The organism is Allobosea sp. LC85 (assembly GCF_000735605.1).
Lineage (GTDB): Bacteria > Pseudomonadota > Alphaproteobacteria > Rhizobiales > Beijerinckiaceae > Allobosea.
The window spans coordinates 171,130-226,447 of record NZ_JPKG01000027.1; the positions used below are offsets into that span (position 1 = coordinate 171,130).

The window sequence follows — 55,318 nt, forward strand, 5'->3', positions numbered from 1 at the left end:
TCGCGAAATGAAGCTGTCCATCGGCCCTGTGATCGGGCGGATGGGGTGCGTGCGATTGAGCGTACTCGGTCAGGCGCTTCCGCGATGATTTCGCTCCGGACGCCTTGATCGGTTTCGGGCTTAGAGCGTCGGACGATTAATTGGACGCATATCCGGCGTGGCTGAAGAGGTTTCGGCATTCTGCAGGGGTGACGAGATCGCAGATGTTGCCGACGGCGCGCCAGAGTGCGTCGAATGTTCTTGCTGCGGCCTTTCGCAGATGGGCCTTGAGCTTGGCGAAGGCCATCTCGATCGGGTTGAGATCTGGGCTGTATGGCGGCAGGAAGAGGAACCAGGCGCCCCTGTCGGCGAGGCACTGGGCCGCCCGCGCGCTTTTGTGGACGGCGAGATTGTCGAGGATGACGATGTCGCCCTTCGCCAGTGTGGGGGCGAGCTGGGTCTCGACATAGAGATCGAATGCGATCCGATCCATGGCCTTGTCGATGATCCATGGTGCGGTCAGGCCATGACAGCGCAGGCCTGCGATGAAGCTCTGGGTTCGCCAATGCCCGAAAGGAGCAGATGCGCGCAGTCTCTCTCCGCACGGGCTGCGGCCGCGCAGCCTGACCATCTTGGTGTTGATCGAGGTCTCGTCGATGAAGACGAGGTTCGAGGCGCATGCGCGGCTGACGGCGCTCGATCCACAGATGACGCTGCTCATGAATGTCGGCGCGAGCGCATTCCGACGCCATCAGCGCTTTTTTTATATGTGAAGCCCAACCGGCACAAAAAGCGCGACAGGACCGCCGGCGCGGCCTTGACCCCGGTCGCCTCGGCCAGCCGAGCCGCCAGTTCCGGCATCGTCATGTCGGGCTGCGCTTCCACCTGCGCCACCAGAAAGGCGCCGTGCCCATCGAGCCGACTGCCGGGTGGGCGACCCTGTCGAGCCGGCCGCACCGTCTTCAATCGCGTCACCCGCTGCAGCAGCTTCACCGCAAAGCTCTCGCTCACGCCGAAATGCCGCGCCGCAGCCCGACGGGACTGCCCCGCCTCGACCAGCCCGGCAACCCGTTCGCGAAGATCGTTCGAATAGCTTCGACCCATGATCCACCTCCAGAAACGGTGAATCACAAAGCCACCCTCAAGGGAATCCTCGGATTCCGATTTTCAGTCCGACGCTCTAGGGATCGATCGGCAGGGCGAAGCTTGCCTTCACGCGGTCCATCACCACCATGGTCTTGAAGCCCTTGATGTCCGGATTCTCATAGAAAAATCGACGCGTGAAGCGCTCATAGTCCTCCATGTCGCTGGCTGTGACATAAAGAACGAAATCGGCGTCGCCGGTGACGTAGAGGCCGATCATCACCTCCCGGGTCGCGCGGATCGAAGCCTTGAAGCGGTCGACGATATCGGCGCGCTCTCGCTCCAGGGTCACCAGCACGAGCATCGAGACCGGGCGGCCGACGGCCTTCGGCGAGACCACCGCAATATCGGCCTCGATAACCCCCGCGTCGCGCAGGCGCTTGAGACGCCGCTGGCAGGCCGTCGCCGAGAGGCCGACGCGCTCGCCGAGCTCCGCAGTCGTCAGCCGGTTGTCTTGCTGCACGGCATCGAGAAGGCGACGGTCGAGGCTGTCGAGATCGATCATGCAGTAATCCTGCGGCAGATGCTTAGTTGAAGCTGAATTACGGCATCAATTGTGTTGCTTTGGAGCTTTGCGCTGCACGGTCTGCGCTAGTTTTCCGGGGAATTCAATCATCCGAACCGGAGGATGGCGATGCGGGGAATGTCCTCAAAAGCACTGAAAGGGCTCGCGCGGGCTGACCTGCTGGAAAGCCGGGCTTTCCTGAACGGCGCGTGGCGAGACGCAGACGATCGGCTGCCGGTCGTCGATCCGGCGACTGGGGAGACGATCGCGGAAGTCACCTCTCTGCCGCTCGATACCGTCGATGAAGCGGTTTCCGCGGCGGTCGCCGCGCAGCGACTCTGGCGTGACCGCCTACCAATCGAGCGCGGTTTGCTGCTGCGTGAGTGGGCCTCCGCGATGCGGCGCAATGCCGAAGACCTCGCCATCATCATGACAGCCGAGCAGGGCAAGCCTCTGGCCGAGTCGCATGGCGAGATCACTTATGCAGCCGCCTTCCTCGACTGGTTTGCCGCTGAGGGCGAGCGCGCCTATGGCGAGACGATCCCGAGCCATCTCCCGAGCAGTCGGCTTTCGGTGCAGATGCAGCCGCTCGGCGTCGCCGCGGCCGTTACACCCTGGAACTTTCCGAGCGCCATGATCACCCGCAAGGCAGGCGCAGCGCTGGCTGCCGGCTGCGCGATGGTGGTGAAGCCCGCGCCCGAGACGCCGCTTTCAGCGCTGGCGCTGGCGAAGCTCGCCGAACAGGTCGGGTTTCCCGCCGGCATCTTCCAGGTGCTGACCGGGGAAGCCGCTCCACTGGCGCACCGCCTGCTCGCGCATAGCGATATCCGCGCCTTCTCCTTCACGGGCTCGACCGAGGTCGGCCGGCTGCTGCTCGGCCAGGCGGCACAGACGGTGAAGCGCGCCTCACTCGAGCTCGGTGGCCATGCCCCTTTCATCGTGTTCGACGATGCCCCGCTCGCTGCCACCGTTGCCGGCTGCATCGCGGCGAAGTTTGCGACCTCCGGGCAGGATTGCCTTTCCGCCAACCGGATCTATGTCCAGCGCGGCGCCTATCCGCGCTTCGTTTCCGCCTTCGCCGAGGCGGCTGCGCGACTGAAGGTCGGCCATGGCCTCAGCGAGGGCGTCGATATCGGGCCGATGACCAGGGCCTCGGTGGCAGAAAAATGCCGCCACCAGATCGCGCAGGCGGTCGCAGCGGGCGCGCGCATCGTCGCTGGCGGGCAGGACAGCCCGCTCGGGGGTAATTTTGTGCAGCCGACCGTTCTGGCCGATGTCACCGACGCCATGACGATCGCGCGCGAGGAAACCTTCGGTCCAGTCGCGGCGATCCTGCCGTTCGACGACGAGGCGGACGTCGTGGCGCGCGCCAACGCGACGGAGATGGGCCTCGCGGCCTATGTCTATACCGACGACCTGCGCCGGGCGATGCGGCTCACCGACCGGCTCGAATACGGCATGGTCGCGGTCAACACGCCGAAATTCACCGGCGCGCCGATCCCCTTCGGCGGCTGGAAGCAGTCCGGCCTCGGCCGCGAGGGCTCGCGCCACGGCCTCACTGAGTATCTCGAAGCCAAATATGTCTGCTTCGGAAATCTGGCAGCATGATCAAGGAGAAACGCCTATGACGATCGATGTCGCAGCCATCGGCGCGCTGGATCGCGCCAGCGTCCTGCATCCCTTCACCCAGCTCAAGGATTTCGCCACCGGCAAGCTCGGTGAGCCGACCATCGTCGAAACCGGCAAGGGCATCCGCATCCAGGATGCAACCGGCCGCAGCTATATCGACGGCTTCGCCGGGCTCTATTGCGTCAATATCGGCTATGGCCGCACCGAGGTGGCCGAGGCGATTTCGCGGCAGGCCTACCGGTTGGCTTACTACCACTCCTATGCCGCGCACACGACAGATGAACTCGCCATCCTCTCCGACCGGCTCGTGAAGATGGCGCCGGGCAGGATGAGCAAGGTCTTCTACGGCATGTCCGGCTCGGACGCGAACGAGACCCAGGCCAAGCTCGTCTGGTACTACAACAACCTGCGCGGCCAGCCGAAGAAGAAGAAGATCATCTCGCGACTGCGCGGCTATCACGGCTGCAGCGTCGTCTCGGGCTCGATGACGGGGATGAGCTTCTACCACGACCATATGGACCTGCCGTTCTCCGGCATCCTTCATACCGGCGCACCGCATCACTACTGGGGAGCCCAGACCGGCGAGACCGAAATCGAGTTCTCGAAACGCCTCGCGGACGAACTCGAAGGCCTGATCCTGCGCGAGGGACCTGAGACGGTTGGCGCCTTCATCGGCGAGCCGGTGCTCGGCACCGGCGGCATCACCCCGCCGCCTGAGGGCTACTGGCAAGCGATCCAGCCGGTACTGCGCAAATACGACGTGCTGCTGATCGCCGACGAGGTGGTGACCGGCTTCGGCCGCGTCGGGACGCCATTCGGCTCCCATCTCTACGGTATCGAGCCGGATCTGATTACCGTCGCCAAAGGGCTGACCTCGGCCTATTTTCCACTCTCGGCCGCGATCGTCGGCGAGAAGGTCTACAAGGTGCTGGAGGATGGCGCGGACCGCGTCGGCGCCTTCTCGCATGGCTACACCTATTCCGGCCATCCGATCGGAGCGGCTGCGGCCAATGCGGTGCTCGATATCGTCGAGCGCGAGGATCTGGCTGGCAAGGCGCGCGATGTCGGCGGTTATTTCCAGGACCGGCTGAAGGCGACCTTCGCGCAATTGCCGATCGTCGGCGAGGTGCGCGGAATCGGTATGCTGGGTGCGCTCGAATTCGTCGCGGATCGCTCTGCCAAAACCCGCTTCAACCCCGCTCTCAAGGTCGGTGCCCGCATCTCCAAGGCCGCGCGCGATCGTGGACTGATCGCCCGTGCCATGCCGCATGGCGACATCCTCGGCTTCGCGCCGCCGCTGGTGACGACCAGGGACGAGATCGACGAGATCGTCGGCATCGCAGAGAAGGCCGTGCGCCAGGTGTTGGATGAGTTGGCGCGCGATAAGGCGGCGGTGGCCTGACACTGCCGGCGATGCACTAGGCAACGGCACAGCGCGAAAGGGCCCGCCGATCTGGCGGGCCCCGATTTCATGATCGTGCTCTGGTGCACTACGCTGCAGAAACGTCAGGCGTTCTCCAGCTCCCGCTTCATCTCGTCCATGTCCTGGAAGCGATCGGCGAGACGCGGATGGGCGCGGCTGTTGTCGGCGGCGCCGATGGCGACCAGAACCTCATCGGCGCCCGGCGCGTCGGGAATCTGGAAGTTCGCGGTGAGGAAGTGCGAGCGCTTGCCGGTCTCGGTCTTGTGGATCATCGGCAGCGAGAGCAAGGCGCCCGGCGCGATGCGCGTGTTGGTGAAGCTCAGATAGGCGGTACCCTTGACTGCGTCGCGGAACATGTTGCCGAAGCGCAGCGTGTGGATAAGCGCCGAAGCGTGCTCGATCTCGCCGTTGGCGCCGACGGCGGCGGCCTTGCCATAGGCCTCGACCTGCTCGGCCGGCATTACGGCAACGAGGCGTTTTGTCAGTTCGGCGCCGAGATGCGGAGCGATCCGCAGGATCTCCGGCCGCAGGTTCTCGACGAAGCCTTGTCCCGCCCAGGGATTGCGCAGCACGGCGGCGACCACGACGAAGCGCACCGGCCTGTCGGTGGCCTTGCCGCCCTCGATGAAGGTTTCCTCGACGAAGGTCGAGATCTTGCGCAGACCATAATCCATGGGATGTCCACCTGTTGCGATTGTCGAATGGTGGTGAAGGGTAAAGTCCTGCTTCCATGCACGTCTTCCGCCGGATCGCCGGAAGAATATCCTGACCTCCCCTTCGATGCGGGGTAAGATCGAGCATGTCGCGGCTGGAGACTGGAATGGCGGATCAGGCATCGCAGATGCGCTCCTTGAGGGATGTCGCCAGCCGGATCAATGCAGGCGGCGATCTCGATACCGTCCTGCGCGATCTCATCCGCGCGGCCTGCGAGCATGGCGGCTGGGCGCTCGGCTCGGTCATGGCGATCGATGCCCCACATGGCGACGCGCATGTCATCGTGCGGCACGATCCGACCCTGCTGCGCAGGCAACTGGAGAATCGCTGGGAATTGGCGACGAGCCCCGCCCTCATCGCGCTCCAACGCAACGAGCCGGTCTATATCCGCGATGCCCGTGCCTCCGATGAGTTTCCCGGCTATCGGCGCGAGGCCTTCGAACGCGACTATCGCACCGTGCTCGTGCTGCCCATGAGCTGCGCTGATGCGGAAGGGCGGCCGATGGTGCTGAACGTGGTTTCGCGCGACGTCACCGAGGTCTCGCCCGACGATCTCGCCTTCATGAGCATGATCGTCCATCTCGGCGGCATCGCGGTCGAGCGCGAGCACCGGCTCCGGGCCGAACGCCATGCGGCCGAGCAACTACAGAAGGCACTGCAGACGCAGACAACGCTGCTGCAGGAAGTCCTGTCCGGCGGTTCGAGTTCGGCGTTGGCGGCGATGTTGGCGGATCTGCTGCCAGACCCCGTGCTGGTCGTCGATTTCTCCGGCAATGCACTGGTAGCCAGCCGCTCGCCGACGCCGCTTCATTTCGACGACGCTGGCTGGCAGCGGGCGATCGACACCAGCCTCAGCGGTCAGATCATCACGGCTGCGCGGGACGCCGTCGCGGCCGAACGCATCGAGCCGCAGAGCCTGCGGCTCGATGACGGCGCGCGACGCCTGCAGCTCATGGCCCGGATCGAGCCCCTGAATGTCGACGGACAGGTCGTCGGCGCTCTCGTGATATTTGCGGCGGCGCAGCCGGCCGGCGACCTCGAACGGCTTCTGCTCGACAGCGTGAAATTCGCCCTCAGCGTCCAGATGATGCGCAGCGTCATCCGCTTCCGCTTCGAGACGCGCACGCTGACCGAGCTGTTCTTCGAGATTGTTGAACGCCGCTGGCGGGATGCCGACGACGTGCTCCAGCGCGGGCGCAGGCTCGGCCTCGCGCTCAGCGCTCCGGCGCGCATGGTGGTCGTCGATTTTCCGGACGCGCCGTCCCTGCCGGCCGACATCACCGTCGATTGCCACCATGCGGTGACGCGGCTGGCGCGCCAGCTGAACATTACCGCCAGCGTCGTCGCCGTCGGCGGCGGGCTGGTCTGCCTGCTGCCGCATGATGCTGACGGCGATCAGGAGAGGGCCGGGCGCCTGGCGCGGCGCATGGTCGAGACGCTGCGGCACAGTTTCAACCGCGAGCCGATCGTGGTCCTTGGCGGCGTCTGCGACGGTCTCGACGCCTATCCCAAGGAATGGGAGCGCTGCTGGCGGATGATCCGCATCGCGCGCGCCTTCGGCCGCACCGGGACCTTGTCGGCCTCGGATTTCGGGCCGATGCCAATGCTGATCGGAGCGGCGGAATCAGCCGATGTGCGCAGCTTCGTCGAGGGTAGCATCGGCGCGGTCGTCGCTCATGACCGCAAGCACGATACGCCCTATCTGGAAACCCTCGCCGCCTATCTGCGCGAGGGCTGCCGGGCCCAGGCCTGCGCCGATGCGATGGGGCTGCATGTGACGACGCTGCGCTACCGGCTGTCGCGCATCCACGACCTGTTCGGGATCGACCCGGAGACGCCGGACCGCCGTTTTGCGATCGAGCTGGCGATCCGGTTGCATGGCGTTATCGAGAACGGCTCCGCCGCGGCTGGCTGAGGCGAGCCCACGCTTTCCCGTTCTTCATAGAAGTTTTTTGCCGTTCCGTCCCCCTCTTCATAGGAAGAAGAGGGCTGCGCCGCCGCCTAGCCTTCACCCGGTCCCGCATTGATCGAGGTGAAGCGCATGCTCGCTCCGGCCGCCAGCACGTCCAGTCCGATCGACTCCGTCGCACTGCGCCGTGCGCTAGGAACATTCGTCACGGGCGTGACCGTCATTACCACCCGCGACGCCGACGGCACCCCGCGCGGCATGACGGCGAACTCGTTCACCTCCGTCTCGCTTGATCCGCCGTTGCTGCTGGTCTGCGTCGGCAAGAGCGCACACAGCTTCGCGGCCTTCAACAGCTCGCCATCCTTCGCGGTCAATCTGCTGCATGAGGGGCAGACCGACGTCTCCAACCTGTTTGCCTCGAAGGCCGCCAACAAGTTCGATACGGTCAGTCACGACCGCATTCATACCGGCTCGCCTGTCCTGACAGATTGCCTCTCCTGGTTCGACTGCACGGTCCATCGCCGCGTCGATGCCGGCGACCATGTCGTGCTGATCGGCGAGGTTCAGGCCTTCGGAACAAGCCCGTCGGCTCCACTTGGCTTCTGCCGCGGGCGTTACGCCAACGTCAAGGATCCGCTGCCGCCTGGCTGGCTGGCCTCACATGGCATGATCGTCGGTTACCTGATCGAGGCTGACGGGCAGCTGCTGCTGCGCTCGGACGGCAAGGGCGGCTGGGTGCTGCCAAGCGCGAAGCGCCGCATTGCCGACAACGAACTGAAGCTCGAGGGAGGCGATGCACTCACGCTCGTGCCGGACGACACCTTCCTCTACTCGGTCTTTGACGTCACCGATGGCGATCCCGGCTATCTGATTTACCGCGCCCGCCTTGCGCAGGACTCCGCTTCGGCCGCGCTTTCCGCGGGGCTCCGATTCTTCCCGATCGACCAGCTTCCCTATGATGCGATTCCGACGCGCGAGATCAGCGCGATGCTGCGCCGCTATGCCCGCGAAAGCGCGAGCAAGCGCTTCGGAATCTACATGGATTCCAACGATGGCGGGCGCCTCGCCATGGTCGGCGCGGCCCAGCCCTGGGCGCCAAACTCGCAATCTTGAGCCGGCAAAGTAAATTAGATGAAGACCACCGTCAAAAACCTCGAAGGCTCACGCCAGGATCTCTTCATCGACGGCCGCTTCGTCGCGCCCAAGAGCGGCGTCTACGTGCCGTCCTACGATCCGACAATCGCCGAGCCCTGGTACGAATTCGCCCAGGCCGATGCGACCGATGTCGATGCCGCCGTGCGCTCGGCGCGCTCTGCGCTGGTCAACCCCGCCTGGCAGCGTCTGACGCAGACCGATCGCGGCAAGCTGGTGCGACGGCTCGCCGAACTCGTGCTGGAGAACGCTGACGAACTCGCGATGATCGAGTGCCGTGACAACGGCAAGCTGCTCAAGGAAATGCGCGCCCAGATGCGGGCGATTCCGGATTCCTATCTCTATTTCGCCGGCATGGCCGACAAGCTCCAGGGCGACACAATCCCGGTCAACAAGCTCGACACCCTGAACTTCAATCTGCGCGAGCCGATCGGTGTGGTCGGGATGATCATCCCGTGGAACTCGCCGCTGATGATGCTGACGGGCACGCTCGCGCCTTGCCTCGCGATCGGCAACACCATCGTGGTGAAGCCCTCCGAGCATGCGACGGCCTCGACGCTGGCGCTGGCCGAGCTCGTCATCGAGGCCGGCATTCCGCCCGGAGTCGTCAATGTCGTCACCGGTGACGGCGCGACGACGGGCGATGCGCTGACGCGCCATCCCGGCATCGCGAAATACGTCTTCACCGGCTCGACCTTCACTGGCCGCAAGATCGCGGGCAACGCCGCCAACAACCTGGTTCCCTGCCAGATGGAGCTGGGCGGAAAGTCGCCCCACGTCATCTTCTCCGATGTCGATATCGACAAGGCGGTGAACGGCGTCGTCTCCGGCGTCTTCGCCGCGGCGGGCCAGACCTGCGTCGCCGGCTCGCGTTGCTTCGTCGAGCAGCCGATCTACGACCGCTTCGTCGAAGCGCTGGTCGAGCGCACGCGGCGCATCAAGGTCGGCCATCCGCAGGTCGAGGACACCGATATGGGGCCGCTGGCGCTCTCCGCCCAGCTCGCCAAGGTCGAGGACTATGTCTCCTCCGGCGTGCGGGAGGGCGCGAAGATCGCGGCTGGCGGGCGCAAGCCGCAGGACGGCGAACTCGCGCGCGGCTGGTATTTCGAGCCGACGGTGATGACCGAGGCGGGCAACGACATGCGCTTCATGCGCGAGGAGATCTTCGGGCCCGTCGTCGGCGTCGTGCCGTTCAAGAGCGAGGAGGAGATGATCGCTCTCGCCAACGACACCGAATACGGCCTGGCGTCCGGCATCTGGACCCAAAACATCGATCGCGCGATGCGCTTTGCCCGCAACATCGAGGCCGGCACGGTCTGGATCAACACCTACCGCTCTGCCGCCTACATGTCCGCCAATGGCGGCATGAAGAACAGCGGTTATGGCCGCCGGGGCGGCTTCGAGGTCATGCGCGAATTCTCGCGCCTGAAGAACGTGGTGATCGACTACTCGGGCGCCATGCAGGACCCGTTCGTGATCCGCCTGCGCTGAGCGGTCACGGCAACAAGCCCAGAACGGAGGAAAGCCATGAAATTCGCCGTTTCCATCAGCATGGAGCGTTTCTCGCCGGACGCTTCGATGCAGGAAGCCGTCAGGAACTTCCGCGCGCTGGCGAAGATCGCCGACGAGGGCGGTTTCGAGACGCTGTGGACCGCCGAGCACCACACCATCGAATGCACGGTCTCCCCCAACCCATTCACGGTGCTGACCTGGCTCGGCCAGCACACCGATCGGATCAGGCTCGGCACCGCGACGCTGGTCGCCCCCTATTGGTCGCCGATCCGGCTGGCCGGAGAGGCCGCGCTCTGCGACCACCTGACCGGCGGCCGGCTCGAATTCGGTATCGCGCGCGGCGCCTATCAATACGAGTTCGATCGCATGGCCGGCGGCATTCCCCAGCAGGAGGGCGTCGCCTTCATGAAGGAATTGGTGCCGGCGGTGCAAAAGCTCTGGGCCGGAGACTATGCCCATGACGGGTACTACTGGAAGTTCCCGCTCGCGACCTCGGTGCCCAAGCCGCTGCAGCAGCCGCATCCGGCGATCTGGGTCGCGGCGCGCGATCCCGGCACTTTCGACTGGGCGGTCGGGATCGGCGCCAACATCCTGTCGACGCCGCTGTCTTCACCACCGGCCGAGGTCGGGGTCCTCGGCGAGAAGTTTCGCAAGGCCGTGGCCGACCATCCCGAGCGTCCGCGTCCCCGGCTGATGATGCAGCGCCGAACCTGCGTCTACGACCGCAAGGAGGACTGGGAAATCGCCGTGCGCCACTCTGTCGATTATGGGCGCTATTTCGAGAACCTGATGCAGAACATCGGCACGGTGACCAATGGCTTCCCCGAAGCGGTGCCGTTCGAGACCGTCGCCAATCGCGACAACTACAATCCGCAGGCAGTCCACGACAACCTGATGTTTGGCACGCCGGACGAGGTCATCAGGAAGCTGCAGATCTATGAGGATGCCGGCGTCGACCAGTACTGCCTCGGGCTGTCCTTCAATCTGCCCTTCGAACTGCAGATGAAGACGCTGCGGCTGTTCATCGACGAGGTGATGCCGCATTTCGCCGCCCGTGAGCAGGAGCGCGCCGCGGCGCCGCGCTTTGCAGCAGCCGGGTATTGAGCCATGGGCGCTGCGATACAGGCGGCGCGCGCGCCGCAGCAGCATGGCGCGACGAGCCTGACGATCGGCGACGTCACCCTGAACTATCGCCTGCAGGGCAGTGGTACACCGCTTGTCTGCATTCATGGCGTCGGCTCCTATCTGGAAGCCTGGGAAGGCGTGGCCGAGCGCCTGGCCGATCAGTTCCGCATCCTCACCTTCGACCTGCGCGGCCACGGCCGCTCGACCAAGGTGCAGGGGCGCTATGAAATCGACGATTTCGTCGGCGATGCGCTTGCGCTGGCTGATCATGCCGGGTTCGAGACCTTCCATCTCGCCGGCTTCTCCTTGGGCGGGCTGATCGCGCAGCGCCTGGCGCTGACGCATCAGGAGCGGATCCGGCGGCTGGTGCTGCTCGCGACCGTGGCCGGGCGCACCGAGGATGAGCGCGCGCGCGTCGCGGCACGTCTGGCCGCGCTACAGGCAGGCGACCGAGGCTCGCACTACGACGCCTCGCTGTCGCGCTGGCTGACCGAGGATTTCCAGGCGCGCAATCCCGAGCTGATCGCGATGCTGCGCCGACGCAACGCCGAGAACGATCCGGAATGCTACGCTGCTGCCTATCGCGTGCTGGCACAGACCGATTTCGGCGGGCTGCTCGATCAGATCCGGGTGCCAGTGCTGGTCGCGACGGGGGAGGAGGACGCCGCCTCCAACCCGCGCATGGCGCGCTATATGCACGAGCGCATCGGCGGCTCCGAACTGCACATTCTACCCGGCATGCGTCATTCGATCCTGACCGAGGCACCCGAGCAGGTGGCCGCGCTGATGCGCGGATTTCTCGGCAGCCGTTCCGGAGATACGCGATGATCGTCGAGGAGCGAATCTACCGCATTCGCAACGGGCGGATGGGACGCTATCTCCAGCTCGTGCGTGATGAGGGGCTGGCGATCCAGCAGCCCATCCTCGGCCATCTGATCGGCTACTTCACGACCGAGATCGGTCTGCTCAGCCACGTGACCCATCTCTGGGCCTATGCCGATTTCGAGGACAGGACGCGGCGGCGCCAGCAATTGGCGGATGATCCGCTCTGGCAGGCGTTTCTGCCGAAGCTGTCGGAGAACATCGAGCAGGCGGAGAACCGCATCCTGCTGCCGACCGAATTCTCGCCGTTGCGATGAAGCGGGAGGAGTTCGGTTCGATGTTCCCGCTTTTGCGACAAATAACGAAAATATTCGTCCTACGGATCATAGGAAGACAGGTGCGGGCGCCGGGCTCTTAAATCGGGACAGCAGGCAGGTCGAACAAGCCCGACGACACAAGGCGCCGAGAGGAGGGGACGGGATATGGCCGAGCGACTGCAGATCCAGAATCTGTACAAGATATTCTCAGGCACTCCGGAGGCTGCGTTGCAGATCCTCGCGAATGGCGGGGACAAGAACACGGTCTTCGAGAAGCTCGGCGCGGTCGTCGGGCTCAACAATGTCTCCCTGAGCGTGCCGCAGGGCGCCATGTACATGGTCATGGGCCTGTCGGGCTCCGGCAAGTCGACGCTCGCACGTTGTATCAACCGGCTGAACGAACCGAGCGCCGGGAAGATCCTGCTCGACGGCCGCGACATCGTCGCGCTTGGCGATGACGATTTGCGAGAGGTGCGCCGCACCCGCATCTCGATGGTCTTCCAGCATTTCGCGCTGCTGCCGAACCAGCGCGTCATCGAGAATGTCGAGTTCGGGCTCAAGCTGCGCGGCGTATCGCCCCAGGAACGCCGGCGCCGTGCCGACCAGGTTCTGAACGTCGTCGGCCTCGGGCGCTGGGGCTATCATTACCCGCATGAGCTGAGCGGCGGCATGCGCCAGCGGGTTGGCCTGGCGCGCGCGCTCGCAACCGACGCCGACATCCTGATCATGGACGAAGCGTTCAGCGCCCTCGACCCGCTGATCCGCACGGAAATGCAGGACGAGCTGCTGCGCCTGCAGCGCACGCTGAACAAAACGATCCTGTTCATCACCCATGATTTTCAGGAGGCGCTGAAGCTCGGCACCCGCATCGCCATCATGTCAGAGGGCGAACTCGTTCGCGAAGGCACGCCGCAATCGATCGTGCTTGAGCCGGGGAGCGACTATGTCGCGGCTTTCACCCGCGAGATCGACCGGGCCAGGCTGTTCGACGCACGCTCGGTGATGCGTGCGACGACGCCGATCCTCCAATCGGAGCGCGGCATCCTGGTAGGCGATGCTACGGGCGCTGCAGGCGCCGGCTTCGTGCTTGACGGCGAGGGCAGGGTCCTGGGCGCGCTCGATGCTGCTGCGCTCAGCCGCGCCCGCGACAGCGGCGATATCGGCACGCCAAGCGCCGACTATGTCAGCGTGCCGGGCAACGCCAAGCTGCTCGAGGTTGCCCGCAGCTATCGCGATGGCCGGCCAATCGCCGTCGTGGACGAGGACGGCAAGTTCGTCGGAACGCTCGGCGTCGACGCGCTGCTTTCGCGCATCTCTGCGACCAATCCCAAGACAGCATCAGCCGGAGATCGCCATGTTTAAGGCCGACGATCTTGCCATTTTCCCGATCGACAGCTGGATCCAGCATGGCGTCAGCTGGGTCGCGCTCAATCTGCGCCCCCTCTTCCTCGCCATCAAATGGCCGGTAGAAGCGCTGCTCAGCCTGAACGACGCGCTGCTGCACGCGATTCCGTTCCCGGTTTTCGTCGTCGGCTTCACCCTGCTGGCATGGCGTCTGGCGACGGCCGGCATCGCGGCCTTCAGCGCGATGTCGCTCGTGGTGATCGCGATGCTCGGCGTCTGGAACGAGGCGATGACGACACTCTCGCTGATCTCGACTGCGATCGTGTTCTGCGCGGCGATCGGCATCCCGATGGGGATTTGGTGCGCGCGCAGCGACCGCGTCTGGAACGTGGTGCGGCCAATCCTCGACATCATGCAGACGACGCCGAGCTTCGTCTATCTGGTGCCGGTGGTGATGCTGTTCGGTGTCGGCACCGTGCCGGGTGAAGTTGCAGTCGTCACGGCTGCGGCGCCGCCGCTGATCCGCTTTACCAATCTCGGTATCCGTATGGTCGAGCATGAGATCGTCGAGGCCGGCCTCGCCTTCGGCGCCGACAAGCGCCAGCTCCTGTTCGAGATCCAGCTTCCCCTTGCCATTCCGACCATCCTTGGCGGCCTCAACCAGACGGTGCTCACCGCGATGGTGCTCTCCGTCGTCGTCGCGATGATCGGTGCCGAGGGGCTGGGGCTCGTCGTTCTCCAGGGCCTGGGGCGTCTCGATGTTGGCCGCGCTGCGGTCGGCGGTATCGCCATCGTGCTGCTGGCGATGGTGCTCGACCGTGTCACGCAGAAGATGGCCGAGCCCAAGCGCGGCGGCGGCACGCAAGGCTCCCTGCTGCGCACCGTGCTTCGGCTCGTACGTAGCGAGCGCCCCGACGAGCCGGCAGTGCCTGCCGGCCGGGCCAAGGAAGCTCTCTGAATGCGAAGGAGGGCCGTTCCGGGCTGCTCTCACTGAAGGTGCCGGCCGCCACATCCAGCCATCTCGGCTGGGCCGGTGGTGATGCCCTGGCTCGAAGACCCGCCGCGTGGCGGGGGTGGGGAAACCAAAAGACGATCGAACAGATCGACGATCCAGCAGGAGAACGCAATGACAGCCATGACCAGACTGAAGATGCTGACGGCTGCAGCCGTCGCGCTGGGCGCATTCGCCCTCGCAACAGGCCCGTCGACGGCGCAGGACCTGCCGGGCAAGGGCAAGACCGTGCGCTACGCACAGAGCGACAGCCTCGGCGCCAATTATGTGACGGCGCAGATCGTCATCAAGGCGCTGAAGGAGCTTGGCTATGACATCAAGCTTAGCACCGTCAACACGACGCTGTTCTTCCAGGCGGCGGCGCAGGGCGACCTCGACATCGCGACGGACGTGAACTTCCCCCAGCGCGAGCCGGGATTTCGCGCGGTCGAGAAACAGGCGATGGTTGTCGGCGGCGGCATGATCGTCGGGGGCGGCATCAACGGTTACCTGATCGACAAGAAGACCGCGACCGCCCACAACATCACCAGCCTCGAGCAGATGAAGGATCCGAAACTCGCAGCCCTGTTCGGCCGGGACGGCAAGGCGGACCTGATCAACTGCGATCCGGGCTGGAGCTGCGGCGACGTGGTCGATTTTCAGCTCGACAAGTTCGGCCTCAAGGGCACCGTCAAATCGATCCGCGGCAAATATGAGGCGCTGATGGTCGAGGCAGTTGCCCGCGTGAAGCGCGGCGAGCCGGCCTTCTTCTACGCGTGGAGCCCGTCCTGGATGAACAATGCGCTAGTCCCCGGACAGGACGTGGTCTGGCTGCCGACGCCGGCCGACGCGCTACCGCCTTCCGTGCCGAACAAGGGCTCGGCGCTCGTCAGCGGCGTCAAGGGCTGCGCCGGGGGCGCCGACCCCTGCCGCATGGCGATGGCTTCGTGGAACTGGGCGGCGGTCGCCAATAAGGAGTTTGTCGCGGCCAATCCGGCCGTAAGAACGCTGGTCGAGAACCTGAAGTTCCCTCTCGAAGACTGGTCCAGCTGGGAGTTCAACATCAACAAGAACGGCGGTAGCACGGCGCTGGTGACGAAGCTGGCCGATGAGTGGATCGGCGCGCACAAGGCGCAGTTCGACGGATGGGTCGCCACGGCCCGAACTGCGAAATAAGCGTTGCTTCATACCGACAACGTCGAAGCGAGGCCGGTTTTCTGGCCTCGCTTTTGTGCGTCGGTATGAGGGCGAACGAATGGCGAAGATCTGCGCTTCTGGTCTGGCCCTCTCAACGGGCCAGACCGAACGTCCTGCCCGCCACCGATGAACGGCGGCAGCGCGTGCCGTTGCAGCGCTACGGCAGGAGCGATGAAATCGCGGGCACGATCGCCTTCCTCGCCCCCGACGATGCCGGCTACATCACCGGGCAGAACATTTGCGTCGATGGTGGCACCACGCGCGGGATCTGAGTGGCGGGGGTGAGCAGAGCCTTGGGTGTCCAAGGTGCTGGCTGGACGTAGGCTGTCTAAATGCTGCAGCGCACTCAGGAGTGACCGGTTCCTGATGGGTTGAACACCGACCAGCCTGTCGCCTCGGCAATGCGCTCCAGCGCGAGGGTGCCGAGACGGGAATTGCCGCATTCGTTCAGGCCGGGCGACCATACGGCGATTGCGGCCTTGCCCGGCGCGATCGCCAGGATGCCGCCGCCGACGCCGGACTTTCCGGGCAGGCCGACGCGGAAGGCGAAGTCGCCGGAAGCATCGTAATGACCGCAGGTCAGCATCAGGGCGTTGATGCGGCGGGCTCGTTGTGCCGAGATCACCCGCGCCCCGCCCGGCGAATGCAGGCCCCCAAGCATCAGGTAGCGCCCGGCCATGGCGAGCTGCCGGCAGCTCATGGCGATGGCGCATTGGTGGAAATAGACGCCAAGGGTCAGCGGCGCCGGATGCGTCAGATTGCCGAAGGCCTTCATGTAATTGGCCAGCGCAATATTGCGGAACCCGGTCTCCTGTTCGGCGCGCGCCACTGTCTCGTCGATGACGATCGTCTCGTCCTCGGCGAGATAGCGGATGAAGCGCAGCAATTCCCCGATCGCGACGCGCGGTTCATGCCCGGCGAGATTGATGTCGCTGACGACGAGCGCACCGGCATTGATGAAGGGATTGCGCGGAATGCCCTGCTCGCGCTCGAGCTGGACGATCGAGTTGAAGGGGGTTCCGGAAGGCTCGCGCCCGACGCGACGCCAGAGTGTGTCGCCGACCTTGCCGAGCGCCTGGGTCAGCGCAAAGACCTTTGAGACGCTCTGGATCGAGAAGGGCTCTTCGGCATCGCCGGCGGCATGCGCAACGCCGTCGGACGTGACGATGCAAAGGCCGAACTGTCCGGGATCGACATGGGCGAGAGGTGGAATATAGCTCGCGACCTCGCCCCGCTCGGGATGGGCGGCCATCTCCTCGGCCACCTCGTGGACGATTCGTCCGATCTCTGCCACGGCCGCTCTCCACTTCCCCGCACGCAGGAAGCCCGAGGGTGGCGAGGGGGTCAAGATTGTGGCGCGCCAGGCCGGCCTCGCAACGAGATTGCCGATGGCGCGATCGGTTTCCGGAGCGGCCGGATGACCGTTCTGGGGCAGGAGGGCTGCGAGCCGCAGCAGCCCCCGGATCCTGGGCTCAGTGCAGTTGGCAGGCTGAGGCCACCAGCAGCGGCTTGGTCGGGAAGGGCCGGTCAAGTTCGCTCTGCGACGCAATCATGCAGCGAGACTTGCCGCGCGACTTGGCCTGGTAGAGAGCGCCGTCTGCCGCGGCGAGCAGGGTCATCATGTCGGTGCCGTGTTCCGGCGCAAGCGCAATCCCAACCGAAGCACCCACGGTGACCTCATGCTTGTTGTCGAGCTCGTAGGGCCGCGAGATCTCGCGGATCAGCCTTTCGCCGAAACCGAGGAGCTGCGTGGCTTCGGTCTGCTCGGACAAGACGATGAACTCGTCACCACCGATCCGGGCGGCGAGATCACCATTGCGGATCATGCCGCGCAACCGCTCGGCGACGAGCTGCAACAGCCGGTCTCCGGCCATATGACCGTAGCTGTCGTTGACGACCTTGAAGCCGTCGAGATCGAGATAGATCAGCGCGAGCCGCTTCTGCCCGGCGTCGCGGGCGAAATGCGCGTCGAGCGCCTTCGTCAGGCCCGAGCGGTTCGAGAGCCCGGTCAACATGTCATGGCGGGCATGGAACTCGTTCTCGCGCTCGGCGCGCATCGTCGTGACCAACATCTTGTTGAGCGTACGGGTCGCCCGGCTCATGCTGAACAGATAGAACGGGATCTGCATGAAGACGATCAGCATGATCGGCTCGCCGAGGAAGGGCGCGGCAAAACAGCAGGCCCCGAGCGTGAGGAAGATCATCACTCCCGCGAGCCGTGGCGCCCCGAAATTGCGGAAGCAGATGCCGCCGACCATCGCGGCCGCCGACAGGCAGGCGAGCGTGGCCACGACCCAGTCGCCGCTGGTCAGGCTGATGAAGGTGCCGTAGCCGACACCGCCGGCCCAGCCGACGCCGAGCAGGATGTAGAGATCCGTTGGCGTTTCCTTGCCCTGCTTCGCCCGCTTCTGGGCGAGGAGCAGCACGAAGAGCCGCGTCACACAGCAGATGACCTCGAAAGCGCACCAGAGCACGAATGGCAGCGCCGGAATCCGCATCGCGATCAGAAACGACACCGCTATGGTGTTGATCACGCCGCCGGCGAAGATCGGCAAGGTGCCGTAGAGGCTTCCAATCAGGGCGACCCTGATGTCGGCTGGAACATCGGGGCCAGCATCGGTCAGCCAGCGCGTCAGGCGCCAGCGCGGCAAACTGTAGCTTGATGCCTGGCCACTCATGCGCGTGTTGCGACTCCCTGGCCGTGAGGTCCTGGAAGAGACCGGTTCGAGCCCGGTGCTCTTGTTCGCGGCTCATAGGGCCGAGCCGTTACGATTCCGTGTGGAAGGCGCGATGACTTGTGCACTTCCCTAAGAGCATGCTGCGAAAAATGGCAACGGTTTTTCGCATAAAGCATGCTCTAAACTATTGGAGTCGATCACGTTTTCTGCGTTTGGACGATTTCGTCCAAGCGCAGCGTGATCTAGCGTCCGATCGTCACGCCGCCGCGATTACAGGCCCTTGCCGGAAAGATTGAGCAACCGGGCCACCTGGGCATCCAAGAAACCGCTGCTGCGCGCATCGGTGAGGTTGCCATCGGCATCGAACACCTTGTCGGCGAAACTGACGGCGACCATCTCGGGCACCATCAGCGCGCCGAAGCCGAGTTCGAGTGACGTTCGCAACTGGGTCAGCCCGCGATAGGCGCCGAGCGAGCCGGTGGAGGCTCCGCCGAGCGCCACGACCTTGCCGGCAAGGCCGCTGGCGGGGGGGCCAGGCTTGGCGGTCGATGCCCAGTCGAGCGCGTTCTTCAAGGCCGGCGCGTAGCCGGCATTGTATTCGGGGCTCGCGATGTAGAGGCCGTCATGCGCGTCGATCAATGCGCGCAGTTCGTGGGCTGCCTGCGGCGCGTTGCCAAATCCGGTGGCATCGACCAGAGGAAGCGGGTAGTCGCCGAGTGAGATCTGCTTCACCTCTGCCCCGGCGGCGCGCAGCCTCCTTGCCGCCAGCGTCGCGAGCTTGGTGTTGAGTGAGCCCTCGCGCCAGGAACCGGCGAAAACGAAAATCCTAGGTGCAGGCATGCGACCTCCCCATGGCGTAGCCGGGAAGCTCCACCTGTCCGCGATCAGGAAAGCCTGCACGCTTGTTGCCGGCCTGAGAACCCGGGCTGCGGTATCGACACCATGCACGGGAAGGCGGGGTACACCACAGTGAGGGAGGCGTCGCAGTCCTATCCTGCGCGACGATAGACCCAGACGCGCGCTGGCGGGATATTCCGCAAGACCCAGTCGGACACCATGGCCTTGAGTCCCGAGCCCTTCCGGGGCACCGGCGAGATCACGGAGTAAGTGAACTGGATAAAGGGCGCGTCCTGGACGAGTAGCGTGAAAGCGTCCTTGACGAGGGCGGTGCGCGTGGCTGGCGGCCGCGTGAACAGCGGCAGGCTGGAGACGACCGCTGCGGCCTTCTCGCTCAGATGCCCGGCCAGCGTCGTCGACAGCGCATAGGCGTCGCCTTCCACCACGGTGGCGCGCGGAAAACGCTCGCGCAGCAGCTTGCAGAACTCGGGGCTGTATTCGACCAGGATCAGCCTGGACTCGTCGATGCCGCGTTCGATCAGCGCCTCGGTCACAGGGCCGGTGCCGGGACCGATCTCGATCACTGGACCAGGCGCGTTCGGATCGACGAAGGAGGCCATGCGGCGTGCCAGGAACGGGCTCGACGGTGTCACCGAGCCGGTGCGCAGCGGGTCGTCGATCCAGGATTTCAGGAAGCGGGCATCGTCGCCGAACTTCGCCTTGGCCTCATTGACCCGCGTCTTCAGCTTCCCGGCCGTGTTGCGGACCTCGCCCTCGACCTTGTAGCGCACGGCTGCGACCTTCAGCTTGGCCTCCGCCACGCTGTCCGCCAGCTCCGCGGCAGTGACGCGCATTTCACCCTCGATGCGAGCGGCAACGCTCGATTTGCCGAGCCGTCCGGCAAGCGCGCCGCGAGAATCCCGGGTGGTGGAAGAACGCGTCATGAAACCTCAGGCCTCGCCCCGCTAGCCGAAGCATCAGAACGAACAGATGCCTCTAGCGCGCAGAATTGACGTTAACCGTCAAGGCGTTCGGGTCAAGAGCGCCGCGTAGCGGTTGGGCTGTTTCAGATCAACGGTCTCGGATGGCGTTCCCGTTCGAAAAGCAAGGCCATGCGCGCGGTCAGCCGTGGGTTGAGCAAGGTGAGCCGCCCTCCCGCAAGGGAGAAGAGGCCGGCGCGGCGCAGCCGGGACCAGGTCTTGCTGGTGTGGACAAGCGACAGTCCCAGCGCGTCTGCGAGATGCTGTTGCGTCAGCGGGAACTGGAAACTGTTGTCGCTGACGAGATCGAGCGCCTCGGCTCGGCGATAAAGCGAGATCACCAGCGCCGCGATGCGCTCGCCGGCATTGCGCTGGCCGACCGAGGTCAGGTTCTCGTCGATCAGGCTTTCCTCGCGGGAGCCAAGCCACGCGATCTCGTAGGACAGCGACGGCATGTGCACGAAAAGGTCCCAGATGCGCTTGCGCGGAAAGGTGCAGAGCTCGACATCGGTCAGCGCCTCGATGCCATGCTGGGCCGCGCTCAGGAGGGAAGCCTGAAGCCCGACCAGATCGCCCGGCAGCAGGAAGTTCAGAATCTGACGCCGTCCGTCAGAGAGCGATTTGTAGCGAAAGGCCCAGCCGGAGAACAACGTGAAGAGTTCGGCATTGTCCTGCCCGGGGTGAATGACTTCCGATCCGGCAGGAACGGACCGATGATCGATCTTCATTCCCTGAATGAAGCGCATGTCCTCATCGCTCTTGTCCTTGAATGCCGGCTTCAGCCGCAATGGGCAGGCCAGGCAGGGCACTCCGAGCAGGGCTGCGCTGGCATGGTCGGGCATGGTCTTCATGACGCCATTATGCGCGGATGATCCGGCACAGCTCAATGTCAAATCGCATGCTTCGTGCGGTGCAACATATCCTCGGCGGTTGACGGAACTGGCAGATGCTTCGCGGCGTTCTAGCGCCGTGGAGCGTGGCGATCTCCAGCCTCCGGGTTATGATTGCGGCACCTCGCGATGATGCTCCGGTCAAAGACATCTCGGGCGGGAGGTGCAAGGTCATGGCTGAGAGGCCGCAACCATCCAGGCGTTTGCGCATGCGGCAGTTTTTCCGCATCGCGCTGCGGTTCTGGAGCGGCAAGACCCGGTTGCGAGCCTGGGCGCTGACGATAGCCGTCCTGGTCTTCATCGCCACACAGACGGCCACCGCCGTCGGCATCAATAGCTGGAACCGGTTCTTCTTCGACGCGCTGGAAAAGCGCGATATCGGTGCTGTCTGGTCGGTGATCGCCTGGCTGCCGGCGCTGGTCGTCGCATTCAGCCTGTCGCTCTCGGCCCTTGTGGTCAGCCGCATGCTGCTTCAGGCGCGGTGGCGGGAGGACTTGACCAGCCGTCTTGCTGGCTGGTGGATCGCCGATCAGCGCTATTACAGGCTGGGTTTCCTCACCAAGAGGCAAACCGCCCCCGAATATCGCATCGCAGACGATGTCCGGCTGGCGATCGAGCCGCTCGTTGAATTCGCGATCGGATTGATCAGCGCTGCGGTGACGGCCGCGACCTTTGCCACCATCCTCTGGCAGGTCGCAGGCTCCGCCCGCTTCATGCTCGGTGGCACGCAGGTCGTGATCCCGAGCTACATGGCGATCGCTGCGATCGCCTATGCGGTGGTTGCGTCGCTCGCTGCCTATCTCACCGGGCGACCGCTGGTTGCTCGCATTGCGGCCAAGAACGAGGCCGAGGCTCTGTTCCGGGCCGAAATGACGCGATTGCGTGAGAATGCCGAGAGTATCGCCTTGATCAAGGGCGACGCCGACGAGCGCGCATCGGTCGGCGAGAATTATGGCCGCGTCCTTGCCGCCTGGCTCCGCGTCATTCGCCAGCAGGGCGTGATCGCATTGGTGCTCAACACCAATGGAGCCTTGTTCCCGGTCGTTCCGCTGTTGCTGATCGCGCCGAAATATCTCTCTGGTGAGGTCACGCTCGGCGCCGTGATGCAGGTCGTCGCGGCGTTCAGCGCCGTTCAGGCCGCGCTGATCTGGTTCGTCGACAATTTCGTCCGGCTGGCCGAGTGGTTCGCCTCCGTCACCCGCGTCGACGAGCTGGTCGAAGAACTCGAAGCGCTCGATGTCGGCACGATCATGGAGGGTGAGACCCAGATCTCGTTCGGCGAGAGTGACGACGGCGCGATCCATATCAAGGAGCTCTCGCTCGCCCACAGCAACGGGCGCGTCGTCATTGCAGACGCGACGGTCGTGATCGAACTCGGCGAAAAGGTGCTGATCGTGGGCGAGAGCGGCTCCGGCAAGAGCACGCTGATCCGGTCGTTGGCCGGCCTCTGGCCCTGGGGCTCGGGCTCGATCCAGGTCCCTCGCGGCAAGCGCATCGCCTTCGTGCCACAGAAGCCCTACTTGCCCCTCGGCGATTTCAGGGCCGTGCTGCTCTATCCCGATTCCGAGATCCCCGTCAGCGAAGAGACCATCGTTGCCGCGCTTCGGCGCTGTGGCCTGGCCTATATGGCGAAGCGCCTGAACGAGGAGGACAATTGGGATCGCGTCCTGTCCGGCGGCGAACGCCAGCGCGTCGCCTTCGCTCGATTGCTGATCCAGAATCCCGATATCATCATCATGGACGAAGCGACTTCGGCACTCGACGAGGACAGCCAGAATTCGCTCCTTGGATTGTTCGAGGGTGAGCTTGCGCACGCCACCGTCATCAGCGTCGGCCACCGCCCCGGTCTCGAGGATTTCCATGACCGCAAGATCACGCTGGAAAAGCGCCTGGCAGGCGCCCATCTGAGCTCGCGCCGGATCGGCAAGTCGCTCTGGCGACTGTTCCGTAGCCGCCAGCCCGCCAACGAGGATGAGGTGGCCTGAGCGCTGCTCCCGGTTTTGTGATCGCGGCCAGGCGGGCAGCGGGAACCGAACCGGCGGCGTCGCGTTCTCTTCGACGTAAACTGGTCAATGGTGGCCAGTCGTGGCGTAGGGAGAGACAGATGTTGAATGACAGCCTTGCCCCCATCAAACGCGCCTTCGCTTTCTTTGGAATCATGGGCGCGGTGGTGGCCACGCTGACCTTCGGCTCGGCTCTCCAGAGCGCAACCGATCAGAGTTCGACCTCCGTCGCTGAGGCCAAGAGTCGAAATCACATCCCGACAGATAGCCAACTGGCATCGGTGGACCCCGCCCAGAGGGTCGCCGATCGGACCAAGCGCGCGATCGCGACCTCCCAGGAGGCTCGCGTCATCGGGCCCAGCGTTATTCGCTGAGCTGGGACATTCTGCGGGCAGGACATTCTGCGCGAAAGCGGAACCGGGCGCTCGGTCGCGATGCGATGGGGCGCCCTCGCGCTTGTCACGCGTGAAGCCGCCTTCGGGCGGCTTGTTTTGTCGGTGGCCGCGCCGGCTACCATGGCCCGTCGCTTGGCCTGGAGGGTCCTGTGCACCTGCGTATTCGTCACGCGACCACTTATCGCTACGCCCAGCCCGTCGAGTTCGGACCGCATCGCCTGATGCTGAGGCCGCGGGACAGTTTCGACCTGCGCGTCGTGGAAACCGCGCTCAGCATCACGCCGGCGGCGCAGTTGCGCTGGATGCATGATGCCTATGGCAATTCGGTTGCCATCGCGAGTTTCGAGGGGCAGGCCGATAGCCTCGACATCGTCAGCGAACTGGTGGTCGAGCGCTTCGGGCCGGCTCTTCCAAGCCCGGTGCTCGCGCCGGATGCGGCGATCACCGGGGTCGTCTACACTCCCTCCGAACGCGCGGCCCTCCAGCCCTATCTGGCTCTGGCAACGGCTGACCCCGATGGCGCGCTCGACCAATGGCTCCTCGCCTTTCGCGCGCGGATTGGCGCCGGAACCGGGCACCTGTTGCGGGATCTCGCCCATGCCATCAATGACACATTGACCTACGTCATTCGCTATGACGAGGGCACGCAGCACCCGCTCGACACGCTTCAGCTGGGGAGCGGCTCCTGCCGCGACTATGCGTGGCTGTTTATCGAGCTGGCGCGTCGCCTGGGCTTCGCCGCCCGTTTCGTGACCGGCTATATTCACGAACGCAGCCTGGAAAACGGAGGGCTCGTCTCACCGGCCGGCCTGACGCATGCGTGGGCTGATGTCTTCATCCCCTTCGACGGCTGGGTCGAGTTCGATCCGACCAATGATCTGGTGGCGGATCGCCAACTGCTGCGCATCGCTGTTGCTCGTGTGCCTGAGGACGCATCGCCAGTCTCTGGCAGCTATACCGGGCTCGCCGGCGCTTTCCTCGGCTTGAACGTTGGAGTCAGCATCGAACCCGTCGAGACGACCCAGTGCTGAACAGGCTCAGTCACGATGCACGATACGCCAGGAGCCCAATGAGCGCCCGCCCGGCGCGGAGACCTCGGTGGCCACGATCTGTGTCAGCAGACCAGCAAAGAGCCTGGGTGGCTCGGCATGGTCGATCTCGCGATCAGCCTCGATGCTGATTTCAATGATTTCCCGACCGATATCGGCAGCCGTGACGGTCACGGTGAGGCCCGGGCCGTGGCGCAAGGCGCGCCCCACCACGTCGACGATCAGGAAGCCGAGCGGAATGATCCGGTCGACAGAAAGTGACGACATCGTCTCGATTCGACTCATGACGCCCTGGTCGCGGCGGCGGATGAGGTTCGAGATCATCGTCATGACGTCGTCGAGGAACAGGTCGACGCGAACCGGCTGCATTTCTCCGTCGGCGAGTGTGAAGCGATAGGCTGCCGAGAGGACGTGGACGCGGCATTCGGCGTCGGCGAGCGCAAGTCTGGCTTCGCCGCGAGAATCGCGCTTGGTCAACCCGATATAACTCTGGACGACCTGGAGGCTGTTCTTCACCCGATGATGCAGCTCGCGGACCAGGAAGCGATTGTCGTCGAGGGCGTTGGAGAGCTTGCGCTGTCGCATCTCCTCCTCCTCGACCATGGTGTTGAAGGCCTCCGCCACGCTGCGCATGTCGCTCGGCATGTCCGCCGCGACCGGGGCCCGGGCGCTCGACAGTTTCGCACGCGCCCTGGCTGCCGCTTCGAGGCCGCGCAGCCAGCGCACGCAATGCCGGTCGATTGCGCGCAGGTAGACGAAGCAGAGCAGGGCGAGTGTGAGGAGCGGGGTCAGCAGCAGAATGAGGAACTGCGTCTGGGCTGCACGCTCCGCTGCGTTGTCGAAACTCGCGATCACATAGAGGTCCGGCTCGGCAACCATGCGGGCGGCATAGGCGCGGCTGGGGCCAGCCCTGCTTGCCGCCTCCCAGCGCGCCTTGACGTCGGGCACCACTTCCTGAGCCGGTAGCCAGGACTCGTCGCCTTCATCCGCTCCTCGGCTGGTGACAATTCCGCTGCCACGATGGATCAGTGCGACCGCAAGGTTCTTATCGCTCTCGCCGAGATCGAAGACCTTGTTGAGAAGGTCGGGCTCCGCGAGCAGCAGAGCTTCCTGGGTGAGCTGTTCGGGGTCATTGCTGTGAGCATAGACCGCGAGATAGCGTTGCTGATCGAGGATCACATCGTCATAGCGCACGATCGCCAGTTCTGTGCCCGCCCAGATGCGGACCGGTGGTTTGGCGCTCAGTCGCTCTGCGGTTGCGGCAAGCTTGGCGGCGGTAACGGACGGATCGAGCGAGACCGAGCAGATTTCGCCGTTGCGCATCTTGAGGTGAAGCGCGCTGTAGCCGGTCACCCGCTTCAGAACTTCGTGGGCGGCCGCATCGCAATCTCCGGTGCTCGACGTGCCCGCTGCTGCGCCCACCGTCAGCAGCGAGCGCAAGGCGCCGCGATACCAGACACGCGCGCGTACCGCATAGTCGTCCGCCGTGCGGATCTGGAAACTCTGAATCGAAGCAATGACCGTCCGATAGGTCGTGATCGCGGCGATCGCCGACAGGCAGGCGATTGGCAACGCAATTGCGACCAGCAGGGCGAGAAGCCTGCCGCGGACGGTCTTGAACCGCGCCAGTCGCATTAGGGTCGGATGGGTTCGGAGCTGGTCCTGTGAACCGCCGCTGCACTCTGACGATCGGGCCCGAGGTCATCGAGACCTTTGATCGACAGCAGCTCCGCAAGCTTGGTACGCGCCCTGTTGACGCGGCTCTTGATGGTGCCGATCGCGACGCCGCAGATCTCAGCGGCCTCCTCATAGGAGAGGCCCGTTGCGCCGACCATGATCAGCACTTCGCGCTGCTCCTCGGGCAGCTTGGCCAGGGCCTTGCGAAAATCGGCAAGATCGAGATGGCTTTCCTGATTGCCATGCACGGCCATGCGCTCGGCATAGGTGCCTTCACTGTCCTGCACCTCGCGGCCGCGCTTGCGGTAGAGCGAGTAGTAGGTGTTGCGCAGGATGGTGAAGAGCCAAGCGCGCAGGCTGGTGCCCGGTTCGAACTTGTCCGAATTGCCCCAGGCTTTGAGCAGAGTATCCTGGACCAGATCGTCAGCGAGCTGCATCGAACCCGAAAGCGACGCCGCGAAGGCACGCAGGTTCGGGATTTCCTTGATCAGACCGTCCTTGAATTCAGGGGCGCTCATCGCTTGCTTCCTCAGCGGATGAACGGCTTTCCTTGGCTTCCAGCTGCGCCAGCAGAACCAGGAATTTGTCGGGAATGGGTGCGTTGATCAGATCGTCGTAATGCGCTTTCAGCGAACGGCCAATCGATTCCTGAACCCTGGGATCCAGAATGGCTTCGAAATCCGGCTCGTCGCCTCCGTTTGACTCTGGCATCTCGATCTTCATACCACTCATCATACCCTCGCGCCGACGCCGCTCCGCTCTTCCAGGGGGCGGCGGATTGCCCTGTTCAACCGACTTTCCAATCCCGGCCGATCAAGATCAGCCGGGAGCATCATTGACACGTATGCGGCCAGATAACGGTCGAGTTTCAGAAAAGTTCCAGGCAAATCGTAAAATAAATTACTTGTCAGAAACACGTTGCGGGTGCTCACTTTCGGTAGGTTGAAGAAGGACCCGTCAATGTCGGTTGCGAAGGAAATTGCCCCGCATTTGCCCTATCTGCGCCGCTTCGCGCGAGCTTTGAACGGCACTCAGGCGAGCGGCGATGCCTATGTCGTTGAGATGCTCGAAGCGCTGGTCGTCGATCCGAACTCCTTTCCGCGCGACGTCGATACCCGCACCGGACTGTACAGGACTTTCCTGAAGCTCTGGTCTTCGGTCGGCATCAACAACCAGCCTTCTTCGGGCGGCCAGTCTTCTTCGGGCGCCGTCGAGCGCTCATCGGCCGAGCGCAATCTCAGCGCGCTGACCCCACGTCCCAGGCAGGCTTTCCTGCTGCGCACGGTCGAGGGCTTTTCGCTCGACGAGGTCTCTGCGATCATGGAGGTCTCGGCGGCGGAGGTGGCAAATCTCGTCCAGGTCGCCGGGCAGGAAATCGCCGATCAGGTCGCGACAGATGTGCTGATCATCGAAGACGAGCCCATCATCGCGCTCGATATCGAAACGATGGTCGAGGAGCTCGGACATACGGTGACCGGCGTCGCCCGGACCCATCGCGAGGCGATCGCGTCGGTCGCGAAGAAGCGACCGGGCCTGGTGTTGGCCGATATCCAGCTTGCTGACGGCAGTTCCGGCCTTGAGGCCGTCAATGAGATCCTGAGCGCCATCGACGTCCCGGTGATCTTTATTACGGCCTATCCGGAACGGCTTCTGACCGGAGACCGGCCCGAGCCTGCCTTCCTGATCACCAAGCCGTTCCAGCCGGAGGCGGTGAAGGCGGCGATCAGCCAGGCGCTGTTCTTTGATCGGCGCGCGGGACGCAAGGCCGCCTGACTTGGGTTCACTCGAACAGCGGGGTCCGCGGCGCCGTGGCGCCCCGGACCTCTTTCTCATGCGCCTTACCACCCCAGAAAATAGGCGATCAGAAGTGCCGGAAACGGCAACGCGACGATCATCGGCGCAATCCATTTCATGACATCTCTCCTGGCGCCTGGTCTCTCCTGGCGCCTGGTCGGCTCACGACCGCCGCCCCTTGCTCATTGCAATCAGGCCGGTGACCGCCGCAGCCACGAGCGCAGCGAAGAAGACGATTCTTGCTGCCACCATCGCCAGCCCTGGCACGCCACCAAAGGCCGGCATCCCTGCGACAAGCGCAGCGATCAGAAATGTCACGGTCCACCCGGACATCGAGAATCCTCAGAATTCAGCATAGATTTTGAAGCAACGGTTCTGCCGTTGCAAAAATTCCAGCTTGACTGCCCGGGCATAAGAATGTCGGGAGGAACAAGTTTTACGCGCTCTACGTTAGCTAATGGTACGTTATGAAACGTGAAGTGCGCTGTGAGTGACAAAGTTGTTCCGGATTGGTGCCTTTTGCTTGCATCGGCGGTATCTGGTTATTTGGCCGAAACGTAGAAAGCGAAATGGCCACTCAAGGTCTGGCCCTTGTTTCTCGTCGCTGCGCCACTTTTGCCCGTCCCTCTGAAATCGTGATGAGGGGCCCGTACAAGGAGGGAGATGCCCGGATGACGGCCAAGCGCATGAGGCAGTTCGCGGCATTATGCGGCATTGGCGCGGTGGTCGCGATTGTCTCCTTTTTCACGCTCTCCCAGGCCGAAGCGGCCTCCGGGGCAAAGGCTGAGACGCGCCCTGCGCCCGCCGGCTTGCCGCCACTGCGGCCGAAGGATCTGGCGCTACCGTCGCCTGCAGCAGTGCCGGTTCCCTCGGAACAGTCACCTGCGAAGCCTCGCGAAGCGCAGCCATCCGTCACTTCCAGTGCGCCCGGTGAGAGCGCCTGCATGCGGGCGTTGGCAGCCGTTGCGGGCAATCGCATTCGCCAGCCCGATGCGATGCAATACCGGGCAACGGAATCAACCTGCCAGGTGCAGGAGCCGATCGTGGTGGAGGCGCTTGCCTATCGCGCGGCTGACGGGCCGGGAACAGTTGTCTTCGCGCCGCCGGTCACGATCAGCTGTGCCATGGCGACGCGGGTTTCCCAGTGGCTTGATGACACGATCCAGCCCCTCGCCCGAGGTTATTTTGGGCAGGATCTCTCGCGCCTTCAGGTCGGGGGCGGCCATGAGTGTCGTCGGCGCAACCGCTCGACGGCTGGCCCGCTCAGCGAGCATGCGACGGGACAGGCACTCGACATCTTCGCCTTCGTCATGGGCGAGGAGCGTTCGGGCGGTGTTCGTGTCATGGTCGAGAAGCCGGCTGGCTTGGCCCAGGACCGCTTCCTGAAGGCGGTGAGGCAATCGGCTTGCGGAGCTTTCGCTACGAGCCTAGGCCCCGGCTCCGACGCCGCCCATGCCAATCATCTTCATGTCGATATCCAGCCGCGCCGCTCCGCCTCGACGCGCTTCTGCCAGTGACCGGGGGGCGCCGGCGCTCAAGCGACGCTGTCGGAGACTTCGTCGAGTTCGACGCGGTTGAACCGCCAAGGGTCGCCCGGGCGATACAGAGCGGCCGGTGCCCGGCCGGGTTCGGCCTGCGCGCGCCGTAGCGCGAGGATATTGAGCGCCGTGCTCTGGTCGAGCCCCGACGCAATCAGATCCTCAAGTTCCCAAAAGGGAGGGAGCCGATCCGGCTCGCTGCCCGTCGGCATCAGCGTCGCTTGCAGAGGTGGGCCAATACGAGTGAACATCTCACGTTTCCGTCCAGGGGCGGAATTGGAACGCAACGCTCCTGCTTAGGTTCCAGACTGATCGGGAACTGTGGAGCTATTGCGGCATTTTTTGGTAACCATGTTGTCAGGAGATTCGTCATGATCCATCGGTCTGCCAAAATTGCCGCCGCAACCGCGCTCTGCGTTGCCGTGTTGAGCTCTCTTTCAACGGCTGCCAGTGCGCAGAGCGGAGCTCCGGCAGGTCGGCTCAACTGCCATGTCGGCGGGGGGCTCAGCCTCATCGTGACGTCGCAGAAGCCAATGGAGTGCCGCTTTACGCCGCGCCGCGGGCCCATCCAGCGCTATGCCGGCATTGTGCGCAATTTCGGGCTCGATGTCGGCACGTTCAAGCGCAGCACCATGGCCTGGCGCGTCTTTGGACCTTATGCGCGGGCCCCCTTGGGAGCTTTGGCAGGCACTTATGTTGGTGCGAGCGCCGGCGCTTCGGCGGGAGCGGGAGGATCGGCGAACATGCTCATTGGTGGCGTCGATAAGGATGTCATGCTGCAACCCCTCTCGCTGCAAAACCTGCGTGGCTTCAATGTTGCTGTTGGCGTTACGGGTCTCGAGCTTTCGCTCGTCCCGTCTTCATCGCGCGGGCGTCGCTGACGCCGCCCTGTTTCCTCGCGACCGAGAGGCTTTTTGAGAGGGTTACGCTTCGCTAACCTTCTTGCCCCATGTTTAGTTCAATTTGAAGCTTTCCGTCGCGGTGCGTCCCGCGTGCCGGAACAAGGCCATGCTTCGCCGCGTTCCTCCGCCAGAGCGCGATAGATCAATGGCAGATCGAGAAAGGACGCGGGATTGATGAGCCAGATCCGCATCCTGATCGTCGAGGACGACCCTTTCATCGCGATGGATATCGAGTATGCCGTGATGGATAAGCTCGGCGAGGATGCCGAGCTTATCATCGTCGGTTCCGTCGAGGAGGCTCGGCGCGCCATCGGTTCGCCGGTTTCCTGCGCGTTGCTGGACATCGACGTTGTTGGCGGCAAGACCTTCGACGTTGCCAGAAGCCTGCTGAGCCGGGGTACGCCGATCGCGTTTGTGTCCGGCGCGACACCAGGCGATGTGCCCGACGCGTTGCGCCAGGTGCGCTTTCTGCGCAAGCCATTCTCGACGCGCGAGATTGCCAGCTTCGTATCACGCGCATTGAAGGCGCACTGACAGCCCCCTGGGGTTCTGCCCAGGGCAGTTCGCGTGGTCAGCTCAGTCCCTCGTTCAGCTCAGTCCCTCTTGGGGAATATCAGGGTGACCCGTGTCCCAGGGCGCTCTGTGCCCGGGGTGCGGGCGGCGATATCCATGGTCGCCCGCATGCTGCGCAACAGGCTTGCAATGACCGTCTGGCCGAGCCCCTTGGCTTCGGCCCGGGGCGGCATTCCAACGCCGTCATCTTCGATCGTCAGGATGAGGGTCGGCGCTTCCGCATCATCACCTCTGCCGAAGCGAATGACGACCCGCCCGGTCATGTTCCCCGGAAATGCATGCTTGATCGCGTTGGTGACGAGCTCGTTGACGATCACCACGAAGGAGACTGCGTCGCGCCCGGGCAGGCGGATCGAATCCATTTCGAGATCGATCGTGATCGGTCGACCTTCGGCCGCCTTGCCGATCTCGTCCAGCAGGTCCTCCATATAGGGGCGGGCGTCGATCTCGTCGGTCTCGATGTCGAGACGCAGCCGGCGCTGCCCGGCGGCGATCGCCTGGATGCGCGATTGCGCCTCGGCGAGGGCCGTCTTGACCGCTGGCTCCCGCGTCTGCCGGCTCTGTACATTGAGCAGAGCGGAAACCATGGCGAGGTTGTTCCCGACGCGGTGGTTGACGTCGCGCAGCAGCGCCTCGATGCGCAATCGCTCGCCTTCGAGCTGCTGTGTGCGCTCGCCGACGATCCGTTCGAGTTCCGCATTGGTCATCGCGAGCGCTGCGGAGCGGCGCTGGCGGGCTCGCACTTGCAGCCACGCCGCGAATGCGAGACCGGCCAGTGCCACCACGATCCCGATGCTGGCCCAGAGCCGCCGACGCTCCTCGCTGCGGCTTAAAGCGACGAGCTTGATGTTCTCGGCGAGCTGAATCTGCTGGATCGTCCCGCGCAGCTCTTCCATCGCCGCAATGCCATGGCCATCGCGGATAAGCGCCAGCGCTTCAGCCTGCCGGCCTTCGCGCGCAAGCGTCACGGTTGCGTCGAGTTCCTCGAACTTGCGGGCAATCTGGGCGCGGACCAGCGCCAACCGCTCGCTCTGCTGCTTGTTGTCGGAGACGAGACGCTCCAGCACCTCGAGATCGGAAGGAGCGGCGGCGCGCCCTGTGGTAAACGGGGCGAGGTAGGTTGCGGTACCCGTCAGCAGATAACCGCGCTGTCCGGTTTCAGCATCCCGGACATGCCCGAGCAGGCGTTCTGCCCGTTCGCGGATCTCGACCGAGTGAGCGACCTCGCGCGAGGTGTCGATCGCTTGCGAATTGATCCAGGCCGCCAGGATGATCGCAACGCCGACGACCGTGATGGCGGCAATGGTCGTGGTCGCGGAGCGCAGCCGCCGGGCCAGCGTCGGCAATGGCGACAAAAGGATCGGGCCTTGCGGCCTTGCTTGGGCGGACATGGGCACCGTGATAGCCGACCGAAGTCACAATCCCTATGTAAAAAGACAGGATTCGTCCATGCTCGGCGGCGCACAGCGCCTATGAGGCCGCCGCGAGCGGACTCGGGTAGCGAGGGTCTCAGCTCTCTCCGTCGGGTCCGCCGTCCCCCTTGAAGAGCTGACGTCCGAGGATCGCGCCCAGGATCACCACGCCGCCGACGAGAGCGGCGCTCCACTTCTTGCGAGAGGTCAGCAGCGAGGCGGCGATCGGGGCTGCGGCCAGAGCAGTTGCAGCGAGCGGTGGGGCCGGCCGGCGACGGCTGCTGATGAAGGCCGCGATCGCGAAGATCAGCAGACCGGCAATGACAAGCCCGCCTGCGATGATCAGGCTCGCCTGGACCTTGCCGTAAAGCTGCTCCAGCACCGCATGCAGGGCGCCGAGTGCAAAGCCGGCGGCGCAGATCATCAGCAGGGCCGCTAGCCCGTACAGGCCGTAGACGACGATATTACGCTTCACCCTGCCGCGGATTTCCGACGCCAGAAGCGCTCCCAGCCCCCCAATCATGATTTCAGCGGGCCGAAAGGAAGCCGACGAACAGTCCGACAGCCGCGGCGACGCCAAGCGCGCGCAACGGGCGCTCCTGAATTTCCGCGACGATCAGGCGCTGCAGCTCTGTCGCCTGCTCCTTGGCGACGTCGACCATCTTGTCGGTATCGACGCCGACCGCCCTGAGCTTGTCGCTGACCGTGGCAGCGAGATCCTCGGCACTCCGCGACAGGCTCTCCTGGGTATTCTCGGCTTCGGAGCGGATGCGGCGGCCCGCCGTGGCTGCGCGCTTGGCGATGCCGTCGGCACCGGCTGCGATCTCATCCCCGGCGCTCTTGACGGAAGTCTCCGCCTGACGCTTCGCGGAAGTGGGCGTCTTGGCCATGTCTGTCGTTCCCTGTGTCTGGAAAACCGGGTCAGTCGAGAAATCGACGCGTCATGGTGGCAACGCGCCATTATCGCTCCGGTTCCGCGAGCTGCTCGGTGACCAGCTCGGCCGTTAAGCCGGTTTGGTCTCGTCGCCGGCTTCGTCAAGCTGCGCCTTGCGATACCGCGCGAACTCCTCTTGCGCCACCATGGCAACGAGCAGGATCGGAGTCGAGAGCACCGCGCCGACCGGCCCCCAGAGCCAGAGCCAGAAGATGAAGCCGATGAAGACCAGGAAGGGCGACACCGTCAGCTTGCCGCCAACGAAGATCGGCGTGATCGCATTCCCTTCGAGAAGATGGAGCACATAATAGGCGGCCGCCGGCCAGACTGCGATGAGGAGCGATGGCGCATCGAGCAATGCGCCGGCAAACAGCATCACCGTGACGATGATCGGACCAATGAAGGCGAGATAGTTGAGGAGGAAGGCAAGTGCGCCCCAGAACACCGGGAAGGGAAGCCCCGCGAGCCAGGCGATCGCCATCGAGGCCAGGCCCATGCCGAGGTTGATCAGCGTGACAAGGCCGAAATAGCGGGCCACCCGCACTTCGATCTCCTCGAAGAAGGATCCGGCGGATCGGCGTGCGCCATGGCCGAGGCAGAGCCTGAGAACGCGCGCCTTGAAATGTCGGCGTGTCGCCAGCCAGAAATACACCGTCGCCACGAAGATCAGCAGCCCGCCGGCAGCAGTGGAGGAACCGAGCGCGATGTCGAAGAGCGGGTTGCCTTGTGAGACGTTCAGTTCAACGCCGCTCTTGCCGGAGAGACTGGCTGCCGTCTTCTTGAATTCGTCCATGAAGACAAGAACGCCGGCGAGCTTTGAGCGCAGCCCGGCCAGCATGGCCGGGAACTGATCGATCCAGGTTGCGATCGGCACCGCCAGCACGGTCAGAGAACCCAGCAGCAGCAGCACGCCGACAAGGACCACGAGGAAGGCCGCCAAGAGCTGCGGCACGCCATGGCGCACCAGCCAGTCGACGACCGGGCCGAGCACAAGGCCGAAGATCACTCCCGCAGTGACCGGCAGGGCGATGACCTTGGTGATGGAGAGTGCCGCGGTGGCCAGGATCACGAAAATGCCGACGATGGCATAACGCAGGATCAGGTCATGCTCATGAGGCGTGACGCTGCGGCCATTGTCTTCCTCGACGACCTCAGGCTCCGCCATGTAGCGCGGAAAAGGCCTCCAGGCCGAGTTGCTGAGCATGTAGCGCTTCCCCCCGCGCCCCCAAGGCACGACGGAACGATAACGTCACTGCGGCCGCTCTGGTTCCGGTTCGGTTGTGCCGGTGCTCAGTGTGCTTCGTCCCAGTTGCCGGCTGCGCGGGCATCGACCTGGAGTGGCACCCGCAATTGCACCGCCGGGTGCGGCGCCTCGACCATCACCTTGGTGATCACCGGCAGGGTCGCCTCGACCTGAGCGTCTGGCACCTCGAAGACGAGTTCGTCGTGCACCTGCAGCAGCATGCGGGCGTCGAGCCTGGCCTCAGTCAGCGCCCCTTCCATCCGGATCATGGCGCGGCGGATGATGTCGGCAGCTGAGCCCTGGATCGGTGCGTTGATCGCCTGCCGCTCGACGAAGGCGCGCTCGGATGGGTTCTTCGAGGCGACGGCCGGGAAATGGCAGACGCGGCCGAAGATCGTGGTGACATGGCCGTTCGCCCTGACCGTCGTCTTGGTCTGATCCATATAGTCGCGGATGCCTGGGAAGCGCTCGAAATACTTGCGGATATAGGCGCCCGCCTCCTCGCGCCCGATGCCGAGCTGATTGGCGAGGCCGAAGGCCGAGATGCCGTAGATGATGCCGAAATTGATGGCCTTGGCGCGGCGGCGCACCTCGCTCGGCATGCCTGCGACCGGCACGCCAAACATTTCCGACGCGGTCATGGCGTGGATGTCGATGCCGTCGGCAAAAGCCTGCCGGAGCTGCGGGATGTCGGCGATATGGGCGAGAAGGCGCAGTTCGATCTGGCTATAATCGGCCGAGATCAGTTTGTGACCCCTCTCCGGAATGAAGGCGGTGCGGATCTTGCGGCCGGCCTCGGTGCGGATCGGGATGTTCTGCAGATTGGGCTCCGAGGAGGAGAGCCGACCCGTCGTCGTCGCGGCCAGGGCATAGGACGTGTGCACCCGGTTGGTCGCCGGGTTCACGTAGGCTGGCAGTGAATCGGTATAGGTTGATTTCAGCTTGGCGAGCTGGCGCCATTCCAGGATCTTCGACGGCAGCGGATGGCCCTGCTCCGCGAGATCTTCCAACACGCCGGCGCCCGTCGCCCATTGCCCCGTCGCGGTCTTCTTGGCGCCCGCGAGGCCCATCTTGCCGAACAGAATGTCGCCGAGCTGCTTCGGGCTGCCGATCGTGAACTTCTCGCCGGCGAGTTCGTAGATCTCGTCCTCGAGGCGCGCGAGCCCTTGTGCGAAATCACCCGAGAGCCGCGACAGGATCTGACGGTCGATGGCGATGCCGCGGCTTTCCATGCGTGCGAGCACGGCGACCAGCGGGCGCTCGAGTGTCTCGTAGACCGTGATCTTGCTCTCGGCCGTCAGCCGCGGCCTCAGCGTGCGCCAGAGCCGCAAGGTGACGTCGGCATCTTCTGCAGCATAGGCGGTCGCCTTCTCCAGATCGACCTTGTCGAAAGTCACCTGCGCCTTGCCGGTGCCCGCGACCTGCGAATAGGGGATGGTCTCGTGGCCCAGATGCAGCTCCGAGAGCTTGTCCATGCCATGGCTGTTATTGCCGGCATCGAGCGCATAGGAGATCAGCATCGTGTCCTCGATCGGGGACATTGCGAGCCCATGACGCTGCAGGACGAGAAGGTCGTATTTCAGGTTCTGACCGATCTTCAGCACGCCGGCATCGGCTAGCAGCGGCTTCAGCGCCGCGATTGCGTCGGTGAGCGGAATCTGGCCATCCAGCATGCCGCCGCCGAACAGGTCGGTGCCGCCGCGATGCTGCAACGGGACATAGCAGGCCCGGCCGGGCGCGACGGCGAGCGAGATGCCGACGAGATCGGCCTGCATCGCATCGAGCGAGTTCGTTTCAGTGTCGAGCGCGACCTGGCCGGCCTCATAGGACCAGGCGATCCAGCGCTGGAGATCGGCGAGCGTGCGCACACATTCATAGGTCGAGCGGTCGATCGGCTGCTTCGCGACCTCGTCGCGCCGCTGCGCCACGAGATCGGCCGGCTTCATCCAGCCATCCGCAACGGCTGCTCGGGCGGCTGGTGCCTGTCCTGAGCCCGGAACAGCGGCCGTTCCGCCGGTCGTGGCAGCGATGGCGTCACCGGCCGGTGCATCCGTGCCGGCGTAGAGCGCCTTGAGTTCGGCTGCGCGCGATCCACCCGGCGCCAGCGCCGGGTCAGGGTCGACCGCTGCGACATCGACCTCGTAGGCCTCGGCAACGCGCTTCGTGATCGTGGTGAATTCCATGGCCTTGAGGAAGGCGACGAGCCTGGCCGGATCGGGCTGGCTCAGTGTCAGGTCGGCAAGCGGCGTCTCGACCGCGACATCGTCGACCAGAGTGACGAGCTTGTGCGAGATGCGGACCTTCTCGACCACGTCGGGGTTGGTCAGCGTCTCCCGGCGCTTCGGCTGCTTGATCTCGCCGGCGCGCGCCAGCAGCGTCTCGAGATCGCCGAACTCGCCGATGAGCTGGGCAGCGGTCTTGATGCCGATGCCGGGCGCGCCCGGCACATTGTCGGTCGCATCGCCGGCAAGCGCCTGCACGTCGACGACCTTGTCGGGCGTCACGCCGAAATACTCGACCACCTCGGGCTCGCCGATCTTGCGCTCGGCACGAAAGCCCTTGCCCTTGGAGGCATCCCCGGAGGCAGGATCGTACATGGCGACGCCCGGCCGGACGAGCTGCATCAGATCCTTGTCGGCCGAGACGATCAGCACGTCGGCGCCGGCCTCGCGCGCCTGTTTTGCATAGGTCGCGATCAGATCGTCGGCCTCGTAGACATCCTGCTCGACCGGGATCAGGCCAAAGGCACGCACCGCCTCGCGCATCAGCGGGAATTGCGGGATCAGGTCAGCCGGAGGCTCGGAGCGGTTGCCCTTGTAGGCCGGGTAGAGCGCCTTGCGGAACGAGTTCTCGGTCTTGTCGAAGACGATGGCGAGGTGGGTCGGCTTCACGCCGAGCACGCCCTCGCGCACGAACTGGAAGAGCTTGGTCGCAAACAGCCTGACCGCGCCGGAGGGTAGCCCATCCGAGCGCGAAAGATACTTCCGGTCCTGATTGATCGACTGGAAATAGGCGCGGAAGATGAAGTTGGAGCCGTCGACGAGAAAGAGATGGTCGCCGGGCTTGAGGTCTGGTGCGGTCGTGCTCATGGCGCGGACCTTATGCGGGGCGCGCGGCCGGGTCCATTGCATCCGGGGCGCGATTCGCAGCAAGCTGCGCCAAAACACGTCAGGAGCGAAACGTCATGAGTCCCTACGTCACCATGCCTCTGGTTTTCGAGGGTGTTCCCGAGGATCAGATGCAGGGGCGCGCCGAGGCCTTCCTCGCCCGCATGCGCAAGCGCCGCACGGTGCGCGACTATTCGCAGCGGCCGGTGCCACGCGAACTGATCGAGATGGCGGTTCGCGTTGCCGGAACCGCTCCGTCCGGCGCGAACCAGCAGCCCTGGACCTTCGTCTGCATCTCCGATCCCGAGCGCAAGAGGCTGATCCGCGAGGGAGCGGAAGAGGAAGAGCGCGCCTTCTATGCCGGTCGTGCCGGCGAGGAGTGGCTCGATGCGCTTTCTCATCTTGGCACCGACGACAACAAGCCCTTCCTCGAAAAGGCGCCCTGGTTGATCGCGATCTTTGCGCAACGCTGGGGCTATGATGCGCAGGGCCGCAAGGTGAAGCACTATTACGTTCCGGAATCGGTCGGCATCGCGACCGGCTTCCTGATTGCGGCGCTGCACGATGCCGGGCTCGCGACCCTGACCCATACGCCGGCGCCGATGAATTTCCTGAACGAGATTTGCGGGCGGCCCGACAACGAGAAGGCGCTGATCCTGCTCGTCGTCGGCTATCCCGCCGACGATTGCGTCGTTCCCGCGATCGGCAAGAAGCCGCTGGAGGAGATCGCGAGTTTCCTGTGAGGGCGGCGGACCTTGATGCTGGCGACTTCGGCGAGCATCAAGGCCCTGAACACGGGCCTCGACCGGCGAGGACGTGCATGGTCGGGGCAAGCCTGGCCATGACGGGACATGGCTCGGCCCAAAGCCTCCGGCAGCTTATGCGGTGATTGCGTCGATCTCTGCCAGCTCCTCGGCGTTGAGCTTCCAGCCCGCAGCCTTCACATTGGCTTCGATCTGCTCGGGCCTGGTGGCGCCCGCGATCACGCTGGAAACGACCGGCTGAGCCGCCAGCCAGGAGAAGGCCAGCTCGACCATCGTCTTGCCGTGCTTCTCGCAGAAGGCGGAGAGCTTCTCGGTCTTCTGCCAGTTCGCCTCGGTCAGGACCTCGTTGGCGCGCTGGGCCTCACGCGTCATGCGCGCGCCGTCCGGCATCGGCTGATTGCGCTTGTACTTGCCGGTAAGCAGGCCATTGGCGAGCGGGAAATACGGCAAGAGCCCCATGCCAAAATGACGTGCCGCCGGAATCAGCTCCTTTTCCGCGCCGCGGACCAGCAGGCTGTATTCATCTTGGCAGGAGGCAAAGCCTTCGATGCCATGGTTGCGTGCCGTCCAGTAGGCATCGGCGACCTGCCAGCTCGGCAGATTCGAGCAGCCGATATAGCGCACCTTGCCCTGCCGGATCAGGTCCTCGAGCGTACGCAGCGTCTCCTCGATGGGGGTCAGCGGGTCCGGCCGGTGGATCTGGTAGAGGTCGATCCAGTCCGTCTTCAGCCGCTTCAGCGAGGCCTCGACGGCCTCCACGATATAGCGCCGGGAGCCGCCCTTCTTGATGCCCTCGGCATCCATGTCCATGCCGAACTTGGTCGCCAGCACGATGTCCTTGCGGCGCGCTCCGAGGAGTTCGCCGAGAGCCGTCTCCGAGCCGCCCCGGGCGCCATAGATGTCGGCGGTGTCGAACAGGGTGATGCCGCTCTCGATCGCCTTGTCGACGACCTTGCGGGCCGCCTCGAGATCGATCCGGCCGCCGAAATTGTTGCAGCCGAGGCCGACGAGCGAAACGCGCAGGCCGGTATGGCCGAGATTGCGGGTAAGCATGATGTGATCCTCCCAGAGAGGGCGGCAGAGGATCAGAGCCAAGGCGAGGTGGCAATCGCCGCTATCGTCATTCGCGGGCTGCGCGAGGCGCAGGTTCGAAGAGGTCCACGAATGCCAGGCCGTTCACAACGAAAAATGGCCGGGCGAGGGGCCCGGCCATCGTGCAGTAGCCGTTACGCCACTGCTTCCTTTTGCTTCTGGGAGCGCTTGCGCTCGTTGGGGTCGAGCACGCCCTTGCGCAGGCGGATCGACTTCGGCGTCACCTCGACCAGCTCGTCGTCGTCGATCCAGGCGAGCGAACGCTCCAGCGTCATCCGGATCGGCGGCGTCAGGCGCACGGCCTCGTCCTTCGAGGTGGTGCGGATATTGGTGAGCTTCTTGCCCTTGAGCACGTTCACCTCGAGATCGTTCTCGCGGGTGTGCTCGCCGACGATCATGCCCTGATAGACCTTCCAGCCGGGCTCGATCATCATCGGGCCGCGATCCTCGAGGTTCCACAGCGCATAGGCCACGGCCTCGCCAGTCTCCATCGCGATCAGCACGCCGTTGCGGCGCCCGCCGATCTCGCCCTTGTAGGGCAGATAGTCATGGAACAACCGGTTCATGATGGCGGTGCCGCGGGTGTCGGTCAAAAGTTCGCCCTGATAGCCGATCAGGCCGCGGGTCGGAGCGTGGAAGACCAGACGCAGGCGGTTGCCGCCCGAAGGCCGCATCTCCAGCATGTCGGCCTTGCGTTCGGACATCTTCTGCACGACGACGCCGGAATGCTCCTCGTCGACGTCGATCACGACCTCTTCGATCGGCTCGAGCAGCTGGCCGTCCTCGCCGCGCTTCAGCACGACGCGGGGGCGCGAGACGCCGAGCTCGAAGCCCTCGCGGCGCATCTGCTCGATCAGGATGGCAAGCTGCAATTCGCCGCGGCCGGAGACGATGTAGCTGTCCTTGTCGGTGGCTTCCTCGACCTTGAGCGCGACATTGCCCTCGGCCTCCTTCAGGAGCCGGTCGCGGATGACGCGGGTCGTGACCTTGTCGCCCTCGGTGCCGGCCAGCGGCGAATCGTTGACCATGAAGGTCATCGAGACGGTCGGCGGGTCGATCGGCTGCGCCTTGATCGCGGTCTCGACCGACGGATCGCAGAAGGTGTCGGCGACCGAGCCCTTCACCAGGCCGGCGATCGAGACGATGTCGCCGGGAATGGCTTCCTCGATCGGCGTGCGCTCGAGGCCGCGGAAGGCCAGGATCTTGCTGATGCGGCCGGTCTCGACGACGGTGCCGTCGCCCGACAGCACCTTGATGGTCTGGTTTGGCTTGGCAGTGCCGGAGACGACGCGGCCGGTGATGATGCGGCCGAGATAGGGATTGGCCTCGAGCAGCGTGCCGAGCATCCGGAACGGGCCTTCCTCGATGCGCGGCTCGGGCACATGGCTGAGGATCAGGTCGTACATCGGGGCCAGGCCCTGGTCCTGCGGACCTGCCGGATCATGCGCCATCCAGCCCTGCTTGCCCGAACCGTAGAGGATCGGGAAATCGAGCTGCTCGTCATTGGCGTCGAGCGCGGCGAAGAGATCGAAGACCTCGTTGATGACTTCCTGGACGCGGGCGTCGGGCTTGTCGACCTTGTTGATCGCCACGATCGGACGCAGGCCGAGCTTCAGCGCCTTGGAAACCACGAACTTGGTCTGCGGCATCGGGCCCTCGGCCGCGTCGACCAGCACGATGGCGGAGTCGACCATGTTCAGGATGCGCTCGACCTCGCCGCCGAAATCGGCGTGGCCTGGGGTGTCGACGATGTTGATACGCGTATCCTTCCAGACCACCGAGGTGGCCTTGGCCAGGATGGTGATGCCGCGTTCCTTTTCGAGCTCGTTGGAATCCATCACGCGCTCGATCACGCGCTGGTTTTCGCGATAGGTACCCGACTGCTGGAGCAGCTTGTCGACCAGTGTCGTCTTGCCATGATCGACGTGGGCGATGATGGCGATATTGCGCATGGACATGCGTGGGGTACCTTTTCAGGACCGCGAGCCGGCGCGGAAAGCCCGGCCGGCGCAGTTCACTTTCGTATGGGGTTCTGGAATTCGTTGCGCTGCACATAAACGCTAGAGGGCGTTTGGGCAACCTTGATCGACAGCCGCCCGGCAACAGGGGCAGCGCTGGCGCGTGAATCTCAGCGGGCGGGGGGCCTGCAATTGCCGCCAGACCCAATAGGAATAGCTGAAGGTTCCGGCGATCAGGATGGCAAGGCCGAGCAACGTGGCTGTGGCCAGGACGAGAGGCGCCGCGGCGCCAAGCGAGAGGCCGACGAGGGCAAGGCCGAGGCAGACGGAGCCCCAGCCGTAGAGCCTGTGGGTCCTTTGCCAGATCCGCTCGTCCGACAGCGTCCACGGCGTTCTGACGCCAAATAGCAGCATCGAGCGCGTCTTGCCTGCGACATTGCCGGTGGCGATCAGGAAGAGGCCGAGCATCGCAGTCACCAAGCGCGGAACATCGGCCGCAAATCCGAGCGCGTGGGCAATCAGAAGCGCGTGGCACGCAGCGAGCACGAGCACGACGGCATTCCAGGTCGCGGTGTAGGCCTTGCCGGAGCGGGCAAGGTTGCCGGCGCGCGGCTCCAGTTGCGGAAGCAGGGCAAACAGCACGGTGACGAGCGCTGCGATGGCGGGCAGGCTCAGGAACGCCATCCAAGGCTCGGCGAAGCCATCTGGCTGGCCATCGATTCCGAAATGAATGGCGATCCGGGCATCAGGCGACACGTGCATCAGCGCAACGGCCGACGCGGCCAGCATGCTGCAGAGGACGACAAGGCTCAGGGTCATGGCGGAGCGGATCATGATTGAGCGTCCTTTGCGGTGGCCGTGCGAGGCCTGGGTTCGAGAGCGAGGCCGAAATGGTCGAGGAACAGGCACATCGCCTCTTCCAGCACGGACAGGTTCAGGCGGTAGGTGATGGTGGTGCCGAGCTTGTCGCTCTGGATCAGGTCCGCCTCTCGCAATACAGCGAAATGGCCGGATAAGGTGGGTTTGGCGAGGTTGAAGCGGGCGGCGATCTCTCCGGCCGTCATGTCGCGCTCGCGCAGCAGCCGCAGGATTTCACGGCGTGTCGGGTCGGAGAGGGCTTTGAAGACCAAATTCATTTTCGTTATTTAGCAAATTACCAAAATAGACGCAAGCGCCGCTGCTTGCCTATGCCGCCATGACGGTGGCTCGCAGCAGCCGGATCACCCTGCCGGCGTGTCCTCGGCGTCGAGCAGAATCTGCCTGCGCTCGGCCACGGCGCGCCCGACCTGATCCATGGCCAGCCGATAGGCGGCGAGGCCGCTGGCGTCGACGTGGCCACTCGAAAAGCTCGAGAGCACTTCGGCCAGGATCGCATCGGCCGTGCGCTCGAAATCCTGGAGGGCGGTCTGGTCCTGTTCGGAGCGGATGGCCGAGAGCATCGCGACAAGCCGGTCGAGCCCCGCCATGGCCTTGCGCCGGCGCAGCGCGCTGTCATGGCTGAGCAGGCCGGCGAAGCCGGTGCCAAGCAGCGAGAGCGCCATCACGCCCAGATAGAACCAGTCGCCATAGCGCTCGAAGAAGGTTTCCTGATCGCCGTCGATGAAGGCGGCCGCGCCAGGATGAACCGGCAGCGGCGTGTCCTTGTCGGTTGAAGGCGTTTCCAGGCCCTGTATCGAAGGGAGTTCGGCTGCCAGCGTCAGCCGCAGCGCGAGCAGATCCTTGACCAGATCCCCGACAATGGTGTCGTCGAGGCTCTGGGCGGCAACCAGTCGCGAGGTGACGGAGATCGTCGTCAGGCTCTCCGAGGGGCGTGGCGGGTCTCCGCCGAGTGCTCCGCGCACGATCACCCCGGTTTCGATCGATCTGTGGCGGGCGGTGATCGCATCCGCGGCACTGATCGGGATGAGGACCGGGTCGTCTCCCCAGGCCGATTTGAGTTTGCTCAGGCCGTCATTGTTGATGCGTGAGCCGACGGCGTTAATCGAAAAGAAGGCATCGATCCTGCGCTCGCGGGCAGCGGGTACGATTTCCTCGGAGGTCAGCCCGACGATCTCGACCTCCTCCGGCGTGACCTCGTATTGCGCCAGCACGCGCTTGAGCAGCGTGATATTGCCGGCCGGATTGCGCACCACGCCGATCCTGTGTCGGCGCAGATCGGCGATACGCCCGATCGCGGTTTCCTTGTTGGTGATCAGGAAGGGAAAGGTGCGGCGCGTGATCAGGGCCGTGTCGGCGTTCTCCGGCAGGGCGATATCGGAGCGGATGATGGCGAGATCGGCCTGGCCATTGTCGACGCGCTTGGCGCTCTCCTCGGAGCCGTCCGTCAGGATCAGGCGCAGCCGGATCGAGGATTTTTCGCGACTGAGCCCCTGCACGAAGCCAGCGGCCATGCGCGCGTCTTCCGATCCGAGCGGACCGACGGCGAGCCTGAGCGTCCGCGGTTGGTTCAGGACGTAGAAGGCCGAAGCGGCGACGCCGAAGATCGCCAGCAGGCCCGCCAGAGCCATGAAACCGCGCCGCCCCATGCCGGACCAATCCTGACCGTTCTGCCGCCGCCCCCGCGACGAACTTGGCTTCGCTTGTGATCATGTCGCAAGTGGGGCGCGCCGCAAGAGGGCATGGGCGGGCGAGGACACGGAGGTTGCCGGGCCCGTTGCAGATGTCCTATTGCCGGGGAATGTCGCAAAGCCCCGATGCCTTCACGATCAAGATTTGCGGTCTCTCCACGCGTGAGACGATGGCGGCGGCGCTCGCTGCCGGTGCCGACATGGTCGGGCTTGTCTTCCACCCGAAGAGCCCGCGCTTCGTCGATATGGCTCGTGCGGTTGCGCTCGCCGAGATGGCGCGCGGCCGCGCCGAGATCGTGGCCCTGATCGTGGATTACGATGTGGCGCGGGCAAGGGAACTCGCAGACACGCTCAGGCCGGACTGGCTTCAGCTGCATGGCAGCGAGACGCCGGAGCAGGTGCTGGCGCTCAAGGCTGCGACCGGGCTTCGCATGATGAAGGCGCTTGGTGTCGCTTCGCCGTCCGACCTTGCCGCCATGTCGTCTTATGTCGCCGTGACGGACCGCATCCTGCTCGATGCCAAGCCGCCGAAGGATGCCGCCTATCCGGGCGGCCATGGCCGGCCCTTCGACTGGACGATCCTGTCCGGCCTCGACCCGGCTTCGCGCTTCATGCTATCGGGCGGCCTCGATCCGGCGAATGTTGCCGATGCCATCCGCATTGCCCGGCCTGCCGGGGTCGATGTGTCGTCCGGCGTCGAAGGCGCCCCCGGCGTCAAGGATATCGGCCGGATCAGGGATTTCATCGCTGCCGCGCGTCAGGCGGCGCAGGATTTGAAGAAGGCAGGCCCGACATGAACGCGCCCCGCAATCCGAATACCTTTCGTTCCGGGCCCGACGAGAACGGCCGTTTCGGCATGTTCGGGGGTCGTTTCGTCGCCGAAACGTTGATGCCCCTGATCCTGGAGCTCGAACAGGCCTATGACGCCGCCAAGGTCGATCCCGCCTATCACGCCGAGATGGCCGGCGGCCTCAAGCACTATGTCGGCCGGCCGTCGCCGCTCTATCTGGCTGAGCGCCTGACAGATCATTTCGGTGGCGCAAGGATCTATCTCAAGCGCGAAGAGCTGAATCACACCGGCTCGCACAAGGTGAACAACGTGCTCGGCCAGATCCTGCTGGCGCGGCGCATGGGCAAGAAGCGCATCATTGCCGAGACCGGCGCCGGTCAGCACGGCGTCGCCACCGCGACGCTGTGCGCGCGTTATGGCCTCGAATGCATCGTTTATATGGGCGCGGTCGACGTCGCCCGTCAGGCGCCGAACGTCTTTCGCATGCAGATGCTGGGCGCCACCGTGGTGCCGGTCGAATCCGGAACCAAGACGCTCAAGGATGCGATGAACGAGGCCTTGCGCGACTGGGTCACCAACGTCGCGACGACCTTCTACTGCATCGGTACGGTGGCCGGCCCGCATCCCTATCCGGCCATGGTTCGCGACTTCCAGTCGATCATCGGCAAGGAAACGCGCGAGCAGATGCAGGAACTCGAGGGGCGCCTGCCGGATTCGCTGATCGCCTGCATTGGCGGGGGCTCGAATGCGATGGGGCTGTTTCATCCCTTCCTCGACGATCCCACGGTCGAGATCTATGGCGTCGAGGCGGCTGGGCACGGCATCCCGAGCGGCCTGCATGCGGCCTCGCTGACGGGGGGGCGGCCCGGCGTACTGCACGGCAACCGCACCTATCTGCTGATGGATGATGACGGGCAGATCAAGGATGCGCACTCGATCTCGGCCGGTCTCGACTATCCCGGCATCGGGCCGGAGCATTCCTGGCTCAACGATGTCGGCCGGGTCAAATACCTGTCCGCCACGGACGAGGAGGCGCTGGAGGCCTTCCAGCTCATCTCCAAGCTGGAAGGCATCATTCCCGCCTTGGAATCGGCACATGCGCTTGCTCGTGTAGCGGAGCTTGCGCCGCAAAAGCCGAAGGATCACCTCATGGTGGTCAACCTCTCCGGTCGCGGCGACAAGGATATTCCGCAAGTGGCGGAGATTCTGGCGGGACGGTGATGCCGGCCCGCCCGAAAGCCTGAGGATAAAGCGATGAAGAAGACGATCCTGCTCGCCGCCATGCTGGTTTTGTCGGGCCCCGTAATGGCCGAGACCGTGACTGCGTTGGCTCCCGCCGAGGGGATCGTCATCCGTACCGAGGGGGAGGTCAGGGTCAGGCCCGATATCGCCATCCTGCAGGCCGGGATCGTCAGCGAAGGCAAGACAGCCGCCGAGGCTCTTGCCCAGAACACGCCGGCGCTGGCCAGGCTGGTCGAGGCCGTCAAGGCTGCGGGCATCGCCCCGGGCGATCTGATGACCTCACAGGTCTCGCTGATGCCGCGCATGACGCAGCCTCCCGTGTCTCCAGGTCCGAAGCCGCCGCGCGCCGCCACGATCGACGGCTACGAGGCCCGCACCGGCTTGACCGTCACCGTGCGCGACCTCGCCAAGGCCGGACCGCTGATCGACGCCCTGGCCAAGGCCGGCGCAAACGAGATGTCCGGAATCAGCTTCGGGCTGGCTGATGAGAGCAAGGCCAAGGATACCGCCCGCCTCAAGGCGGCCGAAGTGGCGCGCGCGCGCGCCGAACTCCATGCCACGGCGCTCGGCGTGAAGGTCGGGGAACTGGTCTCGATCGTCGAGGCGGAAGCGGAGGTTCCGGGCCGCGGCGCGGGCGATGTCCGTGCCTTCCGCATGGCGGCTGGTGCTGCGCCGATTTCGATCGAACCCGGCGAGATCACCGTGACGAGTTCGCTGCGTACGGTTTGGCGGATCGCGCCCTGAGCCCTCGCCAGCCCGCCCCCTTCATGCTAACCGCACGCTCATGACAGAGACCGGCCAGACCCGCATCCAGTCCCGCTTCGCCGCTTGTGCTGCCCAAGGCCGGGCAGCACTGGTGACCTTCGTCACCGCTGGCGATCCGGATTTCGAGACCGCAAGCGCGATCCTCAATGCCCTGCCCGAGGCAGGCGCGGATGTGATCGAGCTCGGCGTGCCCTTCACCGATCCGATGGCTGACGGCGTACCGATTCAGCTTGCCGGCCAGCGAGCCTTGAAGGCAGGCCAGACGCTGAAGAAGACGCTCGCCATGGTCGAGGCCTTCCGCAAGGCCGGCCATGACACGCCGATCGTGCTGATGGGTTACTACAATCCGATCTGGGCCTATGGCGTCGGGCGCTTCCTGCAGGATGCGCGCCGGATCGGCGTCGACGGGCTCATCGTCGTCGACCTGCCGCCGGAAGAGGATTCCGAGCTCTGCCTGCCGGCCCTTCAGGCCGGAATCAGCTTCATCCGTCTGGCCACGCCGACGACCGACGACAAGCGCCTGCCGAAGGTCCTCAGCAACACCTCGGGGTTCGTCTACTATGTCTCGATGACCGGCGTCACCGGCGGCGCGATCGCGAGCTATGACGCGGTTGGCGATGCGGTCGCCCGTATCAAGCGTCACACGGACTTGCCGGTTGCTGTCGGCTTTGGCGTGAAGACGGCGGCCGATGCCGCGGCCATCGCGAAGGGCGCTGACGGGGTCGTAGTCGGTTCCGCTCTGGTCGAGCGGGTCCGCCTCTCGCTGGACACCGAGGGCAAGGCCACGGAAAAGACGGTTTCGGCGGTCATCTCGCTGGTCACGGAACTGGCTGCCGGCATCCGCACGGTCTCCAAGGCGGCCTGAGCCGGCCGCTCCAGTCACACGTTTCAAGGATGATCCGATGAACTGGATTTCCGAAGTCGTTCGCCCGCGCATCAAGACGCTGTTCAAGCGTGAGAGCCCCGAGAACCTTTGGATCAAGTGCCCTGATTCCGGGCAAATGGTCTTCCACAAGGACGTCGAGGCCAATGGCTTCGTCATTCCGGGCTCCGACCACCATATGCGCGTCACCGCGCAGGACCGGCTGCGCCTGACCTTCGACGAAGGCAAATGGGTCGATGTCCCGCTGCCGGAGGTCGCGGTCGATCCGCTGAAGTTCCGTGACGAGAAGCGCTATGTCGACCGCCTCAAGGACGCTCGCGCCAAGACCGGCGCAGCCGATGCCTTCAAGGTCGGCTTTGGCCGCGTCCAGGGCCTGCCCCTGACGATTGCCGTGCAGGACTTCCACTTCATGGGCGGCTCGCTCGGCATGGCGGCGGGCGAAGCCTTCATCAAGGGCGCCGAGACAGCGCTCGAGAAGAAGACCCCCTATGTCGTGTTCGCGGCCTCCGGCGGTGCGCGCATGCAGGAGGGCATCCTTTCGCTGATGCAGCTGCCGCGGACGACGGTCGCGATCAGGCGTCTGCGCGCGGCTGGATTGCCCTATTTTGTGGTTCTGACCAACCCGACCACCGGCGGCGTCACCGCGTCCTACGCGATGCTGGGCGACGTCCACATCGCCGAGCCTGGAGCCTTGATCGGTTTCGCAGGTCCGCGCGTCATCGAGCAGACCATCCGCGAGAAGCTGCCCGAAGGCTTCCAGCGCGCCGAATATCTCAAGGATCACGGCATGGTCGACATGGTTGTCCATCGCCACCACATTCCGGCGACACTGGCGCGGCTCGGCCGCCTGCTGACCAAGCAGTCCGAGCCGACTGCAGACGCCAAGCAGCCGGTCGGGCCCGTCCCCGAAGCGGCCTGACACGGATCACGAGACGGCCGGGGGCCGAACGCATCATGGGGTCTTCCGACACGCTGCTGGCGCGTTTCCTGGCGCTGCATCCCAAGCTGATCGATCTCTCGCTGGGCCGTATCCTGACCTTGCTGGAGCGGCTCGACGATCCGCACAAGCGCCTGCCGCCGGTGATCCATGTCGCTGGCACCAACGGCAAGGGCTCGACCATCGCCTTCATGCGGGCGATCCTCGAGGCGGCGGGTCTCAGCGTCCATGTCTACACGTCGCCGCATCTGGTGCGCTTTCACGAGCGCATCCGGCTCGGCCGGCCGGGCGGTGGTCGCTTCGTCGACGAGGCCGTGCTGGTCGAGGCGCTGGAGCGCTGCGAGCGGGCCAATGCCGGCGACCAGATCACCTTCTTCGAGATCACCACTTCGGCTGCCATGCTGCTCTTCTCGGAGCACAAGGCCGATGTTCTGCTGCTCGAGGTCGGCCTCGGCGGCCGCTTCGATACGACCAATGTCGTTGCGCATCCGGCCTGTACGGTGGTGACGCCGGTCTCGATGGATCACGCCGAGTATCTCGGCGATACCGTGACCAAGATCGCGGGCGAGAAGGCCGGTATCTTCAAGCGCGGAGCCCCGGCGGTGATCGCACCGCAGGAACCGGAGCCGACGGCCGTGCTGGAAGCTGCGGCCGAGCGCGCAGGCGCCTCGAAAATTCTGGTCGGCGCGCAGGACTTCAACATTCACGAGGCGGGCGGACGCCTGGTCTATGAGGATGGCGACGGCCTGCTTGATCTGCCGCTGCCGCGCCTCACAGGGCGTCATCAACACATCAATGCCGGTACGGCCATCGCGGCCTTGCGCGCAGCCGGTTATGGCGGCCTGCCGGCGCGTGCCTTCGAGCAGGGCATGCTCAATGCCGAATGGCCGGCACGGCTGCAAAGGCTGGCGCGCGGCCAACTCGCAGAACTCGTGCCCCCTGGCGCCGAGCTCTGGCTCGATGGCGGTCATAATCCCGATGGCGGCCGCGTTCTCGCGCAGGCCATGGCCGATCTGGAGGAGAAGAATCCGGCTCCGCTCGTCATGATCGCGGGACTGCTCTCGACAAAGGACGCGGTGGCGACGCTCGGGCATTTCAAGGGCCTGGCTCATGCGCTCTTCGCCGTGCCGATCCACAACCAGCTTGCCGCCCGCCCGGCCGAGGAGGTTGCGGCTCTCGCGCGCGGCGCCGGGCTGAATGCCGAGGTCGCGGGTTCCGTCGAGCAGGCGCTGCGCGAGATCGCGGTGCGGCCCTGGAGGGCGCCTCCGCGCGTCCTGATCTGCGGCTCGCTCTATCTGGCGGGCGAGGTACTCTCGGCCAACGGCACGCCGCCGGTGTGACACCGCAACAGATGGGGAGCGCGCGATGCAGGCCCGGCAATTTGGAGCCAATGGTCCTTCCATCCCCGTCATCGGGCAGGGTACCTGGAACATCGAACTCGCGGACCCTGCCGGCGCGGTGGCGGCTTTGCGTCGCGGACTCGACCTTGGCCTGCGCCATCTCGACACGGCTGAGATGTATGGCTCCGGTCGCTCGGAGGAGATTGTCGGAGAGGCCATCGCCGGGCGGAGAGACGACGTCTTCCTCGTCTCGAAGGTACTGCCGTACAACGCCTCTCGTGCCGGTACGCGCAAGGCCTGTGAGGATACGCTGAAGCGGCTCCGTACGGACAGGCTCGACTGCTTCCTGCTGCATTGGCGCGGATCATACGCGCTGGAGGAGACTTTCGCGGCCTTCGAGGACCTGAAGCGCGAGGGCAAGCTTCTATCCTGGGGAGTCAGCAATTTCGATGTCGATGATCTCGACGAGGCGCTCGCGATTGCAGGCGAGGGCGGCATCGCCTGCAACCAGGTGCTGTATCATCTCGGCGAACGCGCCATCGAGCATGAGGTGATCCCCTGGTGTGAGCGCCACGGCGTTGCGGTGACCGCCTACAGCCCATTTGGTCAGGATGATTTCCCCCTGCCCGCAAGCGCCGGCGGACACGTGCTCGCCGATGTCGCGATCTCGCACGGAGCAACATCGCGTCAGGTCGCGCTTGCCTTCCTGACCCGCCGCTCCCCGGTCTTCGCGATCCCGAAGGCCGCCACGGTCGAGCATGTCGAGGACAATGCCGGCGCGCTGCATCTGCGCCTGAGCGACAGCGAGATCGCGCGGATCGACGCTGCTTTTCCACGTGGGCCCAAGCCCCGCTCCCTGCCGATGCTATAGGGCCGTCTGCAGGCCAACCGACCTTGCGGAAACCAAGTTGTGGCTTTCTGCTTTACAACTGGGGGCTGACAGGCGTTTCCTAGAGTAAAGGCGGCGGAGCACTGCATCCGACAACGCCGAATTCTTGCAACGGTTGCGTCTTCAGGAGTGCTGTGATGCGTCGCGTCCTTGGCGTCCTCGCCGTATTGTTTCTTTCGCTTGCCGGCCTGGCTTCGGCCCAGGCCGGCGTTCAGGTTCGCGTCGACCTTGCCGCCCAGCGCATGCAGGTGACGACGACTGACGGAGAGATCTACAACTGGGCGATCTCATCCGGCCGCAAGGGTTTCCGCTCGCCCAACGGCGTCTATCGCCCGACGCGGCTGGAGCGGAGCTGGTACTCGCGCAAATTTGGCGGAGCGATGCCCTATTCCGTGTTCTTCCGCGGTGGCTATGCCATCCATGGCACGACCTCGGTGGGTGCGCTTGGCCGGCCGGCATCGCATGGCTGCATCCGCCTGCATCCTGCAAATGCTGCCAAGCTGTTCACGCTGGTCAAGAAGCACGGTGCCGGCCAGACGCGCATCGCGCTGAACGGGGCCAGCTCGGATGGGTTGTCGCAATTTGCCAAGGCAGGCGGTGCCAAGAGCAAGCTTGCAAAGGCTTCCCATAAGAACAAGGTCGCCATCGCACAGTCGAAATCCAACCAGCGGGCGGCAGCGATCGCGCATCAGCGCGGCGTGCCGAACTGGGATGCGGCGCGTGATCAGCTCTTCATGCGGCCGACCCTGCCGCCCAACGCCTATGGCTACCAGCCCTACCGGGCCGGGCCGACCTGGAGATAAGGCTTCAGATCGCCTCCACGGCGATCCGCATCCAGCCGCTGAGCGTCTCGCCCGGTTGAAGCCGCGTGAGCGGAGAGGCTGCACGCGCTGCAGTCTCGCTCGGCGAACCGATGGCGTGGCTTTGCGGCTCGACGCAGAGGAAGTCGGCGCCGGCAGGCGCCCATACGACCGGGCTGCGCAGCGTTTCGCTCGCCGTTACGGTAATGGCGACGCCGCGCGAAGGTGTTTCCATGCGCGCAATGCCATCCCAGCCGAGGAAGCTCCAGGCTGTTTCCGTCTCAGTTGCGAAGAGCGGGCCGGTTGCATAGGGGCCGCCGCCTTCGAGGTCTTGCGCGCCGCTCGCGCGGAAGCCGTTGCCGAGGATCAGCGCGCCCTCGGAGCACATCCTGAGGCGCGTATCCGCGGCCGCGGGAAACCAGGGATGCAGCCCGAAACCGAAGGGTAGGGCGACGTCCGCCTCGTTGATGATCGCAAGGGCGATGGTCATACCGGAATCGTCGAGGCTGATCTCCTGCCGCGCGCGGTAGCGGTAGGGGTCTTCACCGGTGCTGCGCCGATATTCCAGAACGGTATGGCCGTGGTCATACCGCACGACCTCCCAGGCCGACTGCCAGCCGAAACCATGAATGCTGCCGGTTCCCGCGGGATCGTTGGCCGGCACCCGAAAGCGCTGCTCGCCATCGTCGATGATGCAATCGAAGGCGCGATTGGCAAAGGGCAGCATGGCCCAGCTGCCGAAGCGATTAGGGGCTTCGGTCGAGGGCATCGCCCCCGCCGGTGCCCGCAGGAGCGAATGCAACTGCCCGTCAGGCGCGCGCCATTCGAGCGCGGTCACCATCGCGCCGATCTCGGGCGCGACCGCGGCGGAGAGAGGTCCGGACTGCAGGGCAAGCATCGTCATGTCCTCACTTGATCAGCGGGCGCAGCATCGCCTGCATCGAGCGCATGCGCGGCAGGAACTGCGCCACCATCTCCTCGGCCGAGGTTCGCTGCACCTGCCCGGAGATATTGAAGGCGGCAACGGTCTCGCCACGCGCATTGGCAAGGGGGAGTGCCATCGAGATCAGGCCGAGTTCAAGTTCCTGATCGACCACGCTGTAACCCTGTTCGCGCGCCGCCGCCAAGGCGGTCATGATCCGCTCGGGGTCTGTCACGGTATGGGGCGTCAGCGCTCGCGGTCGGCCGGCCAGAATCCGTTCGCGTGCCGCGTCCGATGGCAGCGCTGCGAGCAGGACGCGCCCCATCGAGGTGCAGAAGGCGGGCAGGCGCGAGCCGACGGAAAGGCCGACGGACATGATCCGCCTCTGCGCCGAACGCGCGATATAGACGATCTCGTGCCCGTCGAGCAGCGAAGCCGAGGAGGATTCGTGGGTTTCCTCGGACAACCGCTCCAGGAAGGGCTGGACGAGCTGGGGCAGGGCGCTGGAGGCCAGCCAGGCATGGCCGAGCCGGAGCACCCGCGGCGTCAGCCGGAAGAACTTGCCGTCGAATTCGGCGTAGCCGATCCTTGTGAGGGTCAAAAGGCAGCGCCGGGCCGCTGCGCGGGACAGCTCGGTGGCGCGCGCCACATCTGCGATGGTCAGCTTCTCATGTGCCGCGTCGAAGCATTCGATCACGGCCAGCCCCTTTTCCAGGGCGGCCATATGGTCGCGATCCGACGCTGTCGTGTCCAATCTTGACCCCTGCTGGTGCAACAGCTATTGTGCGAAAATCAAAACGATGTGCGATTAACGCACAATATGAGGAGATGTCAAGGTGGCTGAGTTCGTCTCCCTCGCCGAGGGGATCGAGTCGGTGGTGCGTGACGGCTGCTCCGTCGCGATGGAAGGCTTCACTCACCTCATCCCGCATGCTGCCGGTCATGAGGCGATCCGCCAGGGGCGCAAGCGGCTGACGCTGATCCGCATGACGCCGGACCTGATCTACGATCAGATGATCGGCATGGGCTGCGCCGAGAAGCTGGTCTTCTCCTGGGGCGGCAATCCTGGCGTCGGCTCGCTGCACCGCCTGCGCGATGCAGTTGAGAATGGCTGGCCGCACAAGCTTGAGCTTGAAGAGCACAGCCACGCGGCCATGGCCAATGCCTACGAGGCCGGCGCCGCCAACCTGCCCTTCGCGGTGTTTCGCGGCTACAAGGGCGTCGACCTGCCCAAGGTCAATCCCCGGATCAGGTCCGTCACTTGCCCCTATACCGGCGAGGTTCTGGCGACGGTTCCCGCCATCCGGCCTGATGCCGCCGTCATTCATGCGCTGAAGGCTGATCGCGAGGGCAATGTCCTGCTCGAAGGCATTGTCGGCGTGCAGAAGGAGGTCGTGCTGGCCGCCAAGCGTTCGCTGGTCACCGTCGAGGAGATCGTCGAGGACTTTGGCCCACGCAATGCCAATGCCGTCATCCTGCCGTCCTGGGCGGTGACCGCCATCGCCAGGGTGCCGGGCGGCGCCTATCCGTCCTACGCCCACGGTTATTACAAGCGCGCCAACGACTTCTACATTGCCTGGGACAAGATCGCCCGGGAGCGCGACCCATTCCTGGCCTGGATGAAGGCAAATGTCCTGGAGCAGGGCCCGGAGGTGTTTGCGCACCATGCCGGCCTTGCTCGGCAGGCCGCGTGAGGGTGAGCGCCATGAGCCAAATTCCCATGAGCCACACACCCATGAGCCACACGCCCACCGAGATGATGAGCATCGCGGCCGCCCGCCTGCTGACCAATGACGACGTCTGCTTCGTCGGCATCGGTGCGCCCTCGGCGGCCTGCAACCTGGCGCGCCTGACCCATGCGCCGAGGATCACGCTGATCTACGAATCCGGCACGCTCTCGACCCGTCCCTCCGTGTTGCCGCTTTCGATCGGCGACGGCGAACTCTGCGATACCGCGCTGACCACGGTCGGTGTGCCCGAGATGTTCCGTTACTGGCTGCAGGGCGGGCGGATCACCATTGGTTTCCTGGGCGGCGCGCAGATCGATCGCTATGCCAATCTGAACACCACGGTCGTCGGGGATTATGCCGCGCCGAAGGTGAGGCTTCCCGGTGGCGGCGGCGCGCCGGAGATCGCCAGCAATTGCGGCGAGATCTTCATCACCATGGCGATGGGCTCGCGCGCCTTCGTCGAGACGCTGCCCTTCATCACCTCCTTCGGCCACGGCAAGGGCAAGGGCGACCGGGAACGGCTCGGCCTCAAGACCAAGGGGCCGACCAAGGTGATCACCGATCTCTGCGTGATGGAACCCGATTCCGAGACGGCGGAACTGACCGTGACCGCGCTGCATCCCGGCGTGACACGTGATCAGGTCCAGGCCGGTTGCGGCTGGACCTTGCGCTTCGCTGGCAAACTCGTGGAGACTCCGGCGCCGACCGCGCAGGAGATCGAGATCCTGCGCGATCTGCATGCCCGGACCAAGCGAGCGCATGGAGTTGCGGCATGAGTCTGATCTATCCGCGCGATGGCCTGAAGGCCCATCCGCTCAACGCATCGCCGGCCTATGCGAGCACGCTGAAGCGCGCGCCCTCCCAG

54 protein-coding genes and 2 pseudogenes (1 of these 56 cut by a window edge) are annotated in these 55,318 nt (G+C 64.9%); 31 read left to right on the forward strand and 25 right to left on the reverse strand.

Annotation, left to right across the window (positions count from 1 at the left end; all coding sequences use genetic code 11):
• Positions 1-136: 136 nt before the first annotated feature.
• Both FG93_RS31810 and FG93_RS12990 read right to left on the reverse strand, forming a co-directional pair.
• Positions 137-1,083: pseudogene (locus FG93_RS31810) on the reverse strand (IS630 family transposase).
• 76 nt (positions 1,084-1,159) lie between these two features.
• Positions 1,160-1,627, reverse strand: a complete 468-nt coding sequence (locus tag FG93_RS12990) for an Lrp/AsnC family transcriptional regulator (protein WP_043234941.1) — start codon at positions 1,625-1,627, stop codon at positions 1,160-1,162.
• 129 nt (positions 1,628-1,756) lie between these two features.
• On the opposite strand from FG93_RS12990, the gene FG93_RS12995 reads away from it, so the two are divergent.
• Both FG93_RS12995 and FG93_RS13000 read left to right on the forward strand, forming a co-directional pair.
• A complete protein-coding gene (locus FG93_RS12995; RefSeq protein WP_043235122.1) occupies positions 1,757-3,235 on the forward strand; it encodes an NAD-dependent succinate-semialdehyde dehydrogenase in 1,479 nt (492 codons plus the stop codon).
• A gap of 16 nt (positions 3,236-3,251) precedes the next feature.
• Positions 3,252-4,658 carry an aspartate aminotransferase family protein gene (locus FG93_RS13000; RefSeq protein WP_043234942.1) on the forward strand — a complete coding sequence of 469 codons (1,407 nt, stop codon included), beginning with the start codon at positions 3,252-3,254 and terminating at the stop codon, positions 4,656-4,658.
• 104 nt (positions 4,659-4,762) lie between these two features.
• Here FG93_RS13000 and FG93_RS13005 read toward each other — a convergent pair whose 3' ends face one another.
• Complete coding sequence (locus tag FG93_RS13005) at positions 4,763-5,353, reverse strand: amino acid synthesis family protein (protein ID WP_043234944.1); 591 nt, start codon at positions 5,351-5,353, stop codon at positions 4,763-4,765.
• A 146-nt stretch (positions 5,354-5,499) separates the two neighbouring features.
• Between FG93_RS13005 and FG93_RS13010 the strand changes: the two genes are divergently transcribed.
• From FG93_RS13010 to FG93_RS33585, 10 genes and pseudogenes are all read left to right on the forward strand, one after another.
• Complete coding sequence (locus tag FG93_RS13010; protein WP_043234945.1) at positions 5,500-7,308, forward strand: helix-turn-helix domain-containing protein; 1,809 nt, start codon at positions 5,500-5,502, stop codon at positions 7,306-7,308.
• A 126-nt stretch (positions 7,309-7,434) separates the two neighbouring features.
• Positions 7,435-8,415 (forward strand): flavin reductase, encoded by a 981-nt coding sequence (locus tag FG93_RS13015; protein WP_043235123.1) that lies wholly within the window; start codon positions 7,435-7,437, stop codon positions 8,413-8,415.
• An 18-nt stretch (positions 8,416-8,433) separates the two neighbouring features.
• Complete coding sequence (locus tag FG93_RS13020) at positions 8,434-9,945, forward strand: aldehyde dehydrogenase (protein ID WP_043234946.1); 1,512 nt, start codon at positions 8,434-8,436, stop codon at positions 9,943-9,945.
• A gap of 36 nt (positions 9,946-9,981) precedes the next feature.
• Complete coding sequence (locus tag FG93_RS13025) at positions 9,982-11,070, forward strand: LLM class flavin-dependent oxidoreductase (protein WP_043234947.1); 1,089 nt, start codon at positions 9,982-9,984, stop codon at positions 11,068-11,070.
• 3 nt (positions 11,071-11,073) lie between these two features.
• Positions 11,074-11,919, forward strand: coding sequence for an alpha/beta fold hydrolase (locus tag FG93_RS13030; RefSeq protein ID WP_052513704.1), 846 nt, complete (start codon positions 11,074-11,076; stop codon positions 11,917-11,919).
• Positions 11,916-12,230 (forward strand): NIPSNAP family protein, encoded by a 315-nt coding sequence (locus FG93_RS13035; RefSeq protein WP_043234948.1) that lies wholly within the window; start codon positions 11,916-11,918, stop codon positions 12,228-12,230. Before FG93_RS13030 ends, FG93_RS13035 begins: the two co-directional genes overlap by 4 nt.
• 165 nt (positions 12,231-12,395) lie before the next feature.
• Positions 12,396-13,592, forward strand: a complete 1,197-nt coding sequence (locus FG93_RS13040) for a glycine betaine/L-proline ABC transporter ATP-binding protein (RefSeq protein WP_043234949.1) — start codon at positions 12,396-12,398, stop codon at positions 13,590-13,592.
• Complete coding sequence (locus FG93_RS13045) at positions 13,585-14,532, forward strand: proline/glycine betaine ABC transporter permease (protein ID WP_043234950.1); 948 nt, start codon at positions 13,585-13,587, stop codon at positions 14,530-14,532. The genes FG93_RS13040 and FG93_RS13045 overlap by 8 nt, the downstream gene beginning before the upstream one ends.
• Positions 14,533-14,700: 168 nt before the next feature.
• On the forward strand, positions 14,701-15,741 hold the full coding sequence (proX, locus tag FG93_RS13050; protein ID WP_081881510.1) for a glycine betaine/L-proline ABC transporter substrate-binding protein ProX: 1,041 nt from the start codon (positions 14,701-14,703) through the stop codon (positions 15,739-15,741).
• 134 nt (positions 15,742-15,875) lie between these two features.
• Positions 15,876-16,034 (forward strand): annotated as a pseudogene (locus tag FG93_RS33585) (SDR family oxidoreductase); the annotation flags it as partial.
• 74 nt (positions 16,035-16,108) lie between these two features.
• Here the strand turns inward: FG93_RS33585 and FG93_RS13055 are convergent.
• The 5 genes from FG93_RS13055 to FG93_RS13075 all read right to left on the reverse strand — a co-directional run bounded on the left by FG93_RS13055 (position 16,109) and on the right by FG93_RS13075 (position 21,108).
• Positions 16,109-17,056, reverse strand: a complete 948-nt coding sequence (locus tag FG93_RS13055) for a glutaminase (protein WP_043234951.1) — start codon at positions 17,054-17,056, stop codon at positions 16,109-16,111.
• 178 nt (positions 17,057-17,234) lie between these two features.
• Positions 17,235-18,440 (reverse strand): GGDEF domain-containing protein, encoded by a 1,206-nt coding sequence (locus tag FG93_RS13060; protein WP_081881512.1) that lies wholly within the window; start codon positions 18,438-18,440, stop codon positions 17,235-17,237.
• Between the two features lie 270 nt (positions 18,441-18,710).
• Complete coding sequence (locus FG93_RS13065; protein WP_043234953.1) at positions 18,711-19,280, reverse strand: NADPH-dependent FMN reductase; 570 nt, start codon at positions 19,278-19,280, stop codon at positions 18,711-18,713.
• A 149-nt stretch (positions 19,281-19,429) separates the two neighbouring features.
• Positions 19,430-20,221, reverse strand: a complete 792-nt coding sequence (locus FG93_RS13070; RefSeq protein ID WP_348270477.1) for a methyltransferase domain-containing protein — start codon at positions 20,219-20,221, stop codon at positions 19,430-19,432.
• A gap of 122 nt (positions 20,222-20,343) precedes the next feature.
• Positions 20,344-21,108, reverse strand: coding sequence for a Crp/Fnr family transcriptional regulator (locus tag FG93_RS13075; protein WP_244448602.1), 765 nt, complete (start codon positions 21,106-21,108; stop codon positions 20,344-20,346).
• A 248-nt stretch (positions 21,109-21,356) separates the two neighbouring features.
• Between FG93_RS13075 and FG93_RS13080 the strand changes: the two genes are divergently transcribed.
• The 3 genes from FG93_RS13080 (at position 21,357) to FG93_RS13090 (ending at position 24,576) form a co-directional block, all read left to right on the forward strand.
• Positions 21,357-23,132 (forward strand): ABC transporter ATP-binding protein/permease, encoded by a 1,776-nt coding sequence (locus FG93_RS13080; RefSeq protein WP_052513705.1) that lies wholly within the window; start codon positions 21,357-21,359, stop codon positions 23,130-23,132.
• A gap of 119 nt (positions 23,133-23,251) precedes the next feature.
• Positions 23,252-23,524, forward strand: a complete 273-nt coding sequence (locus FG93_RS13085) for a hypothetical protein (protein WP_043234954.1) — start codon at positions 23,252-23,254, stop codon at positions 23,522-23,524.
• 170 nt (positions 23,525-23,694) lie between these two features.
• Positions 23,695-24,576: a transglutaminase family protein gene (locus tag FG93_RS13090; RefSeq protein WP_052513706.1), complete on the forward strand. Its 882-nt coding sequence runs from the start codon at positions 23,695-23,697 to the stop codon at positions 24,574-24,576.
• 6 nt (positions 24,577-24,582) lie between these two features.
• Here FG93_RS13090 and FG93_RS13095 read toward each other — a convergent pair whose 3' ends face one another.
• From FG93_RS13095 to FG93_RS13105, 3 genes are read right to left on the reverse strand one after another with little or no spacing between them, the layout of a single operon-like run.
• Positions 24,583-26,229 (reverse strand): sensor histidine kinase, encoded by a 1,647-nt coding sequence (locus tag FG93_RS13095; protein WP_043234957.1) that lies wholly within the window; start codon positions 26,227-26,229, stop codon positions 24,583-24,585.
• Positions 26,229-26,789 (reverse strand): sigma-70 family RNA polymerase sigma factor, encoded by a 561-nt coding sequence (locus FG93_RS13100; protein ID WP_043234959.1) that lies wholly within the window; start codon positions 26,787-26,789, stop codon positions 26,229-26,231. Before FG93_RS13100 ends, FG93_RS13095 begins: the two co-directional genes overlap by 1 nt.
• Positions 26,776-26,994: a NepR family anti-sigma factor gene (locus FG93_RS13105; RefSeq protein ID WP_043234960.1), complete on the reverse strand. Its 219-nt coding sequence runs from the start codon at positions 26,992-26,994 to the stop codon at positions 26,776-26,778. The genes FG93_RS13100 and FG93_RS13105 overlap by 14 nt, the downstream gene beginning before the upstream one ends.
• Before the next feature lie 237 nt (positions 26,995-27,231).
• On the opposite strand from FG93_RS13105, the gene FG93_RS13110 reads away from it, so the two are divergent.
• The gene (locus FG93_RS13110) at positions 27,232-28,044 is read left to right on the forward strand and encodes a response regulator (RefSeq protein ID WP_043234962.1); all 813 of its coding nucleotides are present in this window, start codon (positions 27,232-27,234) and stop codon (positions 28,042-28,044) included.
• Between the two features lie 183 nt (positions 28,045-28,227).
• Here the strand turns inward: FG93_RS13110 and FG93_RS31820 are convergent, their stop codons facing one another.
• Positions 28,228-28,398, reverse strand: coding sequence for a DUF1328 family protein (locus FG93_RS31820; RefSeq protein WP_043234963.1), 171 nt, complete (start codon positions 28,396-28,398; stop codon positions 28,228-28,230).
• A gap of 338 nt (positions 28,399-28,736) precedes the next feature.
• On the opposite strand from FG93_RS31820, the gene FG93_RS31205 reads away from it, so the two are divergent.
• Positions 28,737-29,582 carry an extensin family protein gene (locus FG93_RS31205; protein WP_052513707.1) on the forward strand — a complete coding sequence of 282 codons (846 nt, stop codon included), beginning with the start codon at positions 28,737-28,739 and terminating at the stop codon, positions 29,580-29,582.
• Between the two features lie 17 nt (positions 29,583-29,599).
• On the opposite strand, the gene FG93_RS13125 is transcribed toward FG93_RS31205, so the two are convergent.
• Positions 29,600-29,854, reverse strand: coding sequence for a hypothetical protein (locus tag FG93_RS13125; protein WP_152579422.1), 255 nt, complete (start codon positions 29,852-29,854; stop codon positions 29,600-29,602).
• Positions 29,855-29,974: 120 nt separating this feature from the next.
• On the opposite strand from FG93_RS13125, the gene FG93_RS13130 reads away from it, so the two are divergent.
• Complete coding sequence (locus FG93_RS13130; RefSeq protein ID WP_052513708.1) at positions 29,975-30,484, forward strand: DUF992 domain-containing protein; 510 nt, start codon at positions 29,975-29,977, stop codon at positions 30,482-30,484.
• Between the two features lie 195 nt (positions 30,485-30,679).
• Complete coding sequence (locus FG93_RS13135; protein WP_052513709.1) at positions 30,680-31,039, forward strand: response regulator; 360 nt, start codon at positions 30,680-30,682, stop codon at positions 31,037-31,039.
• Positions 31,040-31,098: 59 nt separating this feature from the next.
• Here the strand turns inward: FG93_RS13135 and FG93_RS13140 are convergent, their stop codons facing one another.
• The 5 genes from FG93_RS13140 to polA all read right to left on the reverse strand — a co-directional run bounded on the left by FG93_RS13140 (position 31,099) and on the right by polA (position 37,756).
• Entirely contained in the window at positions 31,099-32,469 is a 1,371-nt protein-coding gene (locus FG93_RS13140) for a sensor histidine kinase (RefSeq protein WP_081881515.1), read from the reverse strand.
• Positions 32,470-32,587: 118 nt separating this feature from the next.
• Positions 32,588-32,965, reverse strand: coding sequence for a hypothetical protein (locus FG93_RS13145; RefSeq protein WP_152579423.1), 378 nt, complete (start codon positions 32,963-32,965; stop codon positions 32,588-32,590).
• Between the two features lie 52 nt (positions 32,966-33,017).
• A complete protein-coding gene (locus tag FG93_RS13150; RefSeq protein ID WP_043234968.1) occupies positions 33,018-33,380 on the reverse strand; it encodes a DUF883 C-terminal domain-containing protein in 363 nt (120 codons plus the stop codon).
• A 114-nt stretch (positions 33,381-33,494) separates the two neighbouring features.
• Positions 33,495-34,628, reverse strand: coding sequence for an AI-2E family transporter (locus tag FG93_RS13155; protein ID WP_043234970.1), 1,134 nt, complete (start codon positions 34,626-34,628; stop codon positions 33,495-33,497).
• Positions 34,629-34,714: 86 nt separating this feature from the next.
• Entirely contained in the window at positions 34,715-37,756 is a 3,042-nt protein-coding gene (gene polA, locus FG93_RS13160; protein WP_043235137.1) for a DNA polymerase I, read from the reverse strand.
• 95 nt (positions 37,757-37,851) lie between these two features.
• Here polA and FG93_RS13165 point away from each other — a divergent pair, with 95 nt between their 5' ends.
• Positions 37,852-38,517: a nitroreductase family protein gene (locus FG93_RS13165; protein WP_043234971.1), complete on the forward strand. Its 666-nt coding sequence runs from the start codon at positions 37,852-37,854 to the stop codon at positions 38,515-38,517.
• Between the two features lie 135 nt (positions 38,518-38,652).
• On the opposite strand, the gene FG93_RS13170 is transcribed toward FG93_RS13165, so the two are convergent.
• From FG93_RS13170 to FG93_RS13190, 5 genes are all read right to left on the reverse strand, one after another.
• A complete protein-coding gene (locus FG93_RS13170) occupies positions 38,653-39,591 on the reverse strand; it encodes an aldo/keto reductase (RefSeq protein WP_043235138.1) in 939 nt (312 codons plus the stop codon).
• Positions 39,592-39,764: 173 nt separating this feature from the next.
• Complete coding sequence (typA, locus tag FG93_RS13175; RefSeq protein WP_043234973.1) at positions 39,765-41,588, reverse strand: translational GTPase TypA; 1,824 nt, start codon at positions 41,586-41,588, stop codon at positions 39,765-39,767.
• A gap of 102 nt (positions 41,589-41,690) precedes the next feature.
• Complete coding sequence (locus FG93_RS13180; protein WP_043234974.1) at positions 41,691-42,422, reverse strand: SdpI family protein; 732 nt, start codon at positions 42,420-42,422, stop codon at positions 41,691-41,693.
• Positions 42,419-42,724 (reverse strand): autorepressor SdpR family transcription factor, encoded by a 306-nt coding sequence (locus FG93_RS13185; RefSeq protein ID WP_043234976.1) that lies wholly within the window; start codon positions 42,722-42,724, stop codon positions 42,419-42,421. The genes FG93_RS13180 and FG93_RS13185 overlap by 4 nt, the downstream gene beginning before the upstream one ends.
• An 84-nt stretch (positions 42,725-42,808) precedes the next feature.
• A complete protein-coding gene (locus FG93_RS13190; protein WP_043234977.1) occupies positions 42,809-44,113 on the reverse strand; it encodes a TAXI family TRAP transporter solute-binding subunit in 1,305 nt (434 codons plus the stop codon).
• Positions 44,114-44,265: 152 nt separating this feature from the next.
• On the opposite strand from FG93_RS13190, the gene FG93_RS13195 reads away from it, so the two are divergent.
• From FG93_RS13195 to FG93_RS31825, 8 genes are all read left to right on the forward strand, one after another.
• Entirely contained in the window at positions 44,266-44,952 is a 687-nt protein-coding gene (locus FG93_RS13195; RefSeq protein WP_043234978.1) for a phosphoribosylanthranilate isomerase, read from the forward strand.
• Complete coding sequence (gene trpB, locus FG93_RS13200; RefSeq protein ID WP_043234980.1) at positions 44,949-46,166, forward strand: tryptophan synthase subunit beta; 1,218 nt, start codon at positions 44,949-44,951, stop codon at positions 46,164-46,166. Before FG93_RS13195 ends, trpB begins: the two co-directional genes overlap by 4 nt.
• Before the next feature lie 33 nt (positions 46,167-46,199).
• Entirely contained in the window at positions 46,200-46,931 is a 732-nt protein-coding gene (locus FG93_RS13205) for an SIMPL domain-containing protein (protein ID WP_043234981.1), read from the forward strand.
• Positions 46,932-46,971: 40 nt separating this feature from the next.
• Positions 46,972-47,817, forward strand: a complete 846-nt coding sequence (gene trpA / locus FG93_RS13210; protein WP_043234983.1) for a tryptophan synthase subunit alpha — start codon at positions 46,972-46,974, stop codon at positions 47,815-47,817.
• A gap of 37 nt (positions 47,818-47,854) precedes the next feature.
• Positions 47,855-48,754: an acetyl-CoA carboxylase, carboxyltransferase subunit beta gene (accD, locus tag FG93_RS13215; RefSeq protein ID WP_043234984.1), complete on the forward strand. Its 900-nt coding sequence runs from the start codon at positions 47,855-47,857 to the stop codon at positions 48,752-48,754.
• Between the two features lie 35 nt (positions 48,755-48,789).
• Positions 48,790-50,112 carry a folylpolyglutamate synthase/dihydrofolate synthase family protein gene (locus FG93_RS13220; protein ID WP_043234985.1) on the forward strand — a complete coding sequence of 441 codons (1,323 nt, stop codon included), beginning with the start codon at positions 48,790-48,792 and terminating at the stop codon, positions 50,110-50,112.
• 25 nt (positions 50,113-50,137) lie between these two features.
• Entirely contained in the window at positions 50,138-50,983 is an 846-nt protein-coding gene (locus FG93_RS13225) for an aldo/keto reductase (RefSeq protein WP_043234986.1), read from the forward strand.
• Positions 50,984-51,138: 155 nt separating this feature from the next.
• The gene (locus FG93_RS31825; protein ID WP_081881516.1) at positions 51,139-51,804 is read left to right on the forward strand and encodes a L,D-transpeptidase; all 666 of its coding nucleotides are present in this window, start codon (positions 51,139-51,141) and stop codon (positions 51,802-51,804) included.
• Between the two features lie 4 nt (positions 51,805-51,808).
• Here FG93_RS31825 and FG93_RS13235 read toward each other — a convergent pair whose 3' ends face one another.
• Together FG93_RS13235 and FG93_RS13240 are read right to left on the reverse strand one after the other, a co-directional pair.
• On the reverse strand, positions 51,809-52,705 hold the full coding sequence (locus FG93_RS13235; protein WP_043234987.1) for a hypothetical protein: 897 nt from the start codon (positions 52,703-52,705) through the stop codon (positions 51,809-51,811).
• A 4-nt stretch (positions 52,706-52,709) separates the two neighbouring features.
• Complete coding sequence (locus FG93_RS13240; RefSeq protein ID WP_081881517.1) at positions 52,710-53,447, reverse strand: IclR family transcriptional regulator C-terminal domain-containing protein; 738 nt, start codon at positions 53,445-53,447, stop codon at positions 52,710-52,712.
• 112 nt (positions 53,448-53,559) lie between these two features.
• Here FG93_RS13240 and FG93_RS13245 point away from each other — a divergent pair, with 112 nt between their 5' ends.
• The 3 genes in view from FG93_RS13245 to pcaH are tightly spaced (at most 41 nt apart) and all read left to right on the forward strand, a layout consistent with a single transcriptional unit that may run on beyond the window.
• The gene (locus FG93_RS13245) at positions 53,560-54,417 is read left to right on the forward strand and encodes a CoA transferase subunit A (RefSeq protein WP_043234989.1); all 858 of its coding nucleotides are present in this window, start codon (positions 53,560-53,562) and stop codon (positions 54,415-54,417) included.
• A gap of 41 nt (positions 54,418-54,458) precedes the next feature.
• Positions 54,459-55,229, forward strand: a complete 771-nt coding sequence (locus FG93_RS13250) for a CoA-transferase subunit beta (protein WP_043234990.1) — start codon at positions 54,459-54,461, stop codon at positions 55,227-55,229.
• Positions 55,226-55,318: the 5' end (the start) of a protocatechuate 3,4-dioxygenase subunit beta gene (gene pcaH / locus FG93_RS13255; RefSeq protein ID WP_043234991.1), read on the forward strand. It continues 618 nt past the right edge of the window; the window shows 93 of its 711 coding nt (coding positions 1-93); it begins with the start codon at positions 55,226-55,228; the stop codon falls past the right edge of the window. Before FG93_RS13250 ends, pcaH begins: the two co-directional genes overlap by 4 nt.

Bases quoted from the DNA above. Each gene is read 5' to 3' on its own strand.
- FG93_RS13225 (WP_043234986.1), top strand. From the start codon at position 50,138: ATGCAGGCCCGGCAATTTGGAGCCAATGGTCCTTCCATCCCCGTCATC.
- FG93_RS13000 (WP_043234942.1), top strand. From the start codon at position 3,252: ATGACGATCGATGTCGCAGCCATCGGCGCGCTGGATCGCGCCAGCGTC.
- FG93_RS13030 (WP_052513704.1), top strand. From the start codon at position 11,074: ATGGGCGCTGCGATACAGGCGGCGCGCGCGCCGCAGCAGCATGGCGCG.
- FG93_RS13135 (WP_052513709.1), top strand. From the start codon at position 30,680: ATGAGCCAGATCCGCATCCTGATCGTCGAGGACGACCCTTTCATCGCG.
- FG93_RS13185 (WP_043234976.1), bottom strand. From the start codon at position 42,724: ATGAATTTGGTCTTCAAAGCCCTCTCCGACCCGACACGCCGTGAAATC.
- FG93_RS13015 (WP_043235123.1), top strand. From the start codon at position 7,435: ATGCTCGCTCCGGCCGCCAGCACGTCCAGTCCGATCGACTCCGTCGCA.
- FG93_RS13035 (WP_043234948.1), top strand. From the start codon at position 11,916: ATGATCGTCGAGGAGCGAATCTACCGCATTCGCAACGGGCGGATGGGA.
- FG93_RS31825 (WP_081881516.1), top strand. From the start codon at position 51,139: ATGCGTCGCGTCCTTGGCGTCCTCGCCGTATTGTTTCTTTCGCTTGCC.
- FG93_RS13060 (WP_081881512.1), bottom strand. From the start codon at position 18,440: ATGAGTGGCCAGGCATCAAGCTACAGTTTGCCGCGCTGGCGCCTGACG.
- FG93_RS13155 (WP_043234970.1), bottom strand. From the start codon at position 34,628: ATGCTCAGCAACTCGGCCTGGAGGCCTTTTCCGCGCTACATGGCGGAG.
- accD (WP_043234984.1), top strand. From the start codon at position 47,855: ATGAACTGGATTTCCGAAGTCGTTCGCCCGCGCATCAAGACGCTGTTC.
- FG93_RS13190 (WP_043234977.1), bottom strand. From the start codon at position 44,113: ATGGGGCGGCGCGGTTTCATGGCTCTGGCGGGCCTGCTGGCGATCTTC.
- FG93_RS13010 (WP_043234945.1), top strand. From the start codon at position 5,500: ATGGCGGATCAGGCATCGCAGATGCGCTCCTTGAGGGATGTCGCCAGC.
- FG93_RS13165 (WP_043234971.1), top strand. From the start codon at position 37,852: ATGAGTCCCTACGTCACCATGCCTCTGGTTTTCGAGGGTGTTCCCGAG.
- FG93_RS31820 (WP_043234963.1), bottom strand. From the start codon at position 28,398: ATGTCCGGGTGGACCGTGACATTTCTGATCGCTGCGCTTGTCGCAGGG.
- FG93_RS13140 (WP_081881515.1), bottom strand. From the start codon at position 32,469: ATGTCCGCCCAAGCAAGGCCGCAAGGCCCGATCCTTTTGTCGCCATTG.
- FG93_RS31205 (WP_052513707.1), top strand. From the start codon at position 28,737: ATGACGGCCAAGCGCATGAGGCAGTTCGCGGCATTATGCGGCATTGGC.
- FG93_RS13100 (WP_043234959.1), bottom strand. From the start codon at position 26,789: ATGAGCGCCCCTGAATTCAAGGACGGTCTGATCAAGGAAATCCCGAAC.
- FG93_RS13105 (WP_043234960.1), bottom strand. From the start codon at position 26,994: ATGAAGATCGAGATGCCAGAGTCAAACGGAGGCGACGAGCCGGATTTC.
- trpB (WP_043234980.1), top strand. From the start codon at position 44,949: ATGAACGCGCCCCGCAATCCGAATACCTTTCGTTCCGGGCCCGACGAG.
- FG93_RS13045 (WP_043234950.1), top strand. From the start codon at position 13,585: ATGTTTAAGGCCGACGATCTTGCCATTTTCCCGATCGACAGCTGGATC.
- proX (WP_081881510.1), top strand. From the start codon at position 14,701: ATGACAGCCATGACCAGACTGAAGATGCTGACGGCTGCAGCCGTCGCG.
- FG93_RS13080 (WP_052513705.1), top strand. From the start codon at position 21,357: ATGCGGCAGTTTTTCCGCATCGCGCTGCGGTTCTGGAGCGGCAAGACC.
- FG93_RS13065 (WP_043234953.1), bottom strand. From the start codon at position 19,280: ATGCCTGCACCTAGGATTTTCGTTTTCGCCGGTTCCTGGCGCGAGGGC.
- FG93_RS13110 (WP_043234962.1), top strand. From the start codon at position 27,232: ATGTCGGTTGCGAAGGAAATTGCCCCGCATTTGCCCTATCTGCGCCGC.
- FG93_RS13125 (WP_152579422.1), bottom strand. From the start codon at position 29,854: ATGTTCACTCGTATTGGCCCACCTCTGCAAGCGACGCTGATGCCGACG.
- FG93_RS13095 (WP_043234957.1), bottom strand. From the start codon at position 26,229: ATGCGACTGGCGCGGTTCAAGACCGTCCGCGGCAGGCTTCTCGCCCTG.
- FG93_RS13220 (WP_043234985.1), top strand. From the start codon at position 48,790: ATGGGGTCTTCCGACACGCTGCTGGCGCGTTTCCTGGCGCTGCATCCC.
- FG93_RS13170 (WP_043235138.1), bottom strand. From the start codon at position 39,591: ATGCTTACCCGCAATCTCGGCCATACCGGCCTGCGCGTTTCGCTCGTC.
- polA (WP_043235137.1), bottom strand. From the start codon at position 37,756: ATGAGCACGACCGCACCAGACCTCAAGCCCGGCGACCATCTCTTTCTC.
- FG93_RS13235 (WP_043234987.1), bottom strand. From the start codon at position 52,705: ATGACGATGCTTGCCCTGCAGTCCGGACCTCTCTCCGCCGCGGTCGCG.
- typA (WP_043234973.1), bottom strand. From the start codon at position 41,588: ATGTCCATGCGCAATATCGCCATCATCGCCCACGTCGATCATGGCAAG.
- FG93_RS13005 (WP_043234944.1), bottom strand. From the start codon at position 5,353: ATGGATTATGGTCTGCGCAAGATCTCGACCTTCGTCGAGGAAACCTTC.
- FG93_RS13075 (WP_244448602.1), bottom strand. From the start codon at position 21,108: ATGAAGACCATGCCCGACCATGCCAGCGCAGCCCTGCTCGGAGTGCCC.
- FG93_RS12990 (WP_043234941.1), bottom strand. From the start codon at position 1,627: ATGATCGATCTCGACAGCCTCGACCGTCGCCTTCTCGATGCCGTGCAG.
- FG93_RS13250 (WP_043234990.1), top strand. From the start codon at position 54,459: ATGAGCCACACGCCCACCGAGATGATGAGCATCGCGGCCGCCCGCCTG.
- FG93_RS13195 (WP_043234978.1), top strand. From the start codon at position 44,266: ATGTCGCAAAGCCCCGATGCCTTCACGATCAAGATTTGCGGTCTCTCC.
- FG93_RS13205 (WP_043234981.1), top strand. From the start codon at position 46,200: ATGAAGAAGACGATCCTGCTCGCCGCCATGCTGGTTTTGTCGGGCCCC.
- FG93_RS13040 (WP_043234949.1), top strand. From the start codon at position 12,396: ATGGCCGAGCGACTGCAGATCCAGAATCTGTACAAGATATTCTCAGGC.
- FG93_RS13020 (WP_043234946.1), top strand. From the start codon at position 8,434: ATGAAGACCACCGTCAAAAACCTCGAAGGCTCACGCCAGGATCTCTTC.
- FG93_RS13085 (WP_043234954.1), top strand. From the start codon at position 23,252: ATGTTGAATGACAGCCTTGCCCCCATCAAACGCGCCTTCGCTTTCTTT.
- FG93_RS13025 (WP_043234947.1), top strand. From the start codon at position 9,982: ATGAAATTCGCCGTTTCCATCAGCATGGAGCGTTTCTCGCCGGACGCT.
- FG93_RS13150 (WP_043234968.1), bottom strand. From the start codon at position 33,380: ATGGCCAAGACGCCCACTTCCGCGAAGCGTCAGGCGGAGACTTCCGTC.
- FG93_RS13130 (WP_052513708.1), top strand. From the start codon at position 29,975: ATGATCCATCGGTCTGCCAAAATTGCCGCCGCAACCGCGCTCTGCGTT.
- FG93_RS12995 (WP_043235122.1), top strand. From the start codon at position 1,757: ATGCGGGGAATGTCCTCAAAAGCACTGAAAGGGCTCGCGCGGGCTGAC.
- FG93_RS13240 (WP_081881517.1), bottom strand. From the start codon at position 53,447: ATGGCCGCCCTGGAAAAGGGGCTGGCCGTGATCGAATGCTTCGACGCG.
- trpA (WP_043234983.1), top strand. From the start codon at position 46,972: ATGACAGAGACCGGCCAGACCCGCATCCAGTCCCGCTTCGCCGCTTGT.
- FG93_RS13180 (WP_043234974.1), bottom strand. From the start codon at position 42,422: ATGATCCGCTCCGCCATGACCCTGAGCCTTGTCGTCCTCTGCAGCATG.
- FG93_RS13070 (WP_348270477.1), bottom strand. From the start codon at position 20,221: ATGACGCGTTCTTCCACCACCCGGGATTCTCGCGGCGCGCTTGCCGGA.